This is a genomic window from Bradyrhizobium sp. Mp19 (assembly GCF_029952935.1).
Taxonomy (GTDB): domain Bacteria; phylum Pseudomonadota; class Alphaproteobacteria; order Rhizobiales; family Xanthobacteraceae; genus Bradyrhizobium; species Bradyrhizobium elkanii.
In genome coordinates this window covers 1-56305 of the sequence record NZ_JASAUT010000029.1, presented here as the reverse complement: position 1 = coordinate 56305, position 56305 = coordinate 1, and the positions used below count along the sequence as shown (strand labels likewise).

At 64.8% G+C, this 56305-nt stretch carries 51 protein-coding genes, 1 other RNA gene and 1 pseudogene (1 of these 53 cut by a window edge); 27 read left to right on the top strand and 26 right to left on the bottom strand.

Annotation, left to right across the window (positions count from 1 at the left end; all coding sequences use genetic code 11):
• Positions 1-659, top strand: partial view of an N-acetylmuramoyl-L-alanine amidase gene (locus QJT82_RS27545; protein WP_028342191.1) — the 3' portion only. It extends 208 nt beyond the left edge of the window; 659 of the gene's 867 nt are visible here — the last part of the coding sequence; its start codon lies beyond the left edge, outside the window; it ends in the stop codon at positions 657-659.
• Between the two features lie 120 nt (positions 660-779).
• The gene (locus QJT82_RS27540) at positions 780-1010 is read left to right on the top strand and encodes a hypothetical protein (RefSeq protein WP_028342192.1); all 231 of its coding nucleotides are present in this window, start codon (positions 780-782) and stop codon (positions 1008-1010) included.
• An 80-nt stretch (positions 1011-1090) separates the two neighbouring features.
• On the opposite strand, the gene QJT82_RS27535 is transcribed toward QJT82_RS27540, so the two are convergent.
• Positions 1091-2326: an RNA polymerase sigma factor gene (locus tag QJT82_RS27535; RefSeq protein WP_028342193.1), complete on the bottom strand. Its 1236-nt coding sequence runs from the start codon at positions 2324-2326 to the stop codon at positions 1091-1093.
• Between the two features lie 115 nt (positions 2327-2441).
• Positions 2442-2795: a YciI family protein gene (locus QJT82_RS27530; protein WP_028342194.1), complete on the bottom strand. Its 354-nt coding sequence runs from the start codon at positions 2793-2795 to the stop codon at positions 2442-2444.
• Positions 2796-3029: 234 nt separating this feature from the next.
• On the opposite strand from QJT82_RS27530, the gene QJT82_RS27525 reads away from it, so the two are divergent.
• Complete coding sequence (locus tag QJT82_RS27525) at positions 3030-3185, top strand: hypothetical protein (RefSeq protein ID WP_155258604.1); 156 nt, start codon at positions 3030-3032, stop codon at positions 3183-3185.
• 7 nt (positions 3186-3192) lie between these two features.
• Positions 3193-3393 (top strand): hypothetical protein, encoded by a 201-nt coding sequence (locus QJT82_RS27520; protein WP_028342195.1) that lies wholly within the window; start codon positions 3193-3195, stop codon positions 3391-3393.
• Positions 3394-3555: 162 nt separating this feature from the next.
• On the opposite strand, the gene QJT82_RS27515 is transcribed toward QJT82_RS27520, so the two are convergent.
• Positions 3556-3990 (bottom strand): PAS sensor domain-containing protein, encoded by a 435-nt coding sequence (locus QJT82_RS27515; RefSeq protein ID WP_028342196.1) that lies wholly within the window; start codon positions 3988-3990, stop codon positions 3556-3558.
• Between the two features lie 105 nt (positions 3991-4095).
• Positions 4096-4995, bottom strand: a complete 900-nt coding sequence (locus QJT82_RS27510) for a LysR family transcriptional regulator (RefSeq protein ID WP_028342197.1) — start codon at positions 4993-4995, stop codon at positions 4096-4098.
• A 146-nt stretch (positions 4996-5141) separates the two neighbouring features.
• On the opposite strand from QJT82_RS27510, the gene rnpB reads away from it, so the two are divergent.
• Positions 5142-5556, top strand: an RNA gene (rnpB, locus tag QJT82_RS27505) — RNase P RNA component class A.
• A 111-nt stretch (positions 5557-5667) separates the two neighbouring features.
• On the opposite strand, the gene QJT82_RS27500 is transcribed toward rnpB, so the two are convergent.
• Together QJT82_RS27500 and QJT82_RS27495 are read right to left on the bottom strand one after the other, a co-directional pair.
• Positions 5668-7119, bottom strand: coding sequence for a GntP family permease (locus tag QJT82_RS27500; protein ID WP_028342198.1), 1452 nt, complete (start codon positions 7117-7119; stop codon positions 5668-5670).
• A 4-nt stretch (positions 7120-7123) separates the two neighbouring features.
• Positions 7124-8143 (bottom strand): patatin-like phospholipase family protein, encoded by a 1020-nt coding sequence (locus QJT82_RS27495; protein ID WP_026193140.1) that lies wholly within the window; start codon positions 8141-8143, stop codon positions 7124-7126.
• A gap of 229 nt (positions 8144-8372) precedes the next feature.
• Here QJT82_RS27495 and QJT82_RS27490 point away from each other — a divergent pair, with 229 nt between their 5' ends.
• From QJT82_RS27490 to QJT82_RS27480, 3 genes are all read left to right on the top strand, one after another.
• A complete protein-coding gene (locus QJT82_RS27490) occupies positions 8373-8552 on the top strand; it encodes a hypothetical protein (protein WP_028342199.1) in 180 nt (59 codons plus the stop codon).
• Positions 8553-8736: 184 nt separating this feature from the next.
• Positions 8737-9264 (top strand): hypothetical protein, encoded by a 528-nt coding sequence (locus QJT82_RS27485; RefSeq protein WP_028342200.1) that lies wholly within the window; start codon positions 8737-8739, stop codon positions 9262-9264.
• A gap of 256 nt (positions 9265-9520) precedes the next feature.
• Positions 9521-12028, top strand: coding sequence for an arylsulfatase (locus tag QJT82_RS27480; protein WP_051447971.1), 2508 nt, complete (start codon positions 9521-9523; stop codon positions 12026-12028).
• Positions 12029-12244: 216 nt separating this feature from the next.
• On the opposite strand, the gene QJT82_RS27475 is transcribed toward QJT82_RS27480, so the two are convergent.
• A complete protein-coding gene (locus QJT82_RS27475; RefSeq protein WP_028342203.1) occupies positions 12245-12508 on the bottom strand; it encodes a GlsB/YeaQ/YmgE family stress response membrane protein in 264 nt (87 codons plus the stop codon).
• 185 nt (positions 12509-12693) lie between these two features.
• Here QJT82_RS27475 and QJT82_RS27470 point away from each other — a divergent pair, with 185 nt between their 5' ends.
• Entirely contained in the window at positions 12694-13599 is a 906-nt protein-coding gene (locus QJT82_RS27470) for a transglutaminase family protein (protein ID WP_028342204.1), read from the top strand.
• Between the two features lie 62 nt (positions 13600-13661).
• Here the strand turns inward: QJT82_RS27470 and QJT82_RS27465 are convergent, their stop codons facing one another.
• Positions 13662-14378, bottom strand: coding sequence for an alpha/beta hydrolase (locus QJT82_RS27465; protein ID WP_028342205.1), 717 nt, complete (start codon positions 14376-14378; stop codon positions 13662-13664).
• Positions 14379-14483: 105 nt separating this feature from the next.
• Between QJT82_RS27465 and QJT82_RS27460 the strand changes: the two genes are divergently transcribed.
• The gene (locus QJT82_RS27460) at positions 14484-15227 is read left to right on the top strand and encodes a sulfite exporter TauE/SafE family protein (protein ID WP_018273026.1); all 744 of its coding nucleotides are present in this window, start codon (positions 14484-14486) and stop codon (positions 15225-15227) included.
• Positions 15228-15293: 66 nt separating this feature from the next.
• Here the strand turns inward: QJT82_RS27460 and QJT82_RS27455 are convergent, their stop codons facing one another.
• From QJT82_RS27455 to QJT82_RS27445, 3 genes are all read right to left on the bottom strand, one after another.
• Entirely contained in the window at positions 15294-17093 is a 1800-nt protein-coding gene (locus QJT82_RS27455; protein ID WP_028342206.1) for an ABC transporter ATP-binding protein, read from the bottom strand.
• 505 nt (positions 17094-17598) lie between these two features.
• Entirely contained in the window at positions 17599-19188 is a 1590-nt protein-coding gene (locus QJT82_RS27450) for a DHA2 family efflux MFS transporter permease subunit (protein WP_028342207.1), read from the bottom strand.
• A 213-nt stretch (positions 19189-19401) separates the two neighbouring features.
• On the bottom strand, positions 19402-20688 hold the full coding sequence (locus QJT82_RS27445) for an HlyD family secretion protein (RefSeq protein ID WP_028342208.1): 1287 nt from the start codon (positions 20686-20688) through the stop codon (positions 19402-19404).
• 188 nt (positions 20689-20876) lie between these two features.
• Here QJT82_RS27445 and QJT82_RS27440 point away from each other — a divergent pair, with 188 nt between their 5' ends.
• The 3 genes from QJT82_RS27440 (at position 20877) to QJT82_RS27430 (ending at position 23711) form a co-directional block, all read left to right on the top strand.
• Complete coding sequence (locus QJT82_RS27440) at positions 20877-21521, top strand: TetR/AcrR family transcriptional regulator (RefSeq protein ID WP_028342209.1); 645 nt, start codon at positions 20877-20879, stop codon at positions 21519-21521.
• 138 nt (positions 21522-21659) lie between these two features.
• On the top strand, positions 21660-22730 hold the full coding sequence (locus QJT82_RS27435; RefSeq protein WP_028342210.1) for a helix-turn-helix transcriptional regulator: 1071 nt from the start codon (positions 21660-21662) through the stop codon (positions 22728-22730).
• A 138-nt stretch (positions 22731-22868) separates the two neighbouring features.
• Positions 22869-23711, top strand: coding sequence for a GNAT family N-acetyltransferase (locus QJT82_RS27430; protein WP_028342211.1), 843 nt, complete (start codon positions 22869-22871; stop codon positions 23709-23711).
• 336 nt (positions 23712-24047) lie between these two features.
• On the opposite strand, the gene QJT82_RS27425 is transcribed toward QJT82_RS27430, so the two are convergent.
• The gene (locus tag QJT82_RS27425; protein WP_028342212.1) at positions 24048-26720 is read right to left on the bottom strand and encodes an alpha/beta hydrolase fold domain-containing protein; all 2673 of its coding nucleotides are present in this window, start codon (positions 26718-26720) and stop codon (positions 24048-24050) included.
• A gap of 397 nt (positions 26721-27117) precedes the next feature.
• Between QJT82_RS27425 and QJT82_RS27420 the strand changes: the two genes are divergently transcribed.
• Positions 27118-27606, top strand: a complete 489-nt coding sequence (locus QJT82_RS27420; protein WP_028342213.1) for a twin-arginine translocation pathway signal — start codon at positions 27118-27120, stop codon at positions 27604-27606.
• Positions 27607-27626: 20 nt separating this feature from the next.
• A complete protein-coding gene (locus QJT82_RS27415) occupies positions 27627-28238 on the top strand; it encodes a ferric reductase-like transmembrane domain-containing protein (RefSeq protein WP_028342214.1) in 612 nt (203 codons plus the stop codon).
• A gap of 122 nt (positions 28239-28360) precedes the next feature.
• Here the strand turns inward: QJT82_RS27415 and QJT82_RS27410 are convergent, their stop codons facing one another.
• Positions 28361-29065: an SDR family oxidoreductase gene (locus QJT82_RS27410; RefSeq protein WP_028342215.1), complete on the bottom strand. Its 705-nt coding sequence runs from the start codon at positions 29063-29065 to the stop codon at positions 28361-28363.
• A gap of 140 nt (positions 29066-29205) precedes the next feature.
• Between QJT82_RS27410 and QJT82_RS27405 the strand changes: the two genes are divergently transcribed.
• The gene (locus QJT82_RS27405) at positions 29206-30024 is read left to right on the top strand and encodes an extracellular solute-binding protein (protein ID WP_028342216.1); all 819 of its coding nucleotides are present in this window, start codon (positions 29206-29208) and stop codon (positions 30022-30024) included.
• Here the strand turns inward: QJT82_RS27405 and QJT82_RS27400 are convergent.
• The 3 genes from QJT82_RS27400 to QJT82_RS27390 form a co-directional block, all read right to left on the bottom strand.
• Positions 29998-30696 carry an ABC transporter permease gene (locus QJT82_RS27400; RefSeq protein WP_016845814.1) on the bottom strand — a complete coding sequence of 233 codons (699 nt, stop codon included), beginning with the start codon at positions 30694-30696 and terminating at the stop codon, positions 29998-30000. The two genes, QJT82_RS27405 and QJT82_RS27400, sit on opposite strands and share 27 nt — an antisense overlap.
• Before the next feature lie 75 nt (positions 30697-30771).
• Positions 30772-31149, bottom strand: coding sequence for a response regulator (locus QJT82_RS27395; protein ID WP_016845813.1), 378 nt, complete (start codon positions 31147-31149; stop codon positions 30772-30774).
• Between the two features lie 113 nt (positions 31150-31262).
• A complete protein-coding gene (locus tag QJT82_RS27390) occupies positions 31263-32498 on the bottom strand; it encodes an extensin family protein (protein ID WP_028342217.1) in 1236 nt (411 codons plus the stop codon).
• Positions 32499-33417: 919 nt separating this feature from the next.
• Between QJT82_RS27390 and QJT82_RS27385 the strand changes: the two genes are divergently transcribed.
• The 3 genes from QJT82_RS27385 to QJT82_RS27375 all read left to right on the top strand — a co-directional run bounded on the left by QJT82_RS27385 (position 33418) and on the right by QJT82_RS27375 (position 36210).
• On the top strand, positions 33418-34032 hold the full coding sequence (locus QJT82_RS27385) for a septation protein IspZ (RefSeq protein WP_028342218.1): 615 nt from the start codon (positions 33418-33420) through the stop codon (positions 34030-34032).
• A 72-nt stretch (positions 34033-34104) separates the two neighbouring features.
• Positions 34105-34500 carry a hypothetical protein gene (locus QJT82_RS27380; RefSeq protein WP_028342219.1) on the top strand — a complete coding sequence of 132 codons (396 nt, stop codon included), beginning with the start codon at positions 34105-34107 and terminating at the stop codon, positions 34498-34500.
• A gap of 153 nt (positions 34501-34653) precedes the next feature.
• Entirely contained in the window at positions 34654-36210 is a 1557-nt protein-coding gene (locus QJT82_RS27375; RefSeq protein WP_028342220.1) for a FecR domain-containing protein, read from the top strand.
• A 92-nt stretch (positions 36211-36302) separates the two neighbouring features.
• Here QJT82_RS27375 and QJT82_RS27370 read toward each other — a convergent pair whose 3' ends face one another.
• The 3 genes from QJT82_RS27370 to QJT82_RS27360 form a co-directional block, all read right to left on the bottom strand.
• A complete protein-coding gene (locus QJT82_RS27370) occupies positions 36303-37130 on the bottom strand; it encodes a class I SAM-dependent methyltransferase (RefSeq protein ID WP_028342221.1) in 828 nt (275 codons plus the stop codon).
• A 116-nt stretch (positions 37131-37246) separates the two neighbouring features.
• Positions 37247-37657, bottom strand: a complete 411-nt coding sequence (locus QJT82_RS27365) for a hypothetical protein (protein WP_155258608.1) — start codon at positions 37655-37657, stop codon at positions 37247-37249.
• A gap of 78 nt (positions 37658-37735) precedes the next feature.
• The gene (locus tag QJT82_RS27360) at positions 37736-38041 is read right to left on the bottom strand and encodes a nickel-binding protein (RefSeq protein ID WP_028332582.1); all 306 of its coding nucleotides are present in this window, start codon (positions 38039-38041) and stop codon (positions 37736-37738) included.
• 166 nt (positions 38042-38207) lie between these two features.
• Here QJT82_RS27360 and QJT82_RS27355 point away from each other — a divergent pair, with 166 nt between their 5' ends.
• Positions 38208-40013 carry a winged helix-turn-helix domain-containing protein gene (locus QJT82_RS27355; protein ID WP_028342223.1) on the top strand — a complete coding sequence of 602 codons (1806 nt, stop codon included), beginning with the start codon at positions 38208-38210 and terminating at the stop codon, positions 40011-40013.
• Here the strand turns inward: QJT82_RS27355 and QJT82_RS27350 are convergent, their stop codons facing one another.
• Both QJT82_RS27350 and asd read right to left on the bottom strand, forming a co-directional pair.
• Positions 40014-40814 (bottom strand): NUDIX hydrolase, encoded by an 801-nt coding sequence (locus tag QJT82_RS27350; protein WP_028342224.1) that lies wholly within the window; start codon positions 40812-40814, stop codon positions 40014-40016.
• Between the two features lie 121 nt (positions 40815-40935).
• Positions 40936-41802 carry an archaetidylserine decarboxylase gene (gene asd / locus QJT82_RS27345; protein WP_028342225.1) on the bottom strand — a complete coding sequence of 289 codons (867 nt, stop codon included), beginning with the start codon at positions 41800-41802 and terminating at the stop codon, positions 40936-40938.
• A gap of 34 nt (positions 41803-41836) precedes the next feature.
• Here asd and QJT82_RS27340 point away from each other — a divergent pair, with 34 nt between their 5' ends.
• Positions 41837-43501 (top strand): aminotransferase class III-fold pyridoxal phosphate-dependent enzyme, encoded by a 1665-nt coding sequence (locus tag QJT82_RS27340; RefSeq protein ID WP_028342226.1) that lies wholly within the window; start codon positions 41837-41839, stop codon positions 43499-43501.
• A 186-nt stretch (positions 43502-43687) separates the two neighbouring features.
• Here QJT82_RS27340 and QJT82_RS27335 read toward each other — a convergent pair whose 3' ends face one another.
• The 3 genes from QJT82_RS27335 to QJT82_RS27325 all read right to left on the bottom strand — a co-directional run bounded on the left by QJT82_RS27335 (position 43688) and on the right by QJT82_RS27325 (position 46332).
• A complete protein-coding gene (locus tag QJT82_RS27335; protein WP_016841638.1) occupies positions 43688-44305 on the bottom strand; it encodes a hypothetical protein in 618 nt (205 codons plus the stop codon).
• 248 nt (positions 44306-44553) lie between these two features.
• The gene (locus QJT82_RS27330; RefSeq protein ID WP_028342227.1) at positions 44554-45243 is read right to left on the bottom strand and encodes a methyltransferase domain-containing protein; all 690 of its coding nucleotides are present in this window, start codon (positions 45241-45243) and stop codon (positions 44554-44556) included.
• Positions 45244-45276: 33 nt separating this feature from the next.
• The gene (locus QJT82_RS27325) at positions 45277-46332 is read right to left on the bottom strand and encodes a glycosyltransferase family 1 protein (RefSeq protein WP_028342228.1); all 1056 of its coding nucleotides are present in this window, start codon (positions 46330-46332) and stop codon (positions 45277-45279) included.
• A 138-nt stretch (positions 46333-46470) separates the two neighbouring features.
• On the opposite strand from QJT82_RS27325, the gene QJT82_RS27320 reads away from it, so the two are divergent.
• On the top strand, positions 46471-47853 hold the full coding sequence (locus QJT82_RS27320; protein ID WP_028342229.1) for a TAXI family TRAP transporter solute-binding subunit: 1383 nt from the start codon (positions 46471-46473) through the stop codon (positions 47851-47853).
• Positions 47854-48016: 163 nt separating this feature from the next.
• Here the strand turns inward: QJT82_RS27320 and QJT82_RS27315 are convergent, their stop codons facing one another.
• Positions 48017-48592, bottom strand: coding sequence for a VOC family protein (locus tag QJT82_RS27315; RefSeq protein ID WP_080686824.1), 576 nt, complete (start codon positions 48590-48592; stop codon positions 48017-48019).
• Between the two features lie 134 nt (positions 48593-48726).
• On the opposite strand from QJT82_RS27315, the gene QJT82_RS27310 reads away from it, so the two are divergent.
• The gene (locus QJT82_RS27310; protein WP_028342230.1) at positions 48727-49707 is read left to right on the top strand and encodes an AraC family transcriptional regulator; all 981 of its coding nucleotides are present in this window, start codon (positions 48727-48729) and stop codon (positions 49705-49707) included.
• A 314-nt stretch (positions 49708-50021) separates the two neighbouring features.
• Positions 50022-50803: pseudogene (locus QJT82_RS27305) on the top strand (sulfite exporter TauE/SafE family protein).
• Positions 50804-50826: 23 nt separating this feature from the next.
• Here QJT82_RS27305 and QJT82_RS27300 read toward each other — a convergent pair.
• Positions 50827-52047, bottom strand: a complete 1221-nt coding sequence (locus QJT82_RS27300; protein ID WP_259266170.1) for an acyltransferase — start codon at positions 52045-52047, stop codon at positions 50827-50829.
• A 253-nt stretch (positions 52048-52300) separates the two neighbouring features.
• Between QJT82_RS27300 and QJT82_RS27295 the strand changes: the two genes are divergently transcribed.
• From QJT82_RS27295 to QJT82_RS27285, 3 genes are all read left to right on the top strand, one after another.
• Entirely contained in the window at positions 52301-52990 is a 690-nt protein-coding gene (locus QJT82_RS27295) for a L,D-transpeptidase (RefSeq protein WP_028342232.1), read from the top strand.
• A 189-nt stretch (positions 52991-53179) separates the two neighbouring features.
• Complete coding sequence (locus QJT82_RS27290; protein WP_028342233.1) at positions 53180-54748, top strand: DUF4403 family protein; 1569 nt, start codon at positions 53180-53182, stop codon at positions 54746-54748.
• A 264-nt stretch (positions 54749-55012) separates the two neighbouring features.
• Positions 55013-56227: an ABC transporter substrate-binding protein gene (locus QJT82_RS27285; RefSeq protein ID WP_028342234.1), complete on the top strand. Its 1215-nt coding sequence runs from the start codon at positions 55013-55015 to the stop codon at positions 56225-56227.
• Positions 56228-56305: the final 78 nt, after the last annotated feature.

The window sequence follows — 56305 nt, the reverse complement described above, 5'->3', positions numbered from 1 at the left end:
AGGGTGCGATCACCCAGCTCTGCACGGCCGGCACCGAGGTCTCGGCGCACTACATCGTGCTCGAGGACGGCCGCATCGTGCAGTGCGTGCCGGAGAGCAAGCGCGCCTGGCACGCCGGCGTGTCGGCATGGGCCGGCGATGACGACATCAACTCGTGCTCGATCGGCGTCGAGATCGTCAATCGCGGTCACGATTGGGGCTATCCGGACTTTCCGCTGCGCCAGATCGCGGCCGTCATCGCGCTGTGCCGCGGCATCATGCTTCGCCGCAAGATCGTCTCGCATCGCGTGCTCGGCCATTCCGACGTGGCGCCGGCGCGCAAGAAGGATCCCGGCGAGAAATTCCCGTGGCACTCGCTGGCCAATTCCGGCGTCGGGCACTGGGTGCAGCCGGCGCCGGTCGTGCGCGGCGATGCGCTGCAGCTCGGTGCGATCAGCGACAGCGTCTCCAACATGCAGGCCGCGTTCCGGCGCTACGGCTACAACATCCCGACCAACGGCAAGTTCGACGGCCCGACCATGGAGGTCGTCACCGCCTTCCAGCGCCACTTCCGCCCGGAGCGCATCGACGGGATCGCCGACCGCTCCACCATGGCGACGCTGCACGCGCTGCTCGAGAGCCTGCCGCCGGATGCGGCGACGGTGGTCGCGTCGAGCTAGGCTCGCCTCCGTCCGTCATTGCGAGGAGCGGTGCATTTTCCGGCCAAGTGTTCGTGCACATTGGAACTTTCCGTCAAATGCCGTCTTTCTAGCTGGGGCGGTCCGAGTGGAGATTCGTCCATGTTCAAAGCACTCATCGCCGGAGCTGTCGCCATCGGCCTCATCGTCGCTCCGACAGCCGCAAGCGCTATGTCGACCCAGGACAAGACCATGTCGACCAAGCACAAGACCCAAAAAGTCCATCATGCGCAGAAAAAGACAAAGATGGCACCCGGCACCACGACCGGCATGTCGAGTGGGGCGACGACCGGGCAATCGAGCACCGGCGCCAAGGCAAAGACAGGGTACTGAGCACGCTCAGCGCCGCACGGCGCGCTGACGATCGTGGATGAATCGCGCGCCGTCACAGGCCACACACGAGATGGGGTGCGTCACCCCATCTCGGCGATCCGCCGCGCATAGAGCCGCCGCAGCGGTTCGAGTTGCGTGGCTGCCGTTGCGGCGAGATAGGCCTGCCGCGCTTCGTCCTTGCGGCCGAGGCGGCGCAGCAAATCGGCGCGCACCGCAGGCAGCTGGTCGTATCCCTTCAAAGTGCCGCGCGCGTCCAGCGCGTCGATCAGGTCGAGCGCGCGCGCCGGGCCGTCGACCATCGACACCGCGGCGGCGTGATTGAGCTCGATCACCGGCGACGGGCTGATGCGCAGCAGCACCTCATAGAGACCGGCGATCTGTGGCCAGTCGGTGTCCTTGTAACTCGGCGCCCGCGCGTGCAGCGCGGCGATCGCGGCCTGCACGGCGTAGGACTGCGGCCGGCCCGGCATCCGCAGCGCCTCCTCGACCAGTTCGAGGCCTTCGGCGATCTGCCGGAAATCCCACAGCGAACGGTCCTGCTCCTCGAGCAGCACGATATCGCCGCCGGCGGTCTGGCGGCCGGCGCGGCGCGCATCATGCAGCAGCATCAGCGCCAAGAGCCCCTTGATCTCGCCGCGCGCCGGTATCAGCGCATCGATCAGCCGCGCCAGCCGGATCGCCTCGCGCGCAAGATCGGGCCGCATCAGATCCTCGCCGGCGGTCGCCGCATAACCTTCGGTGAAGACGAGGTAGATCACCGCGAGCACGCCGGTGAGGCGCGGCTCCAGCGCCTCGCGCTCGGGCACCTCATAGGGAATGCCGGCGAGTTTTATCTTTTGCTTGGCGCGCAAGAGGCGCTGCGCCATGGCGTCCTCGCTCACCAGGAAGGCGCGCGCGACCTCGACCGTCGTCAGCCCGCACACCGTGCGCAAGGTCAGCGCGACCTGGACCTCGGCGGCAAAGGACGGATGGCAGCAGGTGAAGATCAGCCGCAGCATGTCGTCGTCGAGCGTTGCATCGGCCGGCTCGGGCGAGGACTCCGCATCGAGCAGGATCTGATGCGTCAGCTCCTGCTGCTTGCCGCGAAACGTCGCCGCGCGGCGGACGCGGTCGATCGCCTTGTTGCGGCCGACATTGACCAGCCAGGCACGCGGATTGGAGGGGAATTCGCCGATCGGCCAGCGCTGCAGCGCCACCGCAAAGGCATCCTGAAGCGAATCCTCGGCCAGATCGAAATCGCCGACGAGCCGGATCAGCGTTGCGAGCGCCCGGCCCGCCTCGTCGCGAAACACTTTTTCGATCTGGCTGGGGGTCATGGTCTCACCGTCATTCCGGGGCGATGCGAAGCATCGAACCCGGAATCTCGAGGAACCCCAATGCGCAATTGCGCATTGGGGTTCGCGCTTCGCGCGCCCCGGAACGACGAAAGCATCACTTGTCGTAGATCATCACCGGCCTGACTTCGATCGAGCCGGTCTTGGCGCCGGGAATCCGCGCCGCGAGGCCGAGCGCAGTGTCGAGATCCTTGGCATCGACGAGATAGTAGCCGCCGAGCTGTTCGCGGGTTTCCGCAAACGGCCCGTCGGTCGTCAGCGTCTTGCCGTCGCGCACCCGCACGGTGGTCGCGGTCGATACCGGCTGCAGCCCGTCTCCTGCCTTGAAGTGTCCGCTCTGGATGATGGACTGGGTGTAGACGGCATACTCCGCCGACAGGGCCTTGCGGTCGTCGGCATTCATGCCGCCATATTCCGCGTCGCTCCGGTAGATCAGCAACAGGTATTGCATCTTGAGAACTCCTCTTGATCGGCTGGATCGCCGACACCCAGTCGAACGGGCGACACGCAGGACGACATCGTCAGGATAAATTATTTGGCCGCCGGGCGTGAATGCCACGCCTGCCCGGCGGGCAGCGGAGCGGGCTTTATATCTGATAATCCGATAGTAATCGCCAGTATTATTCGTTTGTTAAATTCATGGCAGCGCGTAGCCTTTGGGTCGGGATGCCCGGAGGACTTCGCCATGACACCACTGCCGCAGACAGCAACACGCCTTTCCCGGCTGCTGCTGTCGATGCTGTACCGAATCCTGCGCAGCCGGATCGTGGCGAAACCGCGCCACCACGCCAGTCAGATCGCCTGGACCATCGCCGCGGGCGGCCATCCGCTCGGCGTGTGAGCAGGCAATGCAACGGGGCACTGCGCGCCTGAAGGCGCTGCGTCAGCTGATCGCCGACGAAGGGCTGACCATCGCGATCCTTGCGGCGGTTGCCGCAGCGACGGTGATCGCATTTGGTTTCGGTGCGGAAGCCGACATCGTCGCCTCGATGCTGGTCATCGGCCTCGTGACCGCACTCGCGGAAACCCGCCTGCGATCTGGAAAGTAGCTCCAGCTGCCGTGACCGGCTCCCGAAGGGGATGACCTAGAGCTTGTGGCCTTATCCGCGTCATTGCGAGCGAAGCGAAGCAATCCATCTGTCCGCATATGCGGAGCGATGGATTGCTTCGTCGCTACCGCTCCTCGCAATGACGGCATGGCTTCACAGCCTTTACGACGATGAACGGGCCTGCTGCGCGGCGCGGCGCTGCAACTCCTTGAGTTCCTCGAAACGCTTGGTCACGTCGCGCATCACGGCGACGGTGCCGGCGACCTTGTGCGCCGCATCGTGCAGCATCACGATGGTGAACTCGACGGAGATGCGCGTCCCGTGCCTGGTCAGCGCCGGCACCGACAGCAGATCGCCCTGGCCGTAGCGGCTCGTCCCGGTCGCCATCGTGTGCCGGAAGCCGGCCCAGTGACGCGCGCGCAGATTCTCCGGAATGATTAGATCGAGCGATTGTCCGATCGCTTCCTCGGCGCTGAAGCCGAACATCCTGACCGCGCCGGGATTCCACAGCGTGATGCGGCCTTCGGCATCGGTCGCAACGATCGCGTCGGATGCGCCATTGAACAATGCATCTCCCACCGCAGCCGCAATATCCATCGTTTGACCTCCTGCTGATCCCGATCCTGCTGTGAACGCGGACGTTTGCGCTGACAAGCGAAGAAAGCCGATGGAACTGATCGACGATGCCGATAGCAATCGCGGTCAGCGCCGCCGCCGCGTGGCGGGCTTGGCCCGCGGGAGGTCCGCGCTCGTGTTAACCTGGGATGCGGCGAGCCGATGCATGGTCTCGACCGCGCGCGCCAGATGATCGTCCTGGCTGTCAGCCGGATAGGCGACATAGGCCGGCATCGCAAAGCCAGGTGCGCCGGCGACGGCGTACAGCCGCCGCGCCTTCAGGAGCGGCTCGACGATACGACGCGCGAAGAATCCGGAGCCGCCATTCTCCAAGAGATGCTGCAATCCGAGCCAGCCGATGTTCACCGTCAGCGCGGGGCCGGCGAAATTCGGAAACAGCGTGGCGTGGCGCGCGTAGAATTCGGGTCCCCAATCGACATAGACGTATCCCGGTCCCGGCTCCGGCGCGCTCTTCGGATCGGTCGACACCAGGATGAGCTGCTCCTCGAACAGCTGCTCGACCTTGAGGCCGGGGCGGCTCTGCGGCGTGTACATCACGCCGATGTCGATGCGTCCCTCGACCAGCCCCTGCATCAGCTCGGGCTCGAGCGCGCTCTCGGCGCGGATCGAGATGTCGGGATGCGCGCGCGTCATCAGCGGCAGCCAGCGCAGCAGATACTCTTCCCAAAGTCCGATGCGGCCGCCGACCACCAGCGTCGCGGAAAACCCCTTGGGGATTCCGACGTCATGGCGCGCCTGTTCGACGGTGCGGACCAGCACCGAGGCGTGGCGCTGAAACTGCCGGCCCGCCGGCGTCAGCGTGGTGCCGGCCTTGTTGCGCACGAACAGCACGCAGCCGAGCTGCTGCTCGAGGGTGTGGATGCGGGTGCTGACGGTCGACTGGCTGACATGCAGCCGCTCCGCCGCGGTGATGAAGTTGCCGGCGCTCACCACCGTCAGGAACGTCCGGGCCAGTTCGGTATCCATGGCGCCTCGACCTTTGAATCGATCAAATCGATATCAAAGGCTCCTCCTCTGCGAATGTCAAAATCGAGGACCGGGCGGGCGCCAAGCCAAGGATTAACCATCGCAATCGCTTGACGCGGACGGCCAAAGCCCGCATGCGTACGCCGTCAGTCGGCCGGACGGCCGCTCCCGCAAGCGCCGAAAGGCCGCGGGGGAGGAAAGTCCGGGCTCCATCGACATGCGGTGCCGGATAACATCCGGCGGGGGCGACCCCAGGGAAAGTGCCACAGAGAACGAACCGCTCCCTCCTCGGAGGAAGTAAGGGTGAAAAGGTGCGGTAAGAGCGCACCGCGTTTCCGGCAACGGAGACGGCATGGCAAACCACACCGGGAGCAAAACCGAATAGGGACGGCAACGCGGTTAGTTCGCGCATGCGCGATAACACCGCAGGGCGATGTCAGGCCCGCTGTCCGGGTAGGTTGCCCGAGGCAAGGTGCAAACCTTGTCCCAGAGGAATGGCCGTCGCGCATCATTCGCAAGAATGGTGCCCTACAGAACCCGGCTTACAGGCCGGCTGATGCTTCTACCAATGAGGGGCTCGGCGTGATGCGCCGGGCCCCTCGCCATTTTCAGATGACCGTCATTCCAGCCAGGCTCGCCTTGCGGCCGGCAGCGCCGACCATCACCCTTGCGTCAGAACGACCCGAAAGCGGTGCCGATCGCAATCACCGCTACGAGCGCGATAACGGAACTCGCAATCCCGACCATGACAATGTCGAGATAGCTGTCGCGATGCTTGAGCCCGCAGATCGCAAGCAGGCTAACGACCGCGCCGTTGTGAGGCAAAATGTCCAGCGTTCCCGAGCCGATCACCGCGACGCGATGCAAAAGGCCGGGGTCAATACCCGCCTCCGCGGCAAGGCGCATATAAGTCTGGCCCAACGCATCGAGCGCGATCGTCAAGCCGCCGGAAGCCGACCCCGTCAGCGCGGCAAGGATGTTCGTCGCGACCGCGAGCGACACCAATGGGCCGCCCTCAATTTGCAACACCCAGTCCCGCACCACGCCGAAAGCGGGAAGCGAGGCGATAACGGCGCCGAATCCGACAAGGCTAGCGACGCTCAGGGCCGGCAAGACCGACGCGTTGGCACCCGCATCCATGGTTCGTCGTAGTGCGGGCAACCGCGTCCAGTTGCAGAGGATGACCGTCACGATCGCTCCCGCCAACGCCACGACAACCGACCAGACACCGGCCACGGCCGCCAGCGATGTATTGCCCCACCGCTGTTCGGCCAGGAACGAGAAATCAAGCCGAGGCAGCACAACGAGCGACATCACCAGATTGACGGCGACGACGACGATCAGGGGAAGGATGGCGTTGAAAATCGGGACAGCGGCGCTGCTGTGATATCCGTGGCGGAGCTCCGCCGGGTCGAATTCTCGCGCCGTCGTAGCCCGCTCGCGCAACAGCTCATCGTCGGCGGCATCCGCCGGAACCGGCGGCTCGTCGCCATAACCCTCTTTTGCCCGATGCGCTGCTTTCTCCGCGCGAAGAAGCCACCACAGCCCGACGCCCAGCATGATGATCGACGCGACAGCGCCGAGGCCCGGTGCGGCAAAGGGGGTCGTGCCGAAGAAAGGCATCGGTATCGCATTCTGTATCGACGGCGTGCCCGGCAGCGCCGACATGGTGAAGGTCGAAGTCCCGAGAATGACCGCCGCCGGTACCAGACGACGTGGAATCCCCGCCGTGCGAAACAGCGACTGCGCCATCGGAACGATGACAAAGAAGGCGACGAACAGGCTGACGCCGCCGTATGTGACCAGTGCGCCTGCGAGCACGACCGCGAGGATGATCCGGCGTTCGCCCAGGCACCGGGAGATGAAGCCCGCGACCGCAGCGACCGCGCCGCTGTCATCCATCAGCTTTCCGAACACGGCGCCAAGCAGAAAAATAGGAAAGAACTGCGCGAGAAACTCCGACGCACTACCCATAAAGGTCTGCGTCCAGTTGGCAAGCAGCGGTTCGCCACCGAAGGCTGCGGCCACCAGCGCACAGAGCGGCGCGAGCAGCAGCACGCTCCAACCGCGGAAAGCAAGACAGACCAGCAGTCCAAGCCCGACGAGAATGCCGAGAAGACCCATCGTCTCAGCACTCCGCCAGCAGAATATCGAGATCCGCCGTCGAACGCTCACCGAGATCGGCGCCATGCGCGTCGAGGAATTCGCCGGCAGCTCGCCGCCCTTCCTCGTGCAGCTTGGCCACAAACGCCCATTCGGCATTAAGCTTGGAAGACGAACCGAACGTCGCAAGCATGTCGCTCTTGATCCGGTGCGTCTTCATCTGCGCCCAGCGGGCGCCTTCCCCGGTACCGGGGTCGGCGACCTGGCGAAGCAATGCGATCATCCGCAACTCCTTTGCCAGCGGCGAGTTGAATGAGATCTCGTTAAGCCGGTTGAGAATGTCAGCGGCCGTGCGCGGCTGCTCCGGACGCTCGGTCGGGTTGATCTGGACGACGACGGTGTCGCGCGCGTCGGTCTCGCGGACGAGCGGCGTAATGGTGGGATTACCCGCATAGCCGCCGTCCCAATAGGGTTCGCCATCGATCTCGATCGCGCGAAACATCGTTGGCAGGCAAGCCGACGCAAGCAGGACATCCGCGGTAATCTCCGCGTTGCGAAAAATCCGTCCGCGGCCCGTACGCACGCGCGTGGCGGTTATGAAGAGCTTGATCGGCGCGCGTGCAAGACGCTCGAAATCGATACTGTCGTTCAGTATGTCGCGGAGCGGATTGAAGCCAAGAGGATTGAGGTCGTAGGGTGAAAGCATCCGCGACATCAAATCGGTGAAGAGATAGGCCGGGGAGCTGTCAAGCGACCAGCGTCCCATCAGGCGGTCGAGCGGCGACCGTTGCAACGGACTGAATGCGGCGGCGCGCGAGACGCTTCGCCAATATTTTTCAAGCGCTTCGCGTGCACCGGCAGCGCCGCCCGCGGTCCAACCATCCGCCAGCACGGCTGCGTTCATCGCTCCGGCCGATGTCCCGGATATGCCCGCAATCTGAAACCATGGCTCTTCGAGAAGCCGATCCAGGACACCCCACGTGAACGCACCGTGCGATCCCCCACCTTGAAGCGCCAGGTCTACGAGCACGGGGCTGCGGTTCATGAATCCATGCTCACCAGCACGCGAGACGCTGATTATGTCGCAGTTTAACCGAACATGCGAGACAAAGTTGCGGTCGCTGTCCAATTCCGATGGCGAACTTCGAACGAAATTGTCTCAACTCGAAGCGAAGCGAGCCGCGATCCTTCAGTGCAGCCACAGGCTCGCGTTTCTTAGAAGGCGACATGCATGGGTGGCGGGCGTAGAGTTTATCCCTCGCGGAGGAACACAGATGGACCTTCAGAAGATCATGGCGAAGGCAAGAGACATCGCCAGGAGCAGCGGCTCGATCACGACCGAGCAACTGAACGGGATGTGCCCCAACAATATGGAGCCTGAAGATATCGCGGCTCTCTTTGCGGCTCTGCGGACCGAGGGGATTCGTCTCAAGGACGACGAAGCAGAAAAGTAGGAGCCCAAAGTAGGAGCCACCGTGCCTTGACGCTATGGCAAGGCAATCGATCACTGCGATCGAAGCGCTGGCCGGATTTGCATAGCGGCAGATTGGCCATCCGGCGGCATTGCAGCTATGATCCGCCAGAGCTGGACGTGTCCTTCTGCCCCGAGATTCAAGAAGATCAAAAGGAGGAATAGGAATGTCGGTCGCCTGCAAGTTCGAACGCAGCATCCTCAGCCATGAAGAATATGAGGCGATCCGCCTGACGCATCATCCCGCCATCTACAGCGTCGAGGTGGCTGAGCTCGAGGCCATGCGACCCCGCTTGCGCAAGATGCGCGACAAGGAGCGAACGGTCGGTCGACAAAAGCAACGAGAGAGCCGCGGAAAGGCCGAGGCTCGCGGGACGAGCTTTCCGGGAACCGCCAAGCACGCTTCAGAGCGTAAGCAGGTCTTCGCAGCGGCGCTGAAACGGGTGAACACGGAGCTGAGGCGTCAGCACAATTTGGCGGCCCGGACGGCACATGTCGAAGCGGCGCGAAAGGCCCTCGCACTGCACCGGGCGGCGAACTTCACAACGCGTCCCTCGGCTGGAGCCACCGCGGGCGACGGCATGGCGCCGAAGCCAAGCGAACGCCGACGAAAGATCATTGCAGGCGCGAAGATCGGACGAGTGTCGCAGGCGACAAAGGTCGCTCAGGCCGTCCGCGACGCGCGCGGTGCGTGACCCGGGCAACAAGCGCGCCTGATTGATTCCAACGCGGCGTCGGCATCGGCGGGATGCGCCAGCCGTCGCCGTTGCCCGCGGCCTGCCGCATGCTGAAGCGGACAGGGCGCGGCGTTTCACCGGCATTGGTCAATGCCGCTGACCTGGTCGGGATCGCTCCAGTCCTCGCCCGCGCTTTCCGCGCTTGATGTACATCAATGTTGCGACGGCCATGACAGGTGACGCTGCCCATATTTTTTGAATTGGGAGCGTCACCATGCATTGCCCGAAAGCTGTGTCGGCTCTTACCCTTGGATTGCTCATCTCCACTTCGGCGCTAGCCCAGCAAAGCACCGCTGCGCCCGGTTCACCCAGCGCCACGACAGCAATCGACGGAAGGCAGCTTCCGCCACCCGATCCCAAGTTCGGCGGCGTTATCAAGGACGGCGCCCTGCAGTCGAAGCCGTGGTGGCCGTCGCGTGTCGTCCCGCCCAGGGACGCACCGAACGTGCTCCTGATCATCACCGACGACGCCGGTTTCGGCGTGCCGAGCACCTTTGGCGGCGTCATCCCGACGCCGACGATGGACCGCATCGCCAATGAGGGCCTGCGCTACAACCGCGTCTTCTCCACCGCGCTCTGCTCGCCGACCCGCGCGGCTCTGATCACCGGACGCAATCACCATTCCGCCGGCTTCGGCGTAATCTCCGAGCAGTCGACTGGCTTCCCGGGTTACAACAGCATCATTGGCAAGGACAAGGCGACGATCGGACGGATCCTGCTCGACAATGGCTACGGCACGTCCTGGTTCGGCAAGGACCACAACACGCCGGTCTACACGGCGAGCCAGGTCGGCCCGTTCGACCAATGGCCGATCGGCATGGGCTTCGAGTATTTCTATGGCTTCGTCGGAGGCGACGCCAACCAGTGGGAGCCGAATCTCTTCCGCAACACGACGCAGATCTATCCGTTCCAGGGCAAGCCGCCCGGCACCTGGAACCTCGTCACCGCGATGGCCGACGACGCCATCGATTGGATGACACGGATGCACCAGACCGATCCGTCGAAGCCGCTCTTCATCAAATATGCGCCGGGCGCGACGCATGCGCCGCATCACCCGACCAAGGAGTGGGTGGACAAGATCAGCGCGATGCACCTGTTCGACGACGGCTACGAGAAGGTGCGCGAGCGCATCCTGGAGAACCAGAAGCGGCTCGGCGTCGTTCCGAAGGACACCAAGCTGGCACCATGGCCCAAGGAGATGCTGAAGCCGTGGGACCAGTTGAGCCCCGTGGAGAAAAAGCTCTTCATCCGCCAGGTCGAGGTCTTTGCCGCCTACGCCGCCTATAGCGACCACGAGATTGGCCGCGTGATCCAGCAATTCCAGGAGCTCGGCCGGCTCGACAACACGCTCGTCATCTACATCAACGGCGATAACGGCACCAGCGCAGAAGGCGGGCCGCTCGGCACGCCAAACGAAGTTGCGTTCTTCAACGGCCTGAACGAGCTGCCGGCAGACGTGCAGATGAAATTCTACGACGTCTGGGGCACCGAACAGACCTACAACCACATGTCGGCTGGCTGGTCATGGGCATTTGATACCCCGTTCGACTGGTTCAAGCAGAACGCCTCGCGGCTCGGCGGCATCAATCAGAACATGGTGGTGTCATGGCCGGCCCGCATTAAGGACAAGGGCGCTTTGCGCGAGCAGTTTGTCCACATGATCGACGTCGTGCCGACGATCCTCGAAGCCGCCAGTATCCGACCGCCGGAAATGGTGGACGGCATCAAGCAGGCGCCGATCGAAGGCACGAGCTTTGCCTACACCTTCGACAAGGCGAACGCCAAGATCGCGTCCCGCCACAAGACCCAGTACTTCGAGATGATGGGCCAGTGGGCGCTCTATGACGACGGTTGGATGCTGTCCACCAAGGTCAACCGTGCACCGTGGGAGGCGTTCGGTCCGGCGAACCCGGATCCGCTCAACAACCAGGTCTTCCAGCTCTACAACCTGAACAAGGACTTCAGCCAGACCGACGACATCGCGGCGCAGAACCCGCAAAAGGTAAAGGAGATGCGGCAGAAGTTCGTTGCGGAAGCCAAGAAGTACCAGGTCTTCCCGATGGATGCGTCGGTGGCGGCGCGCATGATCGCGCCGCGCCCGAACATCACCGCCGGCCGCAAGGAATTCGTGTACACGCGGCCGATGACGGGATTGCCGCAGGGGGATTCGCCGGCGCTGCTCAATACCTCGTACACGATCACCGCCGACATCGACGTGCCGCAAGGCGGCGCCGAGGGCATGATCCTGACCTCCGGAGGCCGCTTCGCCGGCTATGGCTTCTACCTGCTGCAGGGCAGGCCTGTATTCCTATGGAACATGGTCGACCTCGAACGCATCAAGTGGGAAGGTCCGGACGCACTGTCGCCAGGCCGACACACGGTCGAGTTTGATTTCAAATACGAAGGCATCGGTGCTGGCACGCTGCAGTACAACAACTTCAGCGGCCTGGCACAGCCCGGCACCGGCACGCTGAGGGTAGACGGCAAGGAAGTCGCCACGAAGCGAATGCAGAAGACCCTGCCGATGATCCTGCAATGGGATGAGAGCTTCGACGTCGGCTCCGACACGCTCACCGGCGTGAACGACGCAGACTACAAGCCGCCGTTCCCGCTGACCGCCAAGCTCAACAAGTTGACGATCAAGGTCGATCGTCCGCAACTCACGCCCGCGGACATCAAGAAACTGCAGGCGACGATGCAGGAAAAGGCCAGCGCCGACTGATCGCACGGCATGCGTGCGGGCCGCGCCACATGGCGGAGAGCCCGCACCTGCGGGTCCATGGCGCGGCTGCGGATCTGACCGAACGAGAAGTCGCCTCCCATCATCAACGGCCGCCGAACAGCGCCGCCGGTGCGGAAGGCTTCGCCAATTCGCTCATCACAAGACGATCGGGTGCATTTGCGCAATCGCGCTCGCCGTCGGCAACGCTGGTCGCAATCAAGCACGCCCTTCGCGGCCAGTGAAAAGCCCGTACGCAAAAAGCAGGATGACTGCGCCGACGACACTGCCGATGAAGCCTGCACCCTCCCCGAACCGATACCATCCCACGGCTTGACCGAGATAGGTCGCGACAAACGCGCCGACGATTCCCAAGACCGTGGTCAGAATGAATCCGGTGGGCTCGGATTTGTTGCCGGGCATAATGAACTTCGCGACTACTCCTACGATAAATCCAATGATGATCGTCCAGAGGATGCCCATTTCCATCGCTCCATTTGGTTAATTCACGCATCCACGTCCAAAACGAACCCGCGACCATTGAGATAGATCAACGTTCTCCCGGCCCAACCCATTGTATCCGGCAGTGGAGGCGGACTTGACATGACTTGATATGACTTGGCATGGCGCGGCCGCCGTGCTGCACACGTCGCTAAGCGGACCAGGGCATGGCGATCATTGGCGAAATCACGCACACCACGACCTATCGCTATTCAAAGCCGGTCACGTTCGGGACGCACCGGGCGATGTTCCTGCCGCGGCGTGGCGCCTCGACCCGCCTGCTCAGCTGGTCCGCACGCACGAGCGTGCCGTCGAAGGTGCATTGGGTCACCGACTCCCGCTCCAATGCCGTCACGGTGATTGAATTCAACGCACCGGGCAGCGAGCTGACATTCACGTTCAAGGTTCGCGGCATCTATTTCGGCATCAAGGGGATCGAGGCGTTTCCGCTGGAGTCCCGGGCTGACGAAGTCCCCGTGCAGTATACCCCGGACGAGTGGACCGACCTTTCCGGTTACCTGCGTCCGCACACCGAAGATCCGGACGGCAGCCTTGCGGCGTGGACCAAAAGCTTCGTTGCCGGCGATCAGGATCGCACCATCGACGTGCTGCACCGGATGCTGGAGACGTTTCGCAGCGGGTTCAGCTATCGCGGGAGAGATGCGGAAGGCACCCAATCTCCGAACGAGACGCTGCGCACCAAATCGGGCACCTGCCGGGACTTTGCCTGGCTGATGATCGAGACGCTGCGCCGGCTCGGCTTCGCATCCCGCTTCGTCAGCGGCTATCTGTACGACGCGGCGCTCGATGGCGGCGACGTGGGGATGACCGGCTCCGGCGCGACGCACGCATGGGTGCAGGTGTTCCTTCCCGGCGCCGGCTGGCTCGATTATGACCCGACCAACTGCCTCAGCAGCGGCTTTGACCTCATCCCGGTGGCCATTGCGCGGCATCCGGGCCAGGCTGTTCCGCTGGCCGGCTCGTGGTTCGGCGATCCCGCCGATTACCTCGGCATGTCTATCAATGTCGCAGTCCATAAGATCGGCGAAGTGCGCGATCCTTCGGAAGGATAGCTGGAAATCGCCGCGTTACCCGCGACGCCTCGATGCTGCGCGTTGTACGGTACGACGGCTCATCACGAGACGATCTCCTGCAGCATCGCCATCAGTGCCTCCGGCGCGGTGACGTTCGGCGAATGGCTGGCGTCGATCTCGAAATAGCGCCAGCCGGCTTCGTTCTTGATGCGCCTGGCGAACTGGCGGAATGTGTCGGCCTGCGTGGCGCGGGTGGCGTAGACGTAGCTGCGCGGCAGGCTCGTCTCGCCGTGCTTCAATCTCAATTTCTGCTCGAAGCATTTGATCGGCATGTCGACGCGCCGCGCGGCCAGCCATGCGACGTCGGCGGCGGACGTGTCCGGCGGCACCGGCATCGGCGGAATACGCCAGCCGTCGCCGTCGCTCGCGAGCTCACGCATCGTCTCGATGGCCCCTTCGTTGAGATCGAACAGCGATTGGCCGTCGCGCGGCACGAAGGCGTCGATGTAGATCATCTGCGCGACGCGCTCGCGCACCCGGTCGGCGACGCCGGTCGCGACCATGCCGCCATAGGAGTGCCCGATCAGCACGATGTCGTGCAGGTCTTCGTAACTGATGACGCTGAGCACATCCTGGATATGCGCTTCGAGGTCGAGTCCCTGATGCGCAAGGTGCGCGCGCTCACCGAGCCCGGTGTAGCTCGGCGTGACCAGCCGATGCCCGGCGGCCTGCATCAGGGGATGCATCTTCTTCCATGCCCAGCCTGCCGACCAGGCGCCGTGACAGACCAGAAAGGTTTTTTGCGAGTTCGCAGTCATGGGATGCTTCCGTTCCGATTATCGTTGATGAGCCGCGATTTTGAAGTGTACCGACAGCTTGCGTCGTGTAAACGTCCCGGCAACGATCATAAGAACGAGATGAGGATGACGCCGGCAAGCTATGCGATCCTGTTCTTCGGCGCGCTTGCCGGCGGTTTCGTCTCCGGCCTTGCCGGCTTCGGCACGGCGCTGATGGCGCTCGGCATCTGGCTCTATGTGCTGCCGCCGACACTCGCGGTGCCGCTGGTGCTGGTCTGCTCGGTCATCGCGCAGCTCTCGACGCTGCCGTCGATCTGGAAGAGCATCGATTTTCGCCTGGTCTGGCCGTTCGTCATCGCAGGCCTCGCGGGCGTGCCGATCGGCATCCTGCTGATCGCGCGGGCCGATCCTGAAGTCTTCAAGCTGACGATCGGCGTCTTCCTGCTGGTGTTTCCGACCGCGCTGTTCCTGCAACGCAAGCCGATGTCGATCGCCTTCGGCGGCAAATGGGCCGACGGCGCGATCGGCTTTGCCGGCGGCATCCTCGGCGGCCTCGCGGGACTGTCCGGCCCGCTGCCGATCCTGTGGGCCAGCGTGCGCGGCTGGGGCAAGCAGCAGCGCCGCGGCGTGTTCCAGATCTTCAACTTCACGATCCTGGCGGCCGCGCTTTGCGTGCAGATCGCAAGCGGCCTTGTGAAGCCCGAGCTGATCTGGCTGGTGGCGTGCGCGTTTCCGGGGACGCTGCTCGGCGCCTGGCTCGGCGCGCGGCTCTATCACGCGCTCAGCGACCGCAATTTCTCCGACGTCGTGCTGCTGCTGTTGTTCCTGTCCGGCGTCGCGCTGGTGTGGAACGGGCTGGCGCCGAAATAGCGCGGGCGATGCGAGAGCGTCGGTTCTGATCCAATCAGAACCGACGCTCCAGCCACGCGTCATCGCTCACTCAGCCGCGGCCTGGCCGAACTCGGTCGCCTGGCGCTCGAACAGGCCGCGATAGATGCCGCCGGGACGCGCGGCCAGCACCTCGTGCGTGCCCTGCTCGACGATCTCGCCGCGGTCGAACACCAGGATGCGATCCATGCTGCGCACCGTTGAGAGACGGTGCGCGATCACGATCGAGGTCCGCCCCTTCATCAGCCGTTCCATCGCCTGCTGGATCAGCGCCTCGGATTCCGAATCGAGGCTCGAGGTCGCCTCGTCCAGGATCAGGATCGGCGCATCCGCCAGGAAGGCGCGCGCCAGCGCCACGCGCTGCCGCTCGCCGCCCGACAGCTTGACGCCGCGCTCGCCCACCAGCGTGCCGTAGCCCTTCGGCAGCCGCATGATGAAGTCGTGCGCATTGGCAAGCCGCGCCGCCTGCTCGATCGCCTCCATGCCGGCGCCCGGCCGGCCATAGGCGATGTTCTCCGCCAGCGTGCGGTGGAACAGGATCGGCTCCTGCTGCACGATCGCGATCTGGCTGCGCAGCGATTGCTGCGTCGGCCTGGCGATGTCCTGACCGTCGATCAGGATCCGGCCAGCGGAGACGTCGTAGAGCCGCTGCACCAGCTTGACGAAGGTCGTCTTGCCGGAGCCGGAGCGCCCGACCAGGCCGACCCGCTCGCCGGCGTCGATGTCGACCGACAGCCCGTCATAGAGCGGCCGGCGATGGCCGCCATAGTGGAACGTGACGTCGTCGAACACGATGCGGCCGCCCTGGATGTCGATCGTCCCAGCGTCATCCGCATCGACAATGCCGAGCGGCTCGCCATGGATCTGCACCAGTTCCTCCATGTCGTTCACCGAACGCTGCAAATTGTTGATGTGCATGCCGACATCCCGCAAGTACGCGTGGATGATGTAGTAGCTGGTCAGCACATAGGTGACGTCGCCCGGCGTGGCGCGGCCCTGCGCCCACAGCAGGATCGCACCGCCGATCACCGAGGCGCGGAAGCACAGCAGCACCACGAGCTGCGCCGTCGAGGTGTGGTTGTAGCGGAACCAGGTCCGCCGCACCCGCCGGCGCCAGCGGCTGATGACGCCATCGAGCCGCATGTCCTCGCGCGTCTCCGCACCGAACGACTTCACCACCGCGTTGCAGGTCAAGGCGTCGGCCAGCGTGCCGCCGACCTTGGTGTCCCACGCATTGGAAACGCGCGCGGCAGGCGCCACGTAGCGCACCTGGAACACCATGGTCATCGCGACATAGATCACCGAGCCAACCGCGATCACCGCGCCGAGCTGCGGCCAATGCACGCCGAGCAGGATCATCGAGCCGACCAGCACCACGGCCGACGGCAGCAGCGCCATCAGGATGGTGTCGTTGAGCAAATCGAGCGCCCACATGCCGCGCGTGATCTTGCGCACGGTGGAGCCGGCGAACGAATTGGCGTGCCAGTCGGTGGAGAAGCGCTGCACCCGCATGAAGGCCTGCTGCCCGACATCGGACATCGTCTTCAGCGTGAACGGCACGATGGTCTGGATACCGACCAGCCGCAGCACCAGCGACAGCGCGCCGAGGCCGACGATGGCGCCGAACGCCAGCATCGCCGCATGGCGCGCGGCGGCATCGGTGGCGCCCGCGGTCAGCGCGTCGACCAGATGGCCGGAAAACACCGGCATGAACAGGTCGGCCGCGGTTGCGCCGAGGAATCCCGCCGTCACCGCGGAGGCACGGAGCGGCTGTTCCAGCCAATGGCGGAAGACAAAGGGAAGCACGATCCGGATCGCAGCCGGCCGCTGGGTCGTCAGAGAGGTCATGGCACATTCCGGCCACGCTTTTGCAGCGCGTGCCGGCTCCATCTGAGGCGACGTGCGGACGGAATCCGACCGCGAGCGCCGCTGGAAATTGTCGATAAATCGTTGGGAAGTTTTGCTGATCGGGGATCAGGCCCGATCAGCGCCGGGAGCTAACGCGTAAAGGCGTCCAGCACCGTCGAACGCGGGCGCGCGATCTGCGAAATAAGCGACTTCATGCGCATCTCCCCGGTTCGAGTAAGGAAGCGCTGCTTATAAATGCATCACGCGCGATTGGCAAGGTAACTTCGGCGTGAGTGCGTCAATGTGTCGACGATATCAGCTATTCACGCGACCGGGCGCAGCCCGCGCGCGAATCCGATGCGCTCAGCCCGCGACAGCGGCACACTTTCGTAGCCCGGATGAGCGAAGCGATATCCGGGGCCGCGTCACGTTTGGTGATGAACTGCTGAGATCGGTCCCGCATGTCGCTTCGCTCATGCGGGCTACGAAGAACAAATGACACCACCTAATGCGCGTCGCCGCCGCTCGCGGTCATCGACGGCGGCTTGTTGACGAACAGCACCAGAAGGCTGAGCGCGACATAGAACAGCGACAGCATGAAGAAAGCGTCGCCATAGCCCATCACCGCGGCTTGGCGGTGCACGATCTGAGAAAGCTGCTTCATCGCCATGATGGCGGAATCGCCCATGCCCTGCATGCGCTGGGTGAACATGTTGAGGGTCTCGACCGCGGTGGTGTTACCCCAGGTTACGCGGTCATGCAGCCGCGAGATGTGCAGATCGGTGCGGTCGTTGAGCACCTGGTTGATGACGGCGAGCCCCACCGCGCCGCCGAGGTTGCGCATCAGGTTGAACAGGCCGGAGGCGTTCTTGACGCGGTCCTGCGGCAATGTCGCGAGCGCGATGTTGTTGGTCGGCACCATCGCGCACATCATGCCGATGCCGCGCAGGATCTGCGGCAGCAGCAGCTCGTAGAAATCATAGTCGCGGGTGATCCAGGTCATCTGCCAGGAGCCGAGCGCGAAGGTCACGAGACCGAAGGCGATGATATAGCGCAAATCGACCTTCTGCATCAGCCGCCCGACCACGGGCGCCATGAAGAACATGGTGACGCCGGAGACGAACATGGTCTCGCCGATCATCAGCGCGCTGTAGCCGCGGATCTCGGCGAGATAGCGCGGATAGACGTAAGTCAGGCCGTAGAGCCCGATGCCGATGCAGAACTGCAGCACGCAGCCGACCGCGAAGTTGCGGTTGGAGAAGGCGTAGAGATCGACGATCGGCTCCTCCGCGGTCAGGACGCGCCAGAAGAACGCGACCGCCGAGACGAAGCCGATCGCGGCGCAGACCGCGACCGAGGTGTCCTGCAGCCACTCATACTGCGGACCTTCCTCCAGCACATATTCGAGCGAGCCGAGGAAGCCGGCCATGAAGATCAGGCCCCACCAGTCGAAGCGCTCGAGCAGCGCGAAGTTCGGCTGGTCGAAATCGACCAGTGCCAGCACGCCCGCCGTGATGATGACGCCAGGCACGATGTTGATAAAGAACAGCCAGTGCCACGACATCAGATCGGTGATGTAGCCGCCGACCGTCGGTCCAACCGTCGGCGCAAGCGTCGCGACGAGGCCGATGATCGGCGCCACGATGTGGAACTTGGTGCGCGGGAAGATTGTGTAGGCCGAGGCGAACACCGTCGGGATCATGCCGGCGCCAAGAAAGCCCTGCAGCGCGCGCCACAGGATCATCTGCTCGATCGAGGAGGCGAAGCCGCACAGCAGGCTCGAGGCGGTGAAGCCGAACGCCGAGATCGCAAACAACAGCCTTGTGCCGAGCGCGCGCGACAGGAATCCGGACAAGGGAATCGCGATCACTTCGGCGATCAGATAGGCGGTCTGCACCCACGACACTTCGGTCGAAGAGGCCGACAGGCCGGCCTGGATCTCGGACAGCGAGGCCGAGACGATCTGGATGTCCAGGATCGACATGAACATGCCGAACACCATGATGATGAAGGCAACCACCCGTTTCGGCTGGAGGCGCTCCGACTCCGAGGCGCCGGTCATCATCGAGGGCGAAGCAGTGGTCGTATCGGCCATGGGCTATGAGCTCGCTGCTTCCTAACACCTCTCCCCGTTGGGGAGAGGTCGCGCCGAAGGCGCGGGTGAGGGCCGCAGGTCCCACGAGAGGCCGGAACCCCTCACCCGGATTGCATCTGGCGATGCAATCCGACCTCTCCCACAAGGGGAGAGGTGGACAGTTGATGCGGCAATTCTCCGATCAGACGTCATATGCCGCCTGCTCTCAAGACATCACTGCGGATGGATCATCATCGGCGCGTCGAGATCGGTTTCGGCATCGGCATCCGCCGCGCCCTCGCGGGTGTCGACGGTGGTGTAGACCGACATGCCGGCGCGCAAGAGGCCCTGCCTGGCGACGCTGGCAGGCACGCGGATGCGGACCGGCAGGCGCTGCACGATCTTGGTGAAGTTGCCGGTGGCGTTGTCGGGCGGCAGCAGCGTGAACACCGAGCCAGCCGCCGGCGAAATGCTGTCGACGAGGCCGGTGAACTTGCGGAAGCCGTAGGCGTCGACCTTGATCGTCACGCGCTGCCCGGTGCGGATGCGCTTGAGCTGGGTCTCCTTATAGTTGGCGTCAATGTAGACGCCGTCGAGCGGCACCACGTTGCCGAGCCGCTGACCGACATTGATATAGTCGCCGGTGTTGACCAGGCGGTTGGAGAAGGTGCCGTCGACCGGCGCACGGACATTGGTGAATTCGAGATCGCGCTCGGCCTTGGCGAGCTGGGTCTGCAATTCGGCGAGCTGGGCGCGGGCCTCGGCCTGCTGCGCCTTGGTCACCTCGACATTGTCCTTGGCGGCATCATAGGCCGCCTGCGCGGATCGCACGCTGGCCGCGCCCTGGTCGCGGCCGGCCTCCGAGACTTCGAAGGTGGCGCGCGAGGCAAAACCCTTGGTGCTGAGCGCCTGCTGGCGGTCGAAATCGAGATCGGCGCGCTTCAGGCCGGCTTGCGCCGACACGAGTTGCGCCTGAGCCTGCTCGACCGAACTCACCGCCGCCGCAACCTGGCGGCCGATGCGCTCGATCGTCGCCTGCTGGGTCGCGATCCGGGTGCGCGCGGCGTCGACCGCGATACGGTAGTCGCCGTCATCGATCCGGAAGATCACGTTGCCCGCGCGCACCAGCGCGTTGTCGCCGGGCAGGATCGCCGCGATATGCCCCGCGACGCGCGCGCCGAGCATGGAGTTGTTGGCGCGGACATAGGCATCGTCGGTCGAGACGTAGAAGCGCCCGACCATCAGATAATAGGCGGCATAGCTTGCGGCGGCGAGCGCGAGCAGGCCGACCACGCCCATCATCACGAATTTGCGCTTGCCGGATTTCGGCGCTGGCGCCGCAGCGGGCGAAGCCGCCGGCTGCTCGGGCGCAGAAGCGGGCGGCGCCTCCGCGGGACGCTTGGCTTCATCAGCACGGCTCTGCTCGCCGACATCGGCGGATGCATCGCGCGCGACCGCGTCCTCGGCCATCTCAGGCTCGGAACGAACAATGCGTGCAGCCTGGTCCCGTGCTGCGGCCATAGCCGAGGCTCCCCACAAAAATTCTTGACGCGCGCGATGGCGGAATAAGGGTCGTGCGGCGCATCGTCACTCCTGAGATACCATTGACCGAACGGTTCGGTCAATCTATATTCCGCCTGTTAGATTATAAAGCTTCGATTCTTCCCTTTCCTACTCTGGGTTGAGTTCTTTCCCGAGAAGCTAAATCAATGGTTGCAGCGCCCCGAACCTCCCTCCAGTCCGTCGGCGAGGAGGAATCGTCGAAACGCCGCCAGATCCTGGACGGCGCCCGCAAGGTGTTCCTGGAGCTCGGCTTTGACGGCGCGAGCATGGGCGAGATCGCGCGCGCCGCCGGCGTCTCCAAAGGCACACTCTACGTCTATTTCCCCGACAAGGCCGGGCTGTTCGCGGCGATCGTCGAGGAGGAAAAGCTCGAGCAGGGCAAGGTCGTCTTCAATTTCGATCCGGCGCGCGACGTCGACACCACCCTTCCCGAATTCGGCCGCGCCTATGTCGCGGTGTTGTGCCGGCCCGGCGGCGGCTCGGCGATCCGCACCGTGATGGCGATCGCCGAGCGGATGCCCGAGCTCGGCAGCCGGTTCTACACCCACGTCATCGCCCACACCGTCGACCGCTTCGCCGCCTATCTCGAGGCGCGCGCCGCGCTCGGCGAGCTCGTGATCGACGACTACCAGCTCGCGGCCTGGCAGTTCATGCAGATGTGCCAGGCGACGCTGTTTCAGGCGTTCATCTTCCAGGCCAGGCCGTCGCCCTCGCCGGAGCGGATCGCAACCGTCGTCGACAGCGCGACGCGCGTGTTCTTCGCGGCGTACCGGCCGAAGCAGGCGGATTGATCCCCGGCCGTCGCAAGACCGGCGAGTGATGATCCAATCCGACTATTTCTTTTGGAAGGACCGCAACTTGGCGCTTGTCGCGCGACGCCACCTCGCGCGACAATTCCCTGCATGAACGGGGATATCGACCCAGACCAAATGTCCAGCGTGATGGCGCGGCTGGGGGACGCAGTGGTCGACCCGACGGCGTGGACCGACATCATGACGTCGATCTGCGAAGTGGTGGGCGCAACCGGCGCCGTGCTGCTGCAAAGCGACGTGCGGACACCGGACGTGCCGCGCACGGCGTCGACCGAAGAGATGGTGCAGCTCTACTTCGCACACAACTGGCATGAGCAGGATTCGCGCGCGCCAGGCGTTCCGCGAGCAATGGCCGGCGAAGTGATCACCGATCAGGACTTGCTGACGCCCGAGCAGATCCGGTCGGATCCGATGTACAATGAGGTGCTGTATCCGTTCGGCTTCAAATGGTTCGCCGGCATCGGCTTCTGGGCCGACAGCGCACCGTGGGTGCTGACGTTGCAGCGCACCGGACAGGAGGGACTTTTCGAGACACGCGAGACGCGGCTACTGGCGCAACTGGGGCCGCGCCTGACGGAGACAGCGACACTGTCGACCGTGGTCGGCCGCATCGCGCTCGCCTCCATGACCGGTATCCTCGATCGGGTGCGGCAGCCGGCCGCCGTACTCGACCGCGCCGGCCTCGTGATCGATCACAACGCAGCCGCCGATGCCGGCTTCGATGCGGACATCAGGATCAGGGATCGCCGGCTGATCGTGCGCGACAGAGCGGCACAGGCGCGGTTTGATCAAGTCGTCGATCTGATCCGCGCCGCACCCGAACGCGCGGCACTGCCAATCGAGCCAATCCTGATCCGCCGTACGCACAAGGGTCCGGTGGTCTTGCGCGTGTTGCCGGTCGACGGTGCGGCACGCAACGTCTTCCTCGGCGCGCGGGCGATGCTGGTCTTCGTCAATCTGACGCCACGCGCGATGCCGGAGCCCGGCTTGATCGCGCAGGCATTCGACCTCACGCCGGCAGAAGCGCGGCTGGTGGCGCTGCTCGCGGGCGGCCTCTCGATCGCCGACGCGGCCGAACGGCTCGGAATCGTTCGTGACACGGCACGCAACCAGTTGAAGTCGGCCTTCGCCAAAACCGGCACGCACCGCCAGCCCGAACTGGTCAGCCTCGTCCTGCAGATCGCCTGAGCATGGCGCCGCACCTTGCACGGACCTGTTGGCGGCCTCCTCAGCATGACGGACGCAGATTCCTTAGGCCCCAAAGGGATTGCTCTCCCGCCATCGATGTGCACGATCAACAACACCGGCGAGAAGAGATCATCGGCCATGAACGAAATCATCATACGCACGATGCAGCCCGACGAGATCGCGCTCGCGATCGACTGGGCCGCCGCGGAGGGATGGAATCCCGGTCTCGCCGATGCGGCCTGCTTTGCCGCCGAGGACCCGCAGGGCTTCTTCATCGGCGAGCTCGATGGCGAGCCTGCCGCGGTGATTTCCTGCGTCAATTACGGCACGCAATTTTCCTTCCTCGGCTTCTACATCGTGCGCCCGGACCTGCGCGGCCGCGGCCACGGCCTGAAGATCTGGAATGCGGCCATCGCGCATGCGCGCCCGCGCGTGATCGGGCTCGATGGTGTGGTGGCGCAGCAGGCGAACTACCAGAAGTCCGGCTTCGCGCTCGCTTACGCCAATGTGCGCTATGGCGGCACGGTCACCGCGGTGCCTGCGCCGAGCGACAGTACGGTCGCGCTGACCGATCTACCGATGGCGCTGATCGAGGCGGATGATGCCACGGTGTTTCCGGCCCCGCGCCCCGCCTTCCTGCGCGCCTGGATCAATACATCAGGACATGTCGGGCGCGCGCTGATGCGCGACGGCAGGCTGGCCGGCTGGGGCGTGATCCGCCCCTGCCGGACCGGCCGCAAGATCGGCCCGCTCGTTGCCGATGACGGTGCCGGCGCCGAGGCCATCCTGTCGGCATTGCTCGCGAGCGCAGGCGGCGGCGAGATCTTCCTCGACGTCCCCGCGATCAACCGCGACGCCGTCGCCTTGGCGCAAAACCTCGGGCTGTCACCGGTGTTCGAGACCGCGCGGATGTATACCGGCGCGATCCCGCCATTGCGGATTGATCGCGTGTTCGGCGTCACGACGTTCGAGCTCGGTTAGCGCAGGATGAAGTCAGGTTGAAAGGTCTCGCAGCAGACTGCTGCACCTCCCCCGCAAGCGCAGGGCTATCGCATATGGCTATTGGCCATAACGACGTGGAAACGTCGGTTACGGAAGCACGCAAATGCCATATGCACGCTGAGGCGAGCGTGCGTCCGCATGATTTCGGCATATTAGAAATATATCCGTGAGTTGCCCGACGCGTCAAGTGGCTTGGTCGAACGCCTGCCACCGCCGGCTCCTTTGCATGGGGTTGTTTTCGATATTTTCGCAACGCGCCTCCCCCGCAAGTGCCCGCAAGCGGGAGAGGGAGCGCGGCTGCAATTCAAACCCGATCTAATTCGCCGCCGCGTTGACCTCCGGCGCGGCGACGTTGTCCTGCTCGACCTCCTCGGGCAGGCCGGCGAAGCGCCGCAGCGCCTTCGCCATCTTCACGCGGCCGGCAACGCCGGTGATGATGACGTCGACCATCACGAACGACGAGTGGAAGTGGCCCTGCGCCTTGAGCTGCTCGACCTTGACGCCGGCCTTGGCGAGCGCGTCGCCATAGGCGATGCCCTCGTCGCGCAGCGGGTCGAACTCGCTGGTCGCGATGAACGCCGGCGGCAGGCCTTCGAGCTTGCCGCGCAGCGGCGCGACGCGCGGGTCGGTGCGGTCGGCCGGCGAGCAGTACAGGTCCCAGAACCAGTACATCAGCCCGCGGGTCAGGAAATAGCCGGCCGCGTTGTCGATATAGGACGGCCGGTCGAATGTGGAGTCGGTGACCGGACAGATCAGGAGCTGGCCCGCGATCTCAGGCCCGCCGCGATCGCGCGCGAGCTGGCAGGTGACGGCCGCGATGTTGCCGCCGGCGCTCCAGCCAGCGACCAGCAGCGGCCCTGCCCTGCCGCCGAGCTCGGCGCTATGGGCCGCGATCCAGCGCGCCGCCGCATAGCCGTCCTCGGCCGCGGCCGGGAAGCGATGCTCGGGCGCATGGCGATAGCCGACGCTGACGATGATCATGCCGGTGCGCCGGCACAGGTCGCGGCAGAACGGATCGTCCGACATCTCGTCGCCGAGCACCCAGCCGCCGCCGTGGAAATACACCACGATCGGATGCGGGCCCGGCGTCGCCGGCCGGTAGAGCTTGTACGGCAGCGGACCGTCCGCGCCCTGCAGCATGCCGCTGCCGACCTCGCCGACCGGGCGGCCGGCAGGACGGCCCTTGTTGAACTCGGTGAGGAAGTCGCGCGCGCCCTGCGCCCCCATCGTCTCGAGCGGCGGCAGGTTCATCTCGCCGAGCAGATTCAGCACCAGCCGCACGTCCGGCTGCAGGCGCACGATCTCGCCGTCATTGCATTGCTCGGCAACGCCGGGACCCGAGAGCTTGAAGCCGAGCATGCCGCGGCCGACCACCTCGTTGCAGATGCTGCGATACGGGCCGACGCCGCCGGTATAAGGCATCACGCCCTGCGGCTTGCCGGGCACGTTGGCGCCTGTGTACCAGGTGTTGGCGAGCCGATGCAGCGTCAGCGTCGCGCAATCGGCCATGTGGCGTTCCCAGCCGGCCTGCGCGGTGTCGGTTGCTTCCATCGTGGTGAAGCCGGCGTCGCGCAGCGCGGCGATGCGGTCGACCACCCAGTCGACATGCTGCTCGATCGAGACCGCCATGTTCGAGAGCACCGACGGGCTGCCGGGACCGGTGATCATGAACAGATTGGGGAAGCCCGCGACGGTGACGCCGAGATAGGTCTGCGGTCCATGCGCCCAGACATCCGACAACGACTTGCCGCCACGGCCGGAGATCGGATGCACCGCCATGATCGCGCCGGTCATCGCGTCGAAGCCGGTGGCGAACACGATGACGTCGACATCGAACTTGCGTCCGTTGGTGAAGATGCCGCTGGCGGTGATCCCCTTGATCGGCTCCTGCCGCAGATTCACCAGCGTCACGTTCGGACGGTTGTAGGTCGCGTAGTAATTGGTATCGAGGCAGGGACGCTTGGCGCCGAACGGATGATCGTGCGGGGCGAGCGCCGCCGCCGTCTCGGGATCCTTGACCACGGCGCCGATCTTCTCGCGGATCAGATCGGCGACCAGTCTGTTGCCGTCGACATCGACCGCCTGGTCGGCCCAGAGCTGGGTCAGGATGTGGACGAGGTCGCCCGCCGCCCACGCCTTCTCGAACCGCTCGCGGCGTTCGGCGTCGCTCAATTGCCAGCTCACCACGGTCTGCTGCGGATAGGGCACGCCGGCCATCGACTGGCGCGCCTGCTCGCGATAGGCGGCGCGGTCGCTCTCGAAATACGTCTTGCGATCCTCCGGCGCCGGGCCGTTGCCCGCAGGCAATGCGAAATTCGGCGTGCGCTGGAACACGGTGAGTTGCGCGGCCTGCTCGGCGATCAAAGGAATCGACTGAATGCCCGACGATCCGGTGCCGATCACGGCAACGCGCTTGCCCTTGAGATCGACGCCCTGATGCGGCCAGCGGCCGGTGAAATAAATCTCGCCCTTGAAATCCTTGACGCCGTCGATCTCCGGCGGCTTCGGCGAGGACAGGCAGCCGGTCGCCATGATGTAGTAGCGGCACGCGACGTTGGCGCCGTTGTTGGTCGAGATCTGCCAGCGCGAGGTCGCATCATTCCAGGTCGCCTGCGTGACCTTGGTGCCGAACCTGATGTCGCGACGCAGATCGTAGCGGTCGGCGACGAAGCCGAGATAGCGCAGGATTTCCGGCTGGGTGGCGTATTTCTCCGACCAGGTCCAGGCCTGATCGAGCTCGGGATCGAAGGTGTAGCTGTAGTCGATAGTCTGGATGTCGCAGCGCGCGCCGGGATAACGATTCCAGTACCAGGTGCCGCCGACGTCGGCGCCCTCTTCGAGCGCAACCGCCGAGAAGCCCGCCTTGCGCAATCGATGCAGCAGGTAAAGTCCGGCGAAGCCGGCGCCGACCACCGCAACGTCGACTTGCTGCGTGGTTCCGCTCTGCGTGGAGTCTGAAGCGCGTGCTGCAACTGCTGCGTCTGGCATGCCATTCCTCCCGTATGTTTTGATTTGACGGAAGGCTAGCCCTGCGCTTTCAGTTTGTCATCACGACAAACGCAATCAGAGGTCGCCGCAATTATGACGCGCGCGGCCTGGAGCGCGCCGCGCAGCGCGTAGACGCAAGTGGTGTTGCTGCGGGCTCGGGCACATGACGGAAGGTCGACGCCGCATTCCATCACTGCGCGCGAACCGACGCAATCCCACCGCACCGCATATACGGAGGCATCGATTTGCTTCGCCAATGACGCGGGTCGAGCGGCCGCCACGCCCATTCACAACTCTGCGACCTATCGCGCCCTCCGCGTCCCTCAGCTGGGCACCTCGCGGCTGTTGTTGTAGCTTGGACGGAGCAATTGCACGGTCGCCAGGAGGAAGAATCCACATGACCACCGTCGTGTTCAACCGTCGCATCCTGCTCGCCGCTGGCGGCTCCGCCCTGGCAATCGGGGTTGCCGGGCTGCTGCTACCCGCCCGCGCTGAAGGCCTCGCACCGACAGACTCGATGGCGGGCGGGTCGAACAACTACCGTAAGGGTGCGCCGATCGTGGATCGGATCGGCAAAGGCGGCTTCTGGATGAGCGGCACCGTACGCCGCGCCGGCGACGGGGCTCCGCTTGCCGGGCAGCGCATCCAGATTTGGGCGCACACGACCGAAGGGCAGGAGCACGAGCCGCAGAGCCATGGCGCCACGCTTACCGACAAGGACGGGGCGTTTCGTCTCGAGATCCCGCAGATCATTCCGATCTTCGGCCAACCGCATGGTCACCTCGCCTATGACAGCGGTGAATTCAAAACCGTCTTTCTGCGTCCCGTGATGCGGAGCGCAAAAGATACCAGCCTTGAGGCGCATTTCGTGCTTCAACCGGCCTGACTGGGTTGGGATCAAACAGGATGAGACTGGCCCGGGCGACCCTGATCTGGGCCGCCCTTGTGGCCGCCGTTTGCGTGCCGATCGCCGCGGCAGCGGCGAGCCCACTGCTCGCATGGCGCGGTCCGGTCTACATCCTGGCGGGATTCGCAGGGATTATCGCGCTGGGTCTTGCGCTCGTTCAGCCCTTGCTGATTGGCGGATACTTGCCGGGACTGGCCGCTTATCGCGGACGGCGAGCACACCACTGGATTGGAGGCGCGCTGGTCGCGGCGGTGGTGATCCATGTCGCCGGCCTTTGGATCACTAGTCCGCCGGACATGATCGACGCCCTGCTCTTCTCATCGCCGACGCCGTTCTCCCCATGGGGTGTGATCGCCATGTGGGCCATCTTCGCCGTCGCGCTGTTGGCGGCACTGCGCCGGCGATTGCGACTGCGACCGCGAACATGGCGCCTTGCCCATATGTCGCTTGCGGTGATCATCGTCGCAGGCAGCGTGATCCATGGCATGCTGGTCGAGGGGACGATGGAGACGGTGTCGAAGGCTGCGCTGTGCGCACTGGTGCTGGGCGCGAGCATAAAGGTCATGGCTGACTTGCGGGTATGGCGAAAGCGCGCGACGTCGCGCACTTAGCGATCTCGCGCCGTTTCTTGGATTGCGTCGCAACACTCTTCCGGGCCATCATCTTCTACACCCTGGGCGGCGATTTCAGCGCGACGCCGGCTAGCTTCACTTTCCGGTCGTTCGGCAAGTCCTCAAATCGACCGCATCAATCCGCCATCGACGCGGATGTTCTGGCCGGTGATGTAGCCCGCGCCGTCGGAGACGAGGAAGCTGATGGTTGCGGCGATCTCTTCCGCTTTGCCGTAGCGCTTCATCGGCACGCTGTGGCGGCGCTCGTCGGTTGCCGGCAGGCTGTCGATCCAGCCCGGCAGCACGTTGTTCATGCGCACATTGCTGGCGGCGTAGCTGTCGGTGAACAGTTTTGTGAACGCGGCGAGCCCGGCGCGGAACACCGCCGAGGTCGGAAACATCGCGCTCGGCTCGAACGCCCAGGCGGTGGAGATGTTGACGATCGCGCCCGACTTCTGCGCTTGCATGTGAGGCGCGACGAGACGCGTCGGGCGGATCACGTTCATCAGATAGACGTCGAGACCGGTGTGCCACTGCTCGTCGGTCAATTCGAGCACGCCGGCGCGCGGGCCGTGGCCGGCGCTGTTGACCAGCGCATCGATGCGGCCCCAGCGCGCCACCACGCCGTCGACGGCGCGCTTCAGATCATCGTTGGAACGGTTCGAACCGGTGAAGCCGAGGCCGCCGAGCTCCTTCGCCAGCGCCTCGCCCTTGCCCGACGACGACAGGATCGCAACGCGGAAACCATCGGCCGCGAGGCGCCGCGCCGCCGCCGCTCCCATGCCGCTGCCGCCTGCGGTAACGAGCGCGACCTTCTCTGCTGCCATGATCCGATATCCCTTCTTCATGCTTCGTTCGGGGCGACCCTAACACCGCCGATCGCAGCGCGCGACATCGCGCCTGCTTTGCGTCACCGGACGAAATGCGGCAAGGTGACCGACATCATTCTCCGGTAAGCAGTATTCACATGACATCGTTCGTTCGAAACCTCCTCATCGCCGCCGCGCTGTTGTTCGCCGGTCCCACGCTCGCGCAGCCTCGGTCCATCATCGTGGCCTCGACGACATCGACCGAGCAGTCCGGCCTGTTCGGCTATCTGCTGCCGCGCTTCTCGGAAGCCTCGGGCATTGCCGTGAAGGTGGTCGCGGTCGGCACCGGACAGGCGCTCGACATCGGACGGCGCGGCGATGCCGACGTCGTGTTCGTGCATGATCGCGTGGCCGAGGAGAAGTTCCTGGCCGAGGGCTTTGCGACCAGGCGATATGACGTGATGTACAATGATTTCGTCATCGTCGGCCCGAAGGCCGATCCGGCGCATATCGCCGGCGACAAGGATGTCGCGGACGCCCTGCGCAAGATCGCCGCGACCAAATCGGCCTTCATCTCGCGCGGCGACCACTCCGGCACGCACGAGGCCGAGCTGCGACTCTGGAAAGCGGCCGGCGTCGATCTCGGCTCGGCGAAAGGCCAATGGTATCGCGAGATCGGCCAAGGCATGGGTCCGGCGCTCAACATGGCGTCGGCGTCGAATGCCTATGTGCTGTCCGACCGCGGCACCTGGCTGTCGTTCAAGAACCGCGGCGAGCTCGCCGTGCTGACCGAAGGCGACCGGCGGCTGTTCAATCAGTACGGCGTGATGCTGGTCAATCCGGCGAAGCATCCGACGGTGAAGGCGGCGGACGGCCAGGCCTTCATCGACTGGCTGGTCTCGCAGGCCGGGCAGTCGGCCATCGCCGGCTACAAGGTCGGCGGCGAACAGCTATTTTTCCCCAACGCCGCGCACTAGCAGAAACGCGATCGTGCTGACGCTGACGCTCAGCGCAAGCAGGATGACGCCGAGCCCGAGACCGAGCGCCAGCTCGCCCTTGCTGGTCTCGAGCGCAATCGCGGTCGTCATCGTTCGCGTATAGCCGCTGATATTGCCGCCCACGATGATGATGGCGCCGACCTCCGCGATGGCGCGGCCGAACGCGGCGAGGAATGCGGTGAGCAGCGAGGCGCGGCCGAGCGAGAACACCAGCGCAAGGCTGCGCAGACGGGACAGGCCGTCGGTGCGGATCAGGTCGGCATATTCCGCCCACAACAGCGCGACCGGACGATGCACCAGCGCAACCACGATCGGCGTCGCCAGGATGACCTGCGCCACCACCATCGCCGTCGGCGTGAACAACAACCCGGCGAAGCCCAGCGGTCCGGATCGCGACAGCAGAAGGTAAAGCCCGAGGCCGACCACGACCGGCGGCAGGCCGAGACAGGCATTGGCGAGCACGATCACCACCTGCCGTCCGCGAAATCTCGATATCGCAAGCCAGCCGCCGATCGGCGCGCCGATCAGCAGCGCGAGCAGGCTCGCCAGCAGGCTGACACGCAACGACAATGCGACGATCCCAAGCAGGACCGGATCGCGACCGGCTATCAGGGAAGCTGCCGCCGTGATCGACTGTGCGAAGTCATTCATGCCGGCCTGGAAGACACGTTTGCCCCGTACAACCTCCGCATCGCCGATTTCGCGGGGGCGATCAATCGCTGAGGCCTACGCGGCATTCTCAAGCAGCTTCGCCACGGCCGCAACCAGTTCATCCGGCGAGAACGGCTTGTTCAGCAGCACGCTGTCCGGCACGCCCCTGGTCGGCCACTCATCGCCGCCGCCGCCGGTGATGTAGAGCACCGGGAACGACGGATCGATCTCGCGCGCGCCGCGCGCCACACGCCAGCCGTCGAGCCGGCCGAGCAGGCGAATGTCGGTGACCAGTGCACTGTATTTGGTGCGGAACGCCTTCAGCAACGTCAGGGCTTCCTCGCCCGAACCTGCGATCGCCGGCTCATAGCCGCCGTCCCTCAGGGCGTCCTCCACCATCATCTGAAGATCACGATCGTCTTCGATGACGAGAATGATCGGCGCGTCTTGCAAAGCTATCCCCCAAACAATCGGCCGGGTGCGCCCGACTCAGCGAGCATATGCAACAAAAGTGGCTACCGTTTGCACGGTGTCACCCAGTAAAAATACGGGTATCAGACGCGCCCCTATTCGTCGGCGAATTCGTCTTCTTCGTTGATCCCCGCCTTACCCCGCGGGGCCGGCTTTCTGCCGCCGAGCGATCCTGTGACATAAGGTTCGCGCGTTGCATAGGGGTTACGGCCGCCGGCGCGCGCCGCGACCTCCTCGCCCGAGACGGCGGCGGGCTGGCAGATCAGGCGCCGGCTGGCCCGGCGCATCAGATCCACATGGATGTGGTCGTAGTGATAGACGTTGGACCCCGGCGCCAGCACCGTGGTGAATTGCTGGCAGGCGGCGGCCTGGACATCGCGCAGAAAGCCTTGCTCTTCCGGCAGACCCTTCCAGCCATCCTTCACGGTGATGCGGCGCCCGTCGGCCAGCGTGAAAGCTGCGATGTCGAGCGCATTGCCGAAGGCGTGCTCGGAAATATGCGCGTGCGAATTGCCGTTCATGCCGCGGCAGGAATAGGCCGAGATCTGCTTGATCTCGACGACACGCGCGCCGAACCAGCGCTGCGCCGCCGGCTGCACGGAATCGGCGAACCAGCGCTCGAGCGCCGAGACGATCGGACACGCCAGCGTTGCCGCCGGCTTCACTGCGACCGGGCCGACCGTCACCACCGGATTGCCGCTCGAGGGACCGAGCCGCGGCGGCGGTGGCGCGCCGGGCGGCTGCTGGGAATACGGTGCCGGTGAATAGGGCGCGGCCGCGCTGTCGCGCTGCGGATTGGAAGGCAGGCCCGGATAATAAGGTCGCTCGCCCCTGGCGTCGGGCGAGCCATCCGGCGGCAAATCGATCTCGTCCTGCTGCGGCGGAACGCCGGGCGCCGACAGCGAGACCGGCCCGTTCTGACGGCTGCCATAGCTCGGCTCATTGCCATAGCTCGGCTGGCCGACGGCCTGATTGGAATACGGCGCCTGCACGGGCGGCGGAGACGGCTGGCGGTTGATCGGCCAGCGCGGCTGGTTGCCGACTGATGCCGGCGGCCGCAGGCTGTCGTCGGCAAATCCGTAAGCTGAGCTGGCTTCACCGAGCGCGGCGACCTTGAGCGGGAACTCGGCGCCGCAGACGCCGGGACCGGAGATCGGATCAATGCGGACGAGGTCGGCACTCTCCTTGACCGCGCCCGACTTCAGGCATGCGGCCTCGGCCTCGGCCCGCCACGGTTCGCGCTCGGCAGTCTGAAACAGACCGCGACCGCAACCAGCAAGCGACACAAGGACAAGGGAGCCGACGAGATACAAACGAACTCCACGCGTCATGGCGCGGAGGTTCTGCGAATTTGATTAAAGACTCTTCAACGCATTTCGATGCGTTGTTTTCAGCTGTCCTTAACCATGCGACGGAACCCGAGGGACTGCGATCGTGTCGCGTCGCGCGCGTCCTTCAGCGGCGCTACCGCTGCGGAGTGGGATGAAGGCCTTCGTTCCCCTTGGCGATTGAGGATGCGTCGGCGCTTCGACATCGCGTGCCGGCAAGCTCCATCAGCTCAAGGTAGTGGCTAAACATAGTGCGCGATGATCCGCCCCAACCGAAATATCGAAAACAACTCCATGCAAAGTAGCATCCAACCCGGGGCGGTGGACAACATCCGGACCGGTGACACGTCGATACTCGCGATGCTTCAGAATATATTTGCGCGCACTTCAACCACTTGATTTGGCGTCCGTTTGCCGCACACCGCAATGCGGCATCGCCCCGGAACTGAAGGCCCGACAGCACGGCTGACTTTTTCGGCCGGGAACCAGTTGCTAGCCTCGGCGTTAATGCGGGCAGCGTTGTGAACCGAGGGAGTTTCCCCAATGGATTTCGCGAGTCCTCTGCTGAGCAAGCTGAGCATTGTGGCCGCGTACATCGCGCTAGCCTTCGTCGGCGCCATTATTCTCGGCGTGTTCTAGAACATTCGACCAGGCATGAGTTCAGCGCCCGGCGGCCGCTCCCGCCGGGCGCTTTGCTGTTTTGCGTTCACTCCGGCCGCAACTACGACTCGACGATCGCGATGAGGGGCTCGCATGCGATGCGCGTGCAGGGCTGCGCCGTGCAATGGCGGGTCGAGTTTTGCCAGTCGCCCTTCAGGTAATGGCTTGTATCTGCCCGGCGGTCGCTTCATGTGGATCGCCGGACCCGCTATAAGAGCCGCATTGTCGAGAATGGATTGAACCTGCGGGCGACTGGCAATCAATGAAGCACTTCTTCACCGCGGCAAGGCTGCTGGCGCTCGACCTGGCGTCGACGCTTGTCTTTCTGGTTCTGTTCCTGCTGACGCACAACACCGCGCTTGCGGTCGGCCTCGGCATCGCGTTCGGCGTCGTGCAGATCGGCGTCCAGATGGTGCGCGGCAAGCGGATCGACACCATGGAGTGGCTCAGCCTGTTCCTGGTCGTCGCCGCCGGCACCGCCACGCTGCTGACCCATGACCCGCGCTTCGTGCTGTTCAAGCCGAGCGTGATCTACGCGATCGTCGGCGTTGTGATGCTGAAGCCCGGCTGGCTCAACCGCTACCTGCCCGAGATCGCACAGAAAGTCGTGCCCGATGTCGCCGTCAAGGTCGGCTATGCCTGGGCCGCCCTGATGTTCGCCTCCGCCGGTGTGAACGCCTTCGTCGCGCTGACCTGCGAGATCACGACATGGGCCGTCGTGATGCCGATCTTCGGCATCGTGAGCAAGATCGTGGTGTTCCTCGGCGGCTTTGCCGCGCTCCGCCTGATCGCGAGGCGCCGCATCCGCGCCATGCCGGAGGCTCAGCGCGAGGCCGTGCTCGCGCTCGAAGGGGCACCGGCGCCCGCAGCGCCGTAATCCCCGATCGGGATGCGGTTGACGAAACAAACGGCCCGCGCGACGAAACCATTTTGCCCTGGCGACGAAGAATTGCCGAAACCAAGCCTGCCTAGTGATGGCTTCGACAATGCGCTGCTTCGGCGCGATCACAAGGGGGACATGATGGCTTTCACCGCTTCCGCGCTTCGTCACGGCAAACTGTTGGCGGCGACCGCGTTCACGCTCGGTCTGCTGAGCTCGGCGTCCTATGCCTACACCGACGAGCAGCAGCAGATGTGCACCAGCGACGCCATGCGGCTGTGCAGCTCGGAAATTCCCGACGTCGATCGCGTCACCGCCTGCATGATCCGCCAGCGCGCGCTGCTCAGCGACGGCTGCAAGGCGGTGTTCCACTACGTGCCGGCGGCGGCTGCACAACCCGCGAGCTACGCGCCCGCGGCCAAGCCGGCGAAACCGCTCAATATCACTCCTCACAAGCGCGGCTAAACAAAACCCCAACAGCGACCAGGCACCGCGCTTCCGGCAACGGAGCGCGGTGCTTGATCGTTTCGGTTCGTCATGACAACAAGGCGGGACCGTTCATCCGGCATTCAGCCTGACGCGGCTCAATTGCCGTGCCCACTGCCTCCCCGGGAATCGATGGTGATGCGCCGCAGCTTTCTCTTTGCGCTTCTGCTTGGCGCCGGCGTCACGATCGGTTGGCAACCAACGGCCAATGGCGCGCCGGACCTGACGCAACTCGCACAAGCGCAGCCTGCACAGGCGCCCGCCCCGGCGCCGAGTACGACGCCGGCTACGCCTGCTCCTGCAACACCCGCGCCTGCAACGCCGCCGCCGGCCGCGAATGCGCAGCCCGCGGCGCCCGAGCCGATCGGCAACGTGGCAACACTGACAGGAGCCGCGACCGTCACGCGCAACAACACGGCGACGCCGCTGCAGATCCGCGACGACATCTTTGCCAATGACGAGGTCGCGACATCAGCGACCTCCTCGCTCGGCATCACCTTCAACGACGGCACCACCTTCAACCTGCGCGCCAATGCCAGGATCACGATCGACAACTATGTCTATGAGGACGGCGGCCAGCAGAACAGTGCGCTGTTCAACGTCACCAAGGGAACGGCGGCCTTCGTCGCCGCCGCGGTCGCCAAGACCGGCGACATGAAGATCTCGACCCCGACCGCGACGCTCGGCATCCGCGGCACCACCGGCCTCGTCGAGGTGCCCGAAGGCGCCACCGCGACAAGCAGGAATGTCGGCATCAAGCTCTATCCCGACGCCGACGGACATGTCGGCCGCATCGAGGTTAACGACCGCAGTGGCGCTTCGCTCGGCGTGCTAACGCGCGGCGCGAGCGGCTTTGCGATTCGTCCGGGCACCGGCGGCGCCCGCTTCGCCGCGGTGCCGCTGACGATCTCGCCGCAACAGATCACGCGCGACCAGGGCTTTGTGCGCCAGGTCCATAGCGCGCAGACACTGGGCCGTCAGGTCGTGACCGAGCAGCGCGACTTCCGCCGCGCCAATCCCGATTTCCGCAGGGCCAATCCGGCCGCGCCCTATCCGAACCGCGGCCAGCCGGTGCAGCCGAACCCGCAGCGGCAGAACGGCCTGCCGGGCCAGAACCGCAACGCCCCGCAGCAGCCGGGTCAGCAGAATCGTCCGGGCCAGCCGAACCGACCCGGCCAGCAACCGGGCGCGCCTGGCCGGCAAGGCTCGCAGCAGCCCGGCACGCAGCAGCAAGGCGGCGCCCAGCATGCGCTGCCCGGCCAACCCGGCGGCGCGACGCTGCCGCACGCGCCCGGCGTCCAAACGCCAGCCGGACAACAGCCGGCGGGACAACAGCCAACGCGCCAAGCCCCCACGCAAGAGCCCACGCGCCAAGGCGGCGCGACGCAACCCGGACAACAATCGCCGGCACGGCAAGGCGGCGGCCCGCAGCCCGGCCGCACACAGGCCCCGGGCGGCGTGCGCCAGCCAGGACCACCAGCGGCCCAGCCGGGCGCGCCGCGCCAAGGCACCGCGCAGCCTGTGCCGCAAGCGCCCGGCCAGACGCGACCCGGCATCCAGCAGGCAGTACCGGGCGCGCGTCCGGGCATGCAACGGCCCGCGGTGCAGGCGCGTCCAGGCTTCCAGCAACGGCGCGCGCCGCCTCCGCCGCGCGGCGCGAAGCCTCCGCCCAGGGACAAGCGTCAGTAACCGAGCGATCGCATCAATGTCGATCAAACGTGCGAATGGCGCCGGCGAGAACGCCGGCGCCACGCGCAGATCGACCAATGGCGAGCGGCAGATCAGCCGCGTCTGGTGATCACAGCCTCCAGATACTCACCTGGGATCACCAGCGTGCCGTCCCTGGCGATATTGAACTGGTCCATCAGGCCGAACATGTCGGCGGCGAGCAATTGCTGCTTGACCGGATCGATCGCCCCGAATGCCTTCAGCACCGGACCGTAATAGGTGCGAAAGATCTCGAGGAAATGCTCGCGCGACCTGTAACGGAAATTGAAGTGCCTGCGCTTGGCATCAAGCGTCGCCTGCGCGCCGAACAAGGCACCGAGATGCGCCTCGGTGCCCCACAGCGCGGGAGATTTCACGCCCGGCGCCGGCGGCACATATTTGCCGATGGTCTTGAACACCTGGCCGATGAACCCTTCCGGCGTCCAGCTCGCAAGTCCGATCTTGCCGCCGATGCGGCAGACGCGGCGCAATTCGTTTGCCGCCTGCTGCTGATCGGCGGTGAACATGACACCGAAGGTCGACAGCACGACGTCGAAGCTGGCGTCGGCAAACGGCAGCTTCTCCGCATCCGCCTCTTGGAACGTGACGGGCAGACGCTCCGCGGCCGCCCGCTCGCGACCACGCTCGAGCAACGCCGCGACGTAGTCGGTCGAGACCACGTCGGCAAAGCGCCGCGCCGCGGCCAGCGTCGCGTTGCCGTTGCCGGCGGCGACGTCGAGCACCATTTGATTGCTGCGCAGGTCGACTGCCTCGCAGAGCGTCTCGCCGACGATCTGGAGCGTGGTGCCGACGATCGCGTAGTCGCCCGAACTCCAGGTGGCTTGCTGGCGCGCCTTGACGGCGGCGAGATCGACAGTCGGCATTTCGGTCTGAACGTTCATGTGCATCTCCTTTGAAATGTGATGCGGCTCGTGGCGAGGCCGCCGGCCTCGCCGAGAGTCCGCAAATTGCGCCAAAACGGCGTCGAGCAGTGCAATGACTTCAAATGTGCTGCGCGCTACGTGCGGCGGTCGAGCAGGACTGGGATGGTCGATGCGGTAACTATGCTCCAATCCGAGCGATGCCTGCAGCCGTGGCTGCTACGCTGAGTCGAGGTGGCCTGCTGTGCCGAAGCTGCACGATGCTCCCGAACGACAGGTTCCTCCGCTCGGGTGAACACGGGTGAGGACAAACCCGCGATCACCAGCCCGAGCAGTGCGCTTCGCACGACCGGCCCCGAGCAGCGGCTGCCGGCGCCCTTCGGCTGACGGCCGCCGGCCTCGCGCGGCATCAGGCGACTGGCCTGCCGCTCGCGATGTGCGAGCATGCCTGCGACCGATTGATTGACGATCCGGCGGATCCGCAAAAGCAGGAAGGAAAAATGCCTTCGTACCGGACTTGAAATGGATTCCATGAATGAAATCGACATAATCGTTTCCTTGATCGAAGTGTGATGGCGTCCCGGATCAGGTTTGGCCGGGATACGCCATGCGACGCCGCGCAGGCGTCATTCGGCTGCAATGGGCGGTTGGACCGGATCACCACGCACGACCACGGTTGCCGCCACCTTGTAGAATTCCTCGCCCGGCATGCCGACGCAGCGCGCATGCTCCCGGATCGAGTCACCGTCACGCGCCTCGTATATGCAGAATGTGCCGATGCGACCATCCGCCTCATGCACCACATAGCTGCGGATCCAGCGGACGCGGTCCGGCATCTGCTCGTCGCCGATCCTGGCGGACGTTGCGCCGGCGAGTTCCAGCTCGCTCATGTTCGCCCAGGCGCTCGGACGGCGAATGACATAGAGTTCCATCGAAATCTCCTCGGTTGCGACTGTTGAACGGCAGGCTGCGCTCATGGCGAGCCATGATGAGCTATAGACGCCGTCGATGCCGACTGTCCTTACCGCGGACTGATCATTGCCTGATCTTTGTCTGATCTTTGCCTGAACCTTTTCCGCCGAGCCCCAACTCATACACATGGCATTCTCATTTGGACTGTTCGAGCTTGATGAAGCTGGACGCGTGCTGCTGTGCGCGCGCCAAGAGGTCCCATTGCAGCCGCGTGTGTTCGATCTGCTGATCTATCTGGTTCGACACCGCGAGCGGGTCATCTCCAAGGAAGAACTCCTCGAAGCCGTCTGGCCGGATGTGACGGTCACCGACAACTCGCTGCAGCGGGCGGTGAGTGCGTTGCGCGCTGCGCTTCGCAACGGCGGCATGGACGGCGCGATCCGAAATCTGCCGGGCAAAGGCTATCGCTTTTTCCTCGAGTCCGAGATCAGGCAGCCGGAACGCATCGACCCCAAGCAAGTCGATGGCACCGTCGGTGCAATCGGTCTCGCCCGACGAGCAGCGGCCGGACAATTGTGGTTGCAGGCAGCGACGTTATTCGCGAGCGCGGATGAAAGCGGCCAGCTCAACGCTGAAGATTTCCACGATTGGGCGCTTGCCCTGCAGTGCCTCGGCAGGGCCACGGCAGCGATTCCGATTCTGGTTCGCGCGGTCGCCGCACGCAGCCAGGCCGGTGACGCCGCAGGCGCCACGGTCGATGCGATAGCACTCTCGGCCTTGCACTTCGAAAGCGGCCAGGCCGCGATCGGAAAGGGCTGGCTCGCGCGGGCGGAGGATTGGGCTACAACGCTCGACGATCCTCCGACGACGGCCCTGGTGTTATGGATGAAGTCGAAACTGGCTGCTTTCGATGGCGAGCCGGAACAGGCACTCGCGTTGGCCGACGCCGCCTACACCGGCGTCAGATACAAGGATGCGATCAATATCGAAGCGCTGAGCCTGGCCTATCGCGGCTTCTATCGGCTGTGCCTCGGCGACACACACGGAGGACTGGCCGATCAGGACCATGCCGCCGCAGTTGCGCTATCCAGCAACAATCTGGACCCGATCATGGGCGGCAACCTCTACTGCAACATCCTCTGGGCGGCCCGGATGTTCGGAGACTGGGCACGCGCCGACCAGTGGACGCGGAGCTACCAGAACTTCTGCTCGGGCAGCGGCATGGAGTTGACGGGCTCGTGCCAGTTGCACCGCTCCGAGGTGCTCGGCATCCGAGGCTCGCTCGACGAAGCGCTGGCGCGCATTCAGGACGCGCTCGCGCGCCTGACCAGCGATGCGCCCTGGTCGCTGGGCGATGCCAACCGGGTGCTGGGCGATATTCAGGCGGCGATCGGCAATGACGACGCAGCTCTCGAAGCCTATGACAGGGCCTACACGCTGGGCTGGTGCCCGGAACCAGGCCGCGCCATGCTGCTGCTCGCAAGAGGCGAAGCGGAGGCCGCCTATGCCAGCCTCGAGCGGAGCCTGATCGGCAAGACCTGGTGGACGCTGCAGCGGCGCGGAATTCTGCTCGCCCATCTGGCGCTGGTTGCCGCACACACGCATCGGACCGCTCGAGCGAAGGCATTGATCTGCGAACTTTCGGGAAGTCCGGATCGCTGGCCGATGCCCTCGATCCGCGCGCTCACCAACGAAGCGCAGGCGATCCTCGCGCTTTCCCGGCAGGATCATGAAACAGCCATGCGGCATCTCCATCTCGCTCGCCAGCTGTGGTCCAGCATCGAAGGGCGGGTTCAGATCGTGCGGCTAAGGCTTCAGATCTCCAGCCTCCAGCTGGAGCATGGAGACGTTCGCGGTGCCATGGCCGAAGTTCATGCGGCACAGCTTCTGGCGCGTGACCTGGGTTCGCCCAAGCGGCTTGCCGAGTGTCTTGCCTTGCAGCGCGACATTGAGGCCTGGCAGCCAACGGCACGTCGTCAGATGTGCGGATGATCACGCCGCGCGACGCAGCCAGTCGCGCACGCGTTCGATCAGATTCTTGCGCGGCGCGGGCTGAGGTGCCGCGCCGGCTGGCACGACCTCGTGCACCAATGGCGGCGCTTGTTCAGGGATCACCGTCTCGGCGCCCCGCTCGGTCTCGGCAGCTGCATCGGGTGCGGCCACCGGAACGTCTTGCGGCGCCATGGCCGGCGGATCGGGTTCGCTTTGCGCCAGCGGCGGCTGATCGATGGCCGGCGTCTCCGCCGGGGCAGCCGCATCGGCAACATCAGGCGCATCGGCGACCTCCTGCTCGTCGATGACCTGTGGCACTGCGGCTTCGCGACTCCGCCGGCGCTCTGCGGCCACGGCCCTTGCCCGCGCGCGCCGCTCGCGCTCGGCGAGCGCCGCGGCCTGCAACGCGATCGGTCCGACATTTTCCAGGAACGCGCGCTCATAACCGCGCGACAGACGCTCGAGCGCCGCATCGAGCGGCAGCCAGTCCACCTCGCGGATGTCGTTCATCAGCGACCGCACCGGCTTGCCACCGGCATCCATGCGCCAGTAGTGCACCACCTTGGAACGGCCGCCTGAATCATAGACCAGCGTGCCGAGGAATTCGTGCACGTCGACGTCGTGGCCGGTTTCCTCGAGCACCTCGCGCTCGGCGGCCGCGCGCGGCGTCTCGCCGTCGTCGAGCTTGCCTTTCGGCAGCACCCACTCATTGCGCTTGCGCAGGCGCACGACGGCAAAGCGCGGCGGTGTCTCCCGCCGCAGCACAATGCCTCCCGCCGCCAGAACAGGCGTCCGCGCCATCTCGTGTCCATCAGGTTTGCGATTTAGGATCGTCGCACGACGATCCCGACCATTCTAAGCATGATCTCGAAAAGTGGAAGCCGGTTTTCATGCTCAAACGATGAGCGCGATGGAAACAAGGCTATAAAGGCTTTCGCAGCAACGGTTCGCCGCATTTGATCCGCGTTCCCTCCGCGACATTGTCAGAGAATTCGAAATTGCCGGGCGCCAGCACGATAATCGTCGAGCCGTGCTCGAACCAGCCGAGTTCATCGCCCTTCTTCACATGCACGTCACAGGAGAAATCCACCGGGCCCCGCGACTGCGCGTTCAGCGTGATATCGAGGAAATGCAGGCGGAGGCTCGCCACCAGGATGGCGGCGACCGGAACCAGCGTCAGTGCCTCGCCGGTTGGAAGCTTGGCGCGCAGCACCGCGCGCTCGTTCTTGCAGAACAGCCGCTCGATCCGCTTCAGCGCGATCGGATTGACGTTCCAGACGTCGCCATGAATGAACGTCACCTTGTCGATGGCAAGATCATAGGGCGCGTGGAATCGGTGATACATGCTCGAGGTCAGCCGCAGCGTGACGAAGCGGCCGTTCCGGTGCTGCTCCACCAGCGCCGGATCGCCGACCAGATCGAGCAGCGAATAGGGCGCGCCCTTGACCTGGAACAATTGCCCGTCCTCGATCCGCCCATGCGCGCCGATGATCGCATCCGACGGGCTCGCGATGATGGCAGGATCGGCTGCGGCCGGACGCAGGCCGGGCTTGAGCTCGCGGGTGAAGCAATCGTGCAGGCTCCTGAACTCCGTCTTCTTGGCCTCCGACAAATCGAGGTCGGAGAACAGCTTCCAGCAGGCGATCGAGGCGTCGCGCACCAGGGGGTTCTCGACCTTGGAGAACCAGCCCATGAAGCGGGTCAGCGCGGCCCGCGGAATCCGGTTGGTTAGCAGGAAATTGAGGTCTTCCTGCTGGGTGAATACCGAGATCAGGCCCTTGACTGTCATGAATCTGTTAGGTGCTGAGGCTAGCGCTTCTGTCATGGAAACATCCCTTCCGATTCTCTCGCTGTCCGCCGCCGCGCTTGCCGGCGCCGCCGCAGCTTTCCCCAAAATTCAGGCCCGCATCGCGCTGTCGCGTGCCAAGCACCGCTCGCTGACCGGACATTCCAAGATGTCCAAGATGGTCGCGCGCATGGTCCCGCACTACGAATTCGACATCGACGACTTCTTCCGCTCCGACGGCGCGCCGAAGGACGTCGCGATGCAGCGCCAGGACGGCTTCTTCCGCCTCGCCGGCCTCTACGGAGATCGCTACCCCAAGGGCCGCGCGTTGACCGCCGAGGTGACGGAGCGCATCTCCGACCTGCAGTTCACCGAAACCTATCGCGTGCCGTTCCAGTACAGCCGCCTGGTGCGCGAACATCTCGGCACCTCGGCGTTCGTCGAGGCCTCCAGCGGCGTCACTGTCACCGACGTCGACGGCAATGTGTTCTACGACCTGACCGGCTCCTACGGCGTCAACATCTTCGGCAACGACTTCTACAAGGAGTGCATCGCCGAGGGTGAGAAGCGCGCGCACGCGCTCGGCCCCGTGCTCGGCCCCTACCACCCGGTCATTGCCGACAACGTCAAGCGGCTCTGCGAGCTGTCCGGCCTCGACGAGGTCTCGTTCCACATGTCCGGCACCGAGGCCGTGATGCAGGCGGTGCGGCTCGCGCGCTACCACACCAGGCGGAAGCGCCTCGTGCGCTTCGCCGGCGCCTATCACGGCTGGTGGGGCGACGTGCAGCCCGGCGTCGGCAATCCGGTGTCGCCGCACGAAACCTTCACGCTCGCCGATATGTCGGAGAAGACGCTGCACGTGCTGCGGACGCGCAACGACATCGCCTGTGTGCTGGTCAACCCGCTGCAGGCGCTGCATCCCAATTCCAACGCGCCCGGCGATTCCGCGCTGGTCGATTCCTCGCGCTCCTCCAAATACGACCGCGCCGCCTACACCGAATGGCTGAAGAAGCTGCGCGAGGTCTGCACCGAGCGCGGCATCGTCCTGATCTTCGACGAGGTGTTCGTCGGCTTCCGCCTCGCCGCCGGCGGCGCCCAGGAATATTTCGGCGTCAAGGCCGACATGGCGACCTACGGCAAGAGCCTCGCCGGCGGGCTTCCGGTCGGCGTGGTGTGCGGCCGCAAGGATTTGATGCGACGCTTCCGCGACGACCGTCCGGCCGACATCTGCTTTGCCCGCGGCACCTTCAACTCGCATCCCTATGTGATGACGGCGATGGACGAGTTCCTGAGCCGGCTCGCCAGCCCGAACTTCCGCTCGATCTACAACGGGCTGGACGAGACCTGGAACGGCCGTGCGAAGGCGCTCAACGACCGGCTCAAAGCCGCGGGCCTTCCGGTTCGCGTCGGCAACATCTCGTCGATCTGGACCGTCTATTACACCGAGCCGTCCCGCTACAACTGGATGCTGCAATACTATCTGCGGGCCGAGGGACTGGCACTGAGCTGGATCGGCACCGGCCGCCTGATCTTCACCCTCAACTACACCGACGCCGACTTCGCCGAGGTCAGCGACCGCTTCGTCGCGGCAGCCGAGAAGATGAAGCGCGACGGCTGGTGGTGGCATAAGCCCGGCCTCACCAACAAGAACATCAAGCGCCAGATCCTGAAGGAGATGGTCGCCGTGAGGTTCGGCCGCTGAGGGCACCGGATTCACTTTCGCTGACATTGTAAGCACCGTCATTCCGGGATGGTCCGAAGGACCAGACCCGGAATCTCGAGATTCCGGGTTCGATGCTTCGCATCGCCCCGGAATGACGATGCTCAAGACGTAGATGCCCGGGACAAGCCCGGGCATGACGCAGTTTGAAGACGCTGGGAGCAACGATCAGGCGTGCTTGACGTGCTTCTCGAGACCCGGATCGATCAGTTCGCCCTTCATCAGGAACAGCGGCGCCTTGTGATAGAGCTTCAGGTCGTTGAAGGGGTCGGTGATGATCTTGGTCATCCAGACGAGGCCGGTCTCGACATCGCGGATGAAGAACAAATGGATGGTGCGGAACAGGAGGCCGCCGACGCCGACCACAAGCCAGATCTTGGCCACCTGGCGGGTGAAGTCGCCCATCGTGACCCAGGGCTTGAACAGACCGAACAGCGTCGGATCGAAGTACAGCACCATCGGCGACAGCGCCCAGATCGCCATCAGCACGACCTTGCGCTGCAGATTGTAGCCGACCTTGATGTCTTCCTTGTGCTCGTGGGTCGCCTGGTTGACGTGGTCGTAGCCCTTCGGCTCGAAGAAGAAGTGACCGGCCTGACGCGACGTCATCGAGACCAGCCAGCCGACCAGTGCCGACACGACCGGATCGAAGAACAGCATCACATAGGCGAACAGGAAGCTCAGCGCGCTGACGAAGTGCAGGCTCTGGTTGATCCGGCTGTGATGGTAGAAGCGATGGTCATCCCAGCGCTGGGTACGCAGCTCTTGCAGGAAATTCTTGATCATTGGTTCCCCCAACATCTTTCGGGACAGGATTTACAGGGATTCGATGTATCGCGTGTGACATCATCATAATGACATATGACAATGCGGAGCGACGCCTTGACGCAACTTCAACCTCTCCCCTCATCCTGAGGAGCTTGCGCAGCAAGCGTCTCGAAGGATGAGGCCGAGGATCGACACCGTGGCCTCATGGTTCGAGACGGCGCAGTGCGCCTCCTCACCATGAGGATCAAGGGCGACTACGCCGCCTCTCAGGCGGCCTTCGCCACATCCGCCTTGCGGAAGCGGACCAGCGAGAAGTGGCCGAGCGGCGGAATCAGGCGGCGCTCCGCGAGCTCCATGCCGCGTGCGCCCGCGAGCCATTTGGTGTAGCGCGACCAGGCGAATTCGGCGGTCCGGAACCCGAGCGGGCGCACCACCGGCTGCAGCTTCTGCTCGATGAAGCGGCGGACGCCGGCATCGGCGCTGACCCGGGTCAGGATGATCAGTTCGCCGCCCGGACGCACCACGCGGGCGAACTCGTCGAGCGCTGCTTCGGGGTTCGGCACCGCCGACAGCACATACTGCGCCATCACCACGTCGAACGAATTGTCGGGGAATTCGAGCTTCTCGGCGTCCATCACCGCGAGGCCCTCGACATTCTTCAGGCCCTGCTCCGCAACCCGCTTCTTGGCCTTCTCCAGCATCGCTTCCGAGATGTCGGTGCCGAAGATGCGCACGTTCGGGCTATAGAGCGGCAGCGAGATGCCGGTGCCGACGCCGACCTCGAGCACCCGGCCGCCGATCTTGTTGGTGGCCTGGATCGCGGCCTGCCGGCCCTTGCTGAACACACCGCCAAACACGAGGTCGTAGATCGGCGCCCAGCGGTCATAGGCCTGCTCGACCGTCTCGCGGTCGAAGTCCATGGAACGGTCGGCACCCAGCTTGATGATTTCAGCCATAGATCGTCTCTCGTCTCTCGTTCGATTGAGCTGTTAATTCGGAACCGCACTGCGGCCGGCAACGCGGCGGGCGGGCCGCGGCGCGCGGCTCGGATGCAGCGTGGCCAGATTGCCGATGAACTGACGCGCACTGTTTTCCCAGGAACGCTCCAATGCAAAATTGCGGCAGTCGGCGCGCGACATCGTCAGCGCGCGCAGGCAGGCGCTGCGCAGGTCGTTGTCGATCGCGCCGATCGGATGGTTGGCAATGACATCCTTCGGGCCGGTGACCGGGAACGCCGCGACCGGCGTGCCGCAGGCCAGCGCCTCGAGCTGCACGACGCCGAAGGTGTCGGTCAGACTCGGGAACACGAAGACGTCGGCGGCGGCGAGGTGCGAGGTCAAATCCTGCCCCTTCTTCTCGCCGAGGAAAATCGCGTCGGGATATTTCTGTTCCAATGCCGCCCTTTGCGGGCCGTCGCCGACCACGACCTTGGAGCCCGGCAGGTCCAGCGACAGGAAGGCGTCGAGGTTCTTCTCCACCGCGACGCGGCCCATGGTCATGAAGATCGGCCGCGGCAGATCGAGCACCGCCGGCTGGTCCGGATTGAAGATCCCGGTGTCGACGCCGCGGGTCCAGAAGCCGAGCCTGCGGAAGCCGCGCTCGGCAAGCTCCGACCGCAGCGAGTCGGTCGCGACCATCGTCATCGACCCGGCGGCATGGAAGTGGCGCAGCACCGCATAGCCGACGCTGTCGGGAATGCCGGTACGGACCGAAACATATTCCGGGAAGCGCGTTGTATAGGATGTGGTGAAGGCGAGCTTGTTGCGCTGGCAATAACCGCGCACCGCCCAGCCGATCGGCCCTTCGGTCGCGATGTGGATCGCCTCGGGCGCAGCCTCCTCGATCCGGCGCGCGATCTCGCGGCGGTTCGGCAGCGCCACGCGCAGGCCCGGATAGGTCGGCACGCCGACCGAACGGAAACCGTCGGGAGTGAGGAATTCGATCTCGGCGCCGAGCCCGGCTGCGCTGCGCGCAAGCGACGTCAGCGTCCGGACCACGCCGTTGACTTGCGGATGCCAGGCATCGGTCGCAACGAGTATGCGCATTGCAGGAGATCCAAATCGTTAATCTTGATTCTGCTCGCACGACGTTCTGACATGGATGTTTCAAACGTATGACGTCATCGAAATGTTAGGTTGTTTTTCCCGGCAAACGGCCGGTTTTTCGTGTAACGTGACAGTCAGATGTCAGAGCAGAGTGAAAATCCCGGCGCCAAGCGCCGCAGGCTCAGGCGACGGAACTCGTCGCTGCTGATCCTTGCGGCCGGCATGCTTGTGTTCGGCCTCGCCGCCGGCGCGCTGTATTACGCGCTGCGTCCGGTGACGCTCGCGATCGCGGTCGGCCCGACCGGCAGCGAGGACGTCAAGCTGATCCAGGGTTTCGCGCAGGCCTTTACGCACGACGGCAGCTCGGTGCGGCTGAAGCCGGTCACGACGCAGGGCTCCGCCGAGAGCATCGCGCTGTTCACGGCGAACAAGGTCGACCTCGCGGTGGTTCGCGGCGACCTCGATCTGCCCGCGAGCGCCGAGTCGGTTGCGATCCTGCGCAAGAATGTCGTCGTGCTGTGGGCGCCCTCGGGCGCCAAGGGCAAGCGGCGGTCCGCGAAGATCAAGAGCATCGACGACCTCGCCGGCCACAAGGTCGGTGTGGTCGGCAGCACCCAGGCCAACGTCACGCTGCTGCGTGTGATCCTGACCGAGTCCGGCGTCAACCCCGACAAGGTCGCGGTCAGCCAGTTCGCCGTCAACAAGATCGCCGACCTTGCGCGCGACCCCTCGCTCGATGCCTACATGACCGTCGGCCCGCTCGACAGCAAGATAACGGCGGAAGCGATTACGGCGACGGCGACGGCGCGCGGCGAGCCGGTCTTCCTCCCGATCGACGTCTCGGAAGCGATCGCGCAGAAGCATCCGCGCTATGAGTCCGAGGAGATCGCCGGCAGCATCTTCTCCTCGTCGCCGGCGCGGCCCGAGGACAAGGTCGAGACCGTCAGCGTCAATCACCTCATCATCGCGCAACATGCGCTGAGCGAGGCGACCGTCGGCGCGCTCGACCGGCAGCTGTTCACGCTGCGCCTCCAGGTCGCGCGCGATCTGCCGGCGGCGGCAAAGATCGAGAAACCGGACACCGACAAGGACGCCGCGCTGCCGGCGCATCAGGGCGCGGCCGCCTATATCGACGGCACCGAGCGCACCTTCCTCGAAAAATACTCCGATTACATCTGGGGCGGCATCCTGCTGCTCTCCGGCCTCGGCTCGGCCGGCGCCTGGCTGCGCCACTACGTGAAGCGCGACGAGCGCGAGCACTACATCACCCATCGCGACAATCTGCTGACCCTGATCTCGCAGGTGCGCGGCGCCGAGACGCCGGAGCAGCTCGCGGCCATGCAGGGCGATGCGGATGCCCTGTTGCGCGAGGCGCTCGACTGCTACGACGACGGCGCAATCGAGGAAGGCGACCTCTCGGTGATCGGGCTGACGCTCGAGCAATTCCACCATGCCGTCTCCGACCGCCGCGCCGTGATCAACGGCGACAAGCCGGGCCTGCCGCGGATGCGCGCCGGCTAGAGCATCGACTTATAAATCGGGGTGCTTGAGTCAGGCGCGCCCTGATGTCCGCTTGTCCGCAGTAGCGGTCAAATAGCGGACTTCGCCTGAGGTCGCAAAAGGGGCAACAGCAGACCTTCGCGGACGAGGTTTTTGCCTACCGCGGGTAGGACGAAGCTCTCGCCTATACGCCAAACACTGGAACGTCAGTGCGATCTATCAGCGCCTCTGCGCCTTCGCTCGGCCGGAGCTCGGCGAAGTTCAGTGCAGCATCAATGTCGTTCTCCCAGACTTCGCGCGGGAGATCGTACACCAGCTCCACACCGTAGCCGTTGGGATCATGAATATAGAGGCTGTGCGTCATCCCGTGGTCGATGCGCCGGTCGAACTTCACGCCCTTGGCCTGAAGATACGAGAGCCGGCTCAGCCAAGCCTCGCGGGTCGGAAATGTAATCGCGATATGATTGATCGCGATTGGCAAGTCCCACATCTTCCATTCCGCGGGTGGCGGCGGCAGGTTCGGATTCTCCACGAGCGCAAGATCATGGTGATGGACGCCGCCGATGTCCGTGCCGCTATAGAACCACATTCTCGGGGTTGGCGGCCGGCCAGGCCGCGGCCGGAATTCACCAACTTGCCGTAATCCGACGACCTCGGTCCAGAACTGATGGCTCTCGTCCATGTTGCGAACGTTGAGCGCGATGTGGTTCACGCTAACCGGCGCAGCCGGCCGCTCGCTTGCTGTCTCCGCTGATTCCATTGCAGCGTTTCCCTGGCGTTTTTCGGGCCTGAAAGGGCTTCCGGTGCTGCAATTTGTACCCCGTGCGCGACTGTACTGGTATGCTCCCCTGTCTGCTTTTCTTGCTCGATCGTCCGAGACGAGGAGGCGCCGCAATGGATGTTCTCTCAGATGTGCTGAAGACAGTGCGTCTGACTGGCGCTGTCTTCTTCGAACGCCATCTTCACGCGCCTTGGGTCGGAGAGTCCCCGCCCTCGGCCGCCATCGCGTCGATGGTCATGCCGGAGGCCGAACATGTGATCAGCTTCCACGCCATCCTGTCGGGCTCTTGCTGGGCCGGATTGGCGGGGAATTCTGATTCGTCCATGCGCTTCAATGCGGGGGATATCGTCATCTACCCGATGGGTGATGCCAACGTCCTGAGCTCCGCGCCGGGCATGCGCGGTCTTCCTGACCTCCAGGATTACGCGCGGCCGAAAGATCGGCCCTTGCCGATCGTGACCCGTCTCGACAACGACAGCGCCGACTACTGCCACCTGGTTTGCGGCTATTTCGGCTGCGATGCGCGGCCATTCAATCCGTTGCTCGAAGCGCTGCCCCGCATGCTGCTCAGCCAAATGTCTGCTGCGGCGCGGGGCTGGTTATCCAACCTGCTTCGGCTCGCAGCCGAAGAGGGCGGTCGCGGCGGCGCCGGTAGTGAAAGTTTGCTCGCCAGGCTTGCCGAGCTGATGTTCGTCGAAGTCGTCCGCCAGTACATCATCCATCTCCCTGAAGATTCGAAGGGCTGGCTGTCTGGGCTAAAGCACCGACAGATTGGACATGCGCTACGGCTCATCCACGGGAGTCCTGAAAAGCCATGGACGCTCGCTGAACTTGCTCGCGAAGTCGGCCTTTCGCGATCAGTCTTTGCCGATCGCTTCGCACATTATGTTGGTGTTTCGCCGATGCATTATCTCGGCCGCTGGCGCATGCAACTCGCAGTCCGACATCTGGCCATCCCAGGCATCAGCGTTGCACAGGTGGGAGCGGAGGTCGGTTACGAATCCGAGGCAGCCTTCAACCGCGCCTTCAAGAAACATGTTGGCGTACCACCGGGTTCATGGCGAAGAGGCAAATCATCGCCAGCTCCCGAATGAACCTATGCTATTCGACCGTGCCCGAGCTGGGTCATGAACGACAAAATTCAACGTGTAGATAATGGGGCTAACACCAAACTTGCCGCCAACGACCTGACCTTCGTTCAACTTGTGTCGATCAGGCTGCGGTTGCGCGCAAAGTAAATAAGCCCCCCTAGAGTGCCTTCGAGCGAATTGCGCGCCGGCTCGCGTGAACCGAAGCCTCACACCGCAAGCGGCAGGCTGATATCAATTGCACCGAGAGCAATGTTTGGATTGCGCGTGCAGGCGCGCGTGGCCATGTTGAGTACCACCACAACGCTTCGCACGACACCATGATCACGCCCATCGTCGCTGACCTGCCCGCGCCGTTCGTGCTCGCGGTCGCCCTGGCCGGCGTCTTCCTGATTGCCTTCATGAAGGGCGCGTTCGGCGGCGGCTTTGCCATCGTCGGCATCCCGCTGCTGTCGCTGGCGATGGACCCGATCGCGGCGGGCGCGCTGCTGGCGCCGTTGTTCGTCGTCATGGACGTCACCGCGCTGCGGTTCTGGCGCCGAGCACATGGTCGCGCATCGACCTCGCGATGCTGCTGCCGGCGCTCGTCGTCGGCATCGGCCTCGGCTACTTCGTGCTGCGCGATCTCGACCGGCATGCCGTCGAGATCGTGATGGGCGTGGTGACGCTGATGTTCGCCGCGCTGTGGTTTCTCGGCGGCGGCGAGATCAAGCCGCGTCCGCGCTCGACATTCAAGGCGACGTTCGCCGGCCTGTCCTCCGGCGTCACCACGATGGTGGCGCATTCGGGCGGGCCGCCGCTTGCGATCTATCTGCTGCCGCTCGGCATGCCGAAGGCGCTTTACGCCGGCACCACCAGCCTGTTCTTCACGGTCGGCAACCTCTTGAAGGCCGGCCCGTGGCTCGTGCTGGCCACGCCGTCGCACAGCCTGTGGATGCTGATGGCGCTTTGCGTGCCGGCGGTGCCGGTCGGCGTCTGGGCCGGATGGCGGCTGCATGAACGTCTCGACCAGCGCGCGCTGTACCGCACCTGCTACGCCATTCTGGTCATCACCGCTGCCAAGCTGCTGTGGGACGGATTGGCCGGATATCTCGGCTCCTGAACAGCGGAGGTGCTGGCTCCTCGTCAGGAGGACTGTCTGCTGCGGACGGCGTTCGCAGCAACGGCAAGCGGCACAATGTCCTGGCGCGTCGCGACCGCATCGTCCGGCGCAAGGCGCTGGCGCGCCACGAACGAGAAGCGGCTGCGCAGTTTCAGGATCGGCTTCTCGATCCAGTGCCAGGAGAACGCGGCGAACAGCGTGATCAGCAGCAGCGCGATCGCAAACTGGACGATCACGGGCACGTGTGGCAGCCATACCCGCACCACCTGCTGCACCGGAAAGCCGTAGAGATAGATGCCGTAGGAATAGTCGCCGCGCGAGATCAGCGGCAGCCGCGGCAGCTTCGAGACGCCGAGATAGGCGGTGATATAGACCAGCGCCGGTGCAATCAGAAGATTCAGCACCGGCTGGCTCATCCAGTCCGCCGGGCCGAGCAGCGCGGCGCCCGCGCAGAGCGCGCAGCACGCGGCGAGAAGCCATCCGTTGTAGGGAATGCGGTCACGATAGAGATAGATCGCGATGCCGAGCATGAACGCGACCGGCAGCTTCGCGCCGCGTCCGAGGAACGGCGCGGTGCTGAAGATCCTGTCATGCAGCGTGCCGGCGACGCCGGCGGGCAGTTGCGACGATTGCGCGCTATGCCCGGTGAGTGCAAGCGCAAGGCCGATGCCGACCAGCACGAGCGCACCGAGCACGATGAGCGGCGGCTCGCGCAACAGGCCGAACAGGATGAACATCGTCATCAGCGCGTAACAGCCATATTCGAACGGCACCGTCCACAGCGAGCTGTTGACCTCCGGCGCGGGATTGCCGCTGAACACGCCGGGCAGGACGTAGTTCACGAGGCCGATGATGTTGGTGAAGTATTTGTAGGTGCCGAAATTGGTGAAGTAGTCGTGCAGCGGCAGCGCGGTGAAGATCGGCCCGAGGATCAGTGCCGACAGCACGATCTCGACCGCAAGCGCCGGAATGATCCGCATGCCGCGATTGGTGAGAAACTCCTTCAGGGAAAGCCGCAGCCCGCTCGCCGCGATCAGAAACCCGCTCAGCGCGAAGAACATCACGAGGATGGCGTAGTGCGGAAACCAGGCGATCCACGCCTGCTCGCCGTCGCCACTGCCGCTCGCGACATAGGGCGCGTGGGCGGCGACGACGGAAATCGCCAGTGCGATACGGAGAAAATCGAACCCCGGGCCGAAGCCCTTCTGCCGATCCAGCATGCTGCCGATCGTGTGCCCCAGCATCATTTCCACTCCATTCCGAAACAATGCGCTGGGACAGCAAGCGCCGTGCCAGGAAGACTGTCTTGCGGCGGTACACCCCCTTCCCGGCAACCCGGCCTTAACCGTGCGACGAAACACGCACGAAACAATTCCCTAACGGCACGAAACCATTTTGGCGATTTCGTGCAAACGTCCTGAAACGCCTCACCTGTACTGGTTTGACCCAACGACGCGCCGGAACTGGCGCGCAGGGCGCAAACAACAGGGGTCGACAATGTTCAATTCCATCAAGCTGAACTCGCATCTCGCTGCCGCCGCCTTCGGTGCGCTGGCGATTGGTACCGTCGCATTCGCAAATACCGCCGCGGCCGCTCCGCTGCCGATGTTCCCCTTCATCCTGTCGCCGCCGACCGAGGCCGTGCAGCCGCCGGTGCAGTCGATGCCGCAGGCGCAGGAGGAAGACCGTTCCGTCGAGTTGCCCGCCCGCCTGCGCCGCCAGGTCGTCGCCTATCCGACGCGCGAGGCGCCCGGCACCATCATCATCGACACCCCGCACACCTATCTCTATCTCGTGCTCGGCAACGGCCAGGCCATGCGCTACGGCATCGGCATCGGCCGCGACGGCTTCACCTGGTCGGGCACCCAGACCATCACCAAGAAGGCGGAGTGGCCGGATTGGACGCCCCCGCCGGAAATGATCGCCCGCCAGCCCTATCTGCCGCGCCACATGGCCGGCGGCCCCGGCAATCCGCTCGGCGCCCGCGCCATGTATCTCGGCGGCACCATCTACCGCATCCACGGCACCAACGCGCCGGAGACGATCGGCACCCGCGTGTCCTCCGGTTGCCTGCGCCTGACCAATGCAGATGTCTCCGACCTCTATTCGCGGGTCAGCGTCGGCACCAAGGTGATCGTGCTGCCGATGACCGACCGCCGCGCCGATCTCGGCTCGGCCGTCCGCTAAGTCCCTCCCCTCCAAGGCGTCCCTTTATAAGGCGTCCTCGACGACGGCTCCGGCACTTCGTGCCGGGGCCGTTGCCGCGTTCATCAACCTTAACGCCTTCCGCCCCTGAAGCAGCTTGATCCCGCCACACTGGCGCCCTCGTCGGGGGGCCTGTACAACCCGTCAAGTTGATTTTCATCCGGGGGAATGATGCGTCTACCGATGCATCCAAGGACGATAGCGCTCGGGATCGCGGTGGTGCTGGTCTCGTTCGTGATCAGCCTCAAGGCAATGGACTGGCTCGCGCCGAGCGTCACCGTGCAGAAGCCGAAGCTCGCAGAGCTGCCGCCGCTGCCGCAGGCGCCGCGTTCCTCGACGATCGTGGCGCAGGTCTCGGTCGCGCTGTCGGCGATCCGCGACGCCGCCGAACGCGGCGCGCCGAAGACCTTCGGCGGCAAGGCCGACAACCCGGTCCAGCAAATCCTGCAAAATGCCGACATCGGCTGGACGGCATCGCGCGGGCCGATCGCGGCCACCGGCGCGCAGGACGTGCTGACGCTGACCACCCCGATCAACGGCACGCTCAAGGTCACCGGCGCGCTATCCGCCAAGGCAACCGGCGCGGTCAGCGACGCGCTCGGCAGCCTGCTCGGCGGCAATGTCGCCAAGCAGATCGGCGCCGTGAACATCAAGAACGTCAACGCCAACGCCGAGATCAAGGGCAACGTCACCCTCACCGCGCGGCCGAAGCTCGGCGCGTCCTGGCGGATCGAGCCGAATCTGCAGGCACAGGTCAATCTCGGCGACACCAGCCTGTCGACGGCCGGCGTCCGCATCAGCGTGCCGGCCCAGGTCAAGCCTGTCATCGACAAGGCGGTCGCCGACCAGATTTCCGTGGTCGAGGCCCGGTTGCACAACGACCCGGCGTTCCAGAACAACGCCCGCGTGCAATGGGCCAAGGCCTGCCGCTCGATCCCGCTGCAAGGCACCGGCGGCACCACCTCGATGCCGCCGATGTGGCTCGAGCTGCGACCGACCCGCGCGATCGCCGCGCAGCCGAAGGTCGATGCGTCCTCGCTGATCCTGACGATGGGGATCGAGGCCGAAACGCGGATCACGGAGGCGCAGACCACCCCGAGCTGCCCATTCCCGGAAAAACTCTCGATCGTGCCGCCGATGGCGAGCCAGGTCGCGATCGGCCTGCCGGTCGACCTGTCCTTCACCACGCTGAGCCAGCTGGTCGAGGCGCAGCTCAAGGGCAAGACCTTCCCTGAGGACGGCTCCGGTCCGGTCGACGTGACCGTCAAGAGCGCGAGCATCGCCGCCTCCGGCGACCGGCTTCTGATCTCGCTCCTGGTGCACGCCAAGGAGAAGGCCAGCTGGTTCGGGCTGGGCGCCGAGGCGACCGTGCACATCTGGGGCCGGCCGCGGCTCGACCAGCCGTCGCAGACGCTGCGGCTGACCGACGTCGAGCTGGCGGTGGAATCCGAGGCCGCGTTCGGCCTGCTCGGCGCCGCCGCGCGCGCCGCGATCCCGCACATGCAGCAGACCCTCAACGACCGGCTGGTGGTCGACCTGAAGCCATTCGCGACCAATGCGCAGCGCAAGGTCGCCGCGGCCATCGCCGACCTGCAGAAGAACGAGGAAGGCATTCGCGTCGACGCTGAGGTCAACAGCATCCGGCTGGCCGGCATCGACTTCGATTCCAAGACGTTGCGGGTGATCGTGGAAACCGACGGCACCATCAAGGCCGCCGTCACCGCGTTACCGGCGCTGTAACCGGGTCCTTCGCGGGGTCGAGACGAGCGGAGCTCGCTCTGAGCGGGTAGGGTGAGCGACCTTCTCCACGGGTGGCACCCGGATTGCGTCGCAATCCGGCCTTTCCCCGCGAGCGGGGGGAGGTAAAAAGGCCGTCCGCTCGCGCGTTCCATCCGCCCCTGCCCTGCCCATGCTCAAAAAGTCGTCTTTGCGACAGCTTGTCGCAGCGGCTAGAACGCCCCGGTGGAAGCAACCCTCAACGAAAAAGTCAGGGAGAAAAACACGATGAAAACACTCTTGGCCGCAGCGGCGGCCGGCCTCGCGCTCGCGGTCTCAGCGACCGCGGCGAACGCCCAGATCTCCGACGACGTCGTCAAGATCGGCGTGCTCACCGACATGTCGAGCCTCTATGCGGACGCCACCGGCAAGGGCTCGGTCGCCGCCGTCGAGATGGCGGTCGCCGATTACGGCGGCAAGGTGAAAGGCAAGCCGGTGCAGGTGATCGCAGCGGACCACCAGAACAAGCCCGACGTCGGCGTCAACATCGCACGCAACTGGTACGACAACGACAAGGTCGACGCGATCCTCGACGTGCCGACCTCGTCGGTCGCATTGCCGATCTCGGCGCTGACGCGCGAGAAGAACAAGATCCACATCAATTCCGGCGGTGGCTCCTCCGATATCACCGGCACCGCCTGCTCGCCCAACACGGTGCACTGGACCTACGACACCTACGCGCTGTCGAACGTCGCCGGCAAGGCGATGGTCAAGCGCGGCGAGGACACCTGGTTCTTCGTCACCGCCGACTACGCCTTCGGCATGGCGCTGGAGCGCGATGCCGCCAATGTCGTCAAGGAGAGCGGCGGCAAGGTGCTGGGCGACGTGCGTCATCCGCTCAACTCGTCGGACTTCTCGTCCTTCCTGCTGCAGGCGCAGGCCTCCAAGGCCAAGGTCGTGGCGCTGGCGAATGCCGGCGGCGACACCACCAACGCGCTGAAGCAGGCTTCCGAGTTCGGCCTGACCCAGGGCGGCCAGAAGATGATCGCGCTGCTCCAGGAGATCACCGACACGCATTCGCTCGGCATCAAGGCCACCCAGGGCTTGATCGTCACCGACGCCTTCTACTGGGACATGAACGACGAGACCCGCGCCTTCTCGAAGCGCTTCAACGAGAAGGTCGGCCACATGCCGACCATGATCCAGGCCGGCCTCTACTCGGCGACCATGCATTACCTGAAGGCGATCGAGGCCATCGGCACCGACGAGGCGCCGAAGGTGATGGCCCAGATGCGCGCCACGCCGGTCAACGACTTCTTCGCCAAGAACGGCCATATCCGGATCGACGGCCGCATGGTGCACGACATGTATCTGTTCGAGGTCAAGAAGCCCGAGGAATCCAAGGGCGAGTGGGACCTCTACAAGCTGATCGCCACCGTGCCCGGCGACGAGGCGTTCCGCCCGCTCGACAAGGGCGGCTGTCCGCTGGTGAAGTCGAACTGACGGCTAAAGCGGGATGGGTTTAGGTTGAATCGATTTGGGATTCCCAAATCAGTGTGTTTCTGATTCACCATGCTGGCT

Excerpts from the sequence above, each read along its gene's own strand:
- QJT82_RS27365 (WP_155258608.1), bottom strand. The coding sequence starts at position 37,657 with ATGTCGATTTCATTCATGGAATCCATTTCAAGTCCGGTACGAAGGCAT.
- QJT82_RS27355 (WP_028342223.1), top strand. The coding sequence starts at position 38,208 with ATGGCATTCTCATTTGGACTGTTCGAGCTTGATGAAGCTGGACGCGTG.
- QJT82_RS27455 (WP_028342206.1), bottom strand. The coding sequence starts at position 17,093 with ATGACCTCTCTGACGACCCAGCGGCCGGCTGCGATCCGGATCGTGCTT.
- QJT82_RS27465 (WP_028342205.1), bottom strand. The coding sequence starts at position 14,378 with ATGACTGCGAACTCGCAAAAAACCTTTCTGGTCTGTCACGGCGCCTGG.
- QJT82_RS27500 (WP_028342198.1), bottom strand. The coding sequence starts at position 7,119 with ATGGGTCTTCTCGGCATTCTCGTCGGGCTTGGACTGCTGGTCTGTCTT.
- QJT82_RS27375 (WP_028342220.1), top strand. The coding sequence starts at position 34,654 with ATGGTGATGCGCCGCAGCTTTCTCTTTGCGCTTCTGCTTGGCGCCGGC.
- QJT82_RS27485 (WP_028342200.1), top strand. The coding sequence starts at position 8,737 with ATGTCGGTCGCCTGCAAGTTCGAACGCAGCATCCTCAGCCATGAAGAA.
- QJT82_RS27480 (WP_051447971.1), top strand. The coding sequence starts at position 9,521 with ATGCATTGCCCGAAAGCTGTGTCGGCTCTTACCCTTGGATTGCTCATC.
- QJT82_RS27360 (WP_028332582.1), bottom strand. The coding sequence starts at position 38,041 with ATGGAACTCTATGTCATTCGCCGTCCGAGCGCCTGGGCGAACATGAGC.
- QJT82_RS27440 (WP_028342209.1), top strand. The coding sequence starts at position 20,877 with ATGGTTGCAGCGCCCCGAACCTCCCTCCAGTCCGTCGGCGAGGAGGAA.
- QJT82_RS27285 (WP_028342234.1), top strand. The coding sequence starts at position 55,013 with ATGAAAACACTCTTGGCCGCAGCGGCGGCCGGCCTCGCGCTCGCGGTC.
- QJT82_RS27405 (WP_028342216.1), top strand. The coding sequence starts at position 29,206 with ATGACATCGTTCGTTCGAAACCTCCTCATCGCCGCCGCGCTGTTGTTC.
- QJT82_RS27370 (WP_028342221.1), bottom strand. The coding sequence starts at position 37,130 with ATGAACGTTCAGACCGAAATGCCGACTGTCGATCTCGCCGCCGTCAAG.
- QJT82_RS27420 (WP_028342213.1), top strand. The coding sequence starts at position 27,118 with ATGACCACCGTCGTGTTCAACCGTCGCATCCTGCTCGCCGCTGGCGGC.
- QJT82_RS27460 (WP_018273026.1), top strand. The coding sequence starts at position 14,484 with ATGACGCCGGCAAGCTATGCGATCCTGTTCTTCGGCGCGCTTGCCGGC.
- QJT82_RS27470 (WP_028342204.1), top strand. The coding sequence starts at position 12,694 with ATGGCGATCATTGGCGAAATCACGCACACCACGACCTATCGCTATTCA.
- QJT82_RS27445 (WP_028342208.1), bottom strand. The coding sequence starts at position 20,688 with ATGGCCGCAGCACGGGACCAGGCTGCACGCATTGTTCGTTCCGAGCCT.
- asd (WP_028342225.1), bottom strand. The coding sequence starts at position 41,802 with ATGACAGTCAAGGGCCTGATCTCGGTATTCACCCAGCAGGAAGACCTC.
- QJT82_RS27385 (WP_028342218.1), top strand. The coding sequence starts at position 33,418 with ATGAAGCACTTCTTCACCGCGGCAAGGCTGCTGGCGCTCGACCTGGCG.
- QJT82_RS27435 (WP_028342210.1), top strand. The coding sequence starts at position 21,660 with ATGTCCAGCGTGATGGCGCGGCTGGGGGACGCAGTGGTCGACCCGACG.
- QJT82_RS27425 (WP_028342212.1), bottom strand. The coding sequence starts at position 26,720 with ATGCCAGACGCAGCAGTTGCAGCACGCGCTTCAGACTCCACGCAGAGC.
- QJT82_RS27300 (WP_259266170.1), bottom strand. The coding sequence starts at position 52,047 with ATGCTGGGGCACACGATCGGCAGCATGCTGGATCGGCAGAAGGGCTTC.
- QJT82_RS27340 (WP_028342226.1), top strand. The coding sequence starts at position 41,837 with ATGGAAACATCCCTTCCGATTCTCTCGCTGTCCGCCGCCGCGCTTGCC.
- QJT82_RS27290 (WP_028342233.1), top strand. The coding sequence starts at position 53,180 with ATGCGTCTACCGATGCATCCAAGGACGATAGCGCTCGGGATCGCGGTG.
- QJT82_RS27410 (WP_028342215.1), bottom strand. The coding sequence starts at position 29,065 with ATGGCAGCAGAGAAGGTCGCGCTCGTTACCGCAGGCGGCAGCGGCATG.
- QJT82_RS27535 (WP_028342193.1), bottom strand. The coding sequence starts at position 2,326 with ATGACCCCCAGCCAGATCGAAAAAGTGTTTCGCGACGAGGCGGGCCGG.
- QJT82_RS27450 (WP_028342207.1), bottom strand. The coding sequence starts at position 19,188 with ATGGCCGATACGACCACTGCTTCGCCCTCGATGATGACCGGCGCCTCG.
- QJT82_RS27390 (WP_028342217.1), bottom strand. The coding sequence starts at position 32,498 with ATGACGCGTGGAGTTCGTTTGTATCTCGTCGGCTCCCTTGTCCTTGTG.
- QJT82_RS27335 (WP_016841638.1), bottom strand. The coding sequence starts at position 44,305 with ATGATCAAGAATTTCCTGCAAGAGCTGCGTACCCAGCGCTGGGATGAC.
- QJT82_RS27315 (WP_080686824.1), bottom strand. The coding sequence starts at position 48,592 with ATGGAATCAGCGGAGACAGCAAGCGAGCGGCCGGCTGCGCCGGTTAGC.
- QJT82_RS27475 (WP_028342203.1), bottom strand. The coding sequence starts at position 12,508 with ATGGGCATCCTCTGGACGATCATCATTGGATTTATCGTAGGAGTAGTC.
- QJT82_RS27510 (WP_028342197.1), bottom strand. The coding sequence starts at position 4,995 with ATGGATACCGAACTGGCCCGGACGTTCCTGACGGTGGTGAGCGCCGGC.
- QJT82_RS27415 (WP_028342214.1), top strand. The coding sequence starts at position 27,627 with ATGAGACTGGCCCGGGCGACCCTGATCTGGGCCGCCCTTGTGGCCGCC.
- QJT82_RS27520 (WP_028342195.1), top strand. The coding sequence starts at position 3,193 with ATGCAACGGGGCACTGCGCGCCTGAAGGCGCTGCGTCAGCTGATCGCC.
- QJT82_RS27540 (WP_028342192.1), top strand. The coding sequence starts at position 780 with ATGTTCAAAGCACTCATCGCCGGAGCTGTCGCCATCGGCCTCATCGTC.
- QJT82_RS27430 (WP_028342211.1), top strand. The coding sequence starts at position 22,869 with ATGAACGAAATCATCATACGCACGATGCAGCCCGACGAGATCGCGCTC.
- QJT82_RS27310 (WP_028342230.1), top strand. The coding sequence starts at position 48,727 with ATGGATGTTCTCTCAGATGTGCTGAAGACAGTGCGTCTGACTGGCGCT.
- QJT82_RS27495 (WP_026193140.1), bottom strand. The coding sequence starts at position 8,143 with ATGAACCGCAGCCCCGTGCTCGTAGACCTGGCGCTTCAAGGTGGGGGA.
- QJT82_RS27325 (WP_028342228.1), bottom strand. The coding sequence starts at position 46,332 with ATGCGCATACTCGTTGCGACCGATGCCTGGCATCCGCAAGTCAACGGC.
- QJT82_RS27515 (WP_028342196.1), bottom strand. The coding sequence starts at position 3,990 with ATGGATATTGCGGCTGCGGTGGGAGATGCATTGTTCAATGGCGCATCC.
- QJT82_RS27350 (WP_028342224.1), bottom strand. The coding sequence starts at position 40,814 with ATGGCGCGGACGCCTGTTCTGGCGGCGGGAGGCATTGTGCTGCGGCGG.
- QJT82_RS27490 (WP_028342199.1), top strand. The coding sequence starts at position 8,373 with ATGGACCTTCAGAAGATCATGGCGAAGGCAAGAGACATCGCCAGGAGC.
- QJT82_RS27330 (WP_028342227.1), bottom strand. The coding sequence starts at position 45,243 with ATGGCTGAAATCATCAAGCTGGGTGCCGACCGTTCCATGGACTTCGAC.
- QJT82_RS27525 (WP_155258604.1), top strand. The coding sequence starts at position 3,030 with ATGACACCACTGCCGCAGACAGCAACACGCCTTTCCCGGCTGCTGCTG.
- QJT82_RS27320 (WP_028342229.1), top strand. The coding sequence starts at position 46,471 with ATGTCAGAGCAGAGTGAAAATCCCGGCGCCAAGCGCCGCAGGCTCAGG.
- QJT82_RS27295 (WP_028342232.1), top strand. The coding sequence starts at position 52,301 with ATGTTCAATTCCATCAAGCTGAACTCGCATCTCGCTGCCGCCGCCTTC.
- QJT82_RS27530 (WP_028342194.1), bottom strand. The coding sequence starts at position 2,795 with ATGCAATACCTGTTGCTGATCTACCGGAGCGACGCGGAATATGGCGGC.
- QJT82_RS27400 (WP_016845814.1), bottom strand. The coding sequence starts at position 30,696 with ATGAATGACTTCGCACAGTCGATCACGGCGGCAGCTTCCCTGATAGCC.